At 46.8% G+C, this 57671-nt stretch carries 45 protein-coding genes, 6 tRNA genes and 2 rRNA genes (1 of these 53 running past the window's edge); 39 read left to right on the top strand and 14 right to left on the bottom strand.

Going from position 1 to position 57671, the window contains the following annotated elements; genetic code table 11:
• The 11 genes from AC58QT_RS32410 to AC58QT_RS32460 form a co-directional block, all read left to right on the top strand.
• A 23S ribosomal RNA gene (locus AC58QT_RS32410) occupies positions 1–103 on the top strand; the annotation flags it as partial.
• A gap of 132 nt (positions 104–235) precedes the next feature.
• Positions 236–352, top strand: a 5S ribosomal RNA gene (rrf, locus tag AC58QT_RS32415).
• Between the two features lie 30 nt (positions 353–382).
• Positions 383–459: transfer RNA gene (locus AC58QT_RS32420), tRNA-Met, on the top strand.
• A gap of 7 nt (positions 460–466) precedes the next feature.
• Positions 467–542, top strand: a tRNA-Lys gene (locus AC58QT_RS32425).
• A gap of 19 nt (positions 543–561) precedes the next feature.
• Positions 562–641, top strand: a tRNA-Leu gene (locus AC58QT_RS32430).
• A gap of 43 nt (positions 642–684) precedes the next feature.
• Positions 685–759: transfer RNA gene (locus tag AC58QT_RS32435), tRNA-Gly, on the top strand.
• Positions 760–769: 10 nt separating this feature from the next.
• Positions 770–846 (top strand) — tRNA-Arg (locus tag AC58QT_RS32440).
• Positions 847–865: 19 nt separating this feature from the next.
• Positions 866–939, top strand: a tRNA-Pro gene (locus AC58QT_RS32445).
• Positions 940–1069: 130 nt separating this feature from the next.
• Positions 1070–2269, top strand: a complete 1200-nt coding sequence (locus tag AC58QT_RS32450; protein WP_497412593.1) for an MFS transporter — start codon at positions 1070–1072, stop codon at positions 2267–2269.
• Positions 2270–2335: 66 nt separating this feature from the next.
• The gene (locus AC58QT_RS32455; protein WP_497412594.1) at positions 2336–3217 is read left to right on the top strand and encodes an aldo/keto reductase; all 882 of its coding nucleotides are present in this window, start codon (positions 2336–2338) and stop codon (positions 3215–3217) included.
• A gap of 121 nt (positions 3218–3338) precedes the next feature.
• Complete coding sequence (locus AC58QT_RS32460; RefSeq protein ID WP_497412595.1) at positions 3339–5351, top strand: transglycosylase domain-containing protein; 2013 nt, start codon at positions 3339–3341, stop codon at positions 5349–5351.
• Positions 5352–5406: 55 nt separating this feature from the next.
• Here AC58QT_RS32460 and AC58QT_RS32465 read toward each other — a convergent pair whose 3' ends face one another.
• The 3 genes from AC58QT_RS32465 to AC58QT_RS32475 all read right to left on the bottom strand — a co-directional run bounded on the left by AC58QT_RS32465 (position 5407) and on the right by AC58QT_RS32475 (position 7684).
• Positions 5407–6279, bottom strand: coding sequence for a hypothetical protein (locus tag AC58QT_RS32465; RefSeq protein ID WP_497412596.1), 873 nt, complete (start codon positions 6277–6279; stop codon positions 5407–5409).
• Between the two features lie 85 nt (positions 6280–6364).
• Positions 6365–7279 (bottom strand): HPr(Ser) kinase/phosphatase, encoded by a 915-nt coding sequence (hprK, locus tag AC58QT_RS32470; protein ID WP_310502564.1) that lies wholly within the window; start codon positions 7277–7279, stop codon positions 6365–6367.
• A 234-nt stretch (positions 7280–7513) separates the two neighbouring features.
• Positions 7514–7684, bottom strand: a complete 171-nt coding sequence (locus AC58QT_RS32475; protein ID WP_157264501.1) for a hypothetical protein — start codon at positions 7682–7684, stop codon at positions 7514–7516.
• A gap of 186 nt (positions 7685–7870) precedes the next feature.
• Between AC58QT_RS32475 and AC58QT_RS32480 the strand changes: the two genes are divergently transcribed.
• Positions 7871–8392, top strand: coding sequence for a GNAT family N-acetyltransferase (locus AC58QT_RS32480; protein WP_497412597.1), 522 nt, complete (start codon positions 7871–7873; stop codon positions 8390–8392).
• 115 nt (positions 8393–8507) lie between these two features.
• Here AC58QT_RS32480 and AC58QT_RS32485 read toward each other — a convergent pair whose 3' ends face one another.
• Genes AC58QT_RS32485 through AC58QT_RS32495 form a run of 3 tightly spaced genes read right to left on the bottom strand, consistent with a single transcriptional unit; the run spans position 8508 to position 11963 of the window.
• On the bottom strand, positions 8508–9890 hold the full coding sequence (locus AC58QT_RS32485) for a DUF4129 domain-containing protein (RefSeq protein WP_497412598.1): 1383 nt from the start codon (positions 9888–9890) through the stop codon (positions 8508–8510).
• On the bottom strand, positions 9871–11004 hold the full coding sequence (locus tag AC58QT_RS32490) for a DUF58 domain-containing protein (protein ID WP_497412599.1): 1134 nt from the start codon (positions 11002–11004) through the stop codon (positions 9871–9873). The genes AC58QT_RS32485 and AC58QT_RS32490 overlap by 20 nt, the downstream gene beginning before the upstream one ends.
• Positions 11005–11006: 2 nt before the next feature.
• Positions 11007–11963, bottom strand: a complete 957-nt coding sequence (locus AC58QT_RS32495) for an AAA family ATPase (RefSeq protein WP_497289130.1) — start codon at positions 11961–11963, stop codon at positions 11007–11009.
• Positions 11964–12282: 319 nt separating this feature from the next.
• On the opposite strand from AC58QT_RS32495, the gene AC58QT_RS32500 reads away from it, so the two are divergent.
• The 13 genes from AC58QT_RS32500 (at position 12283) to AC58QT_RS32560 (ending at position 28623) form a co-directional block, all read left to right on the top strand.
• Entirely contained in the window at positions 12283–13941 is a 1659-nt protein-coding gene (locus AC58QT_RS32500; RefSeq protein ID WP_497412600.1) for a response regulator, read from the top strand.
• Between the two features lie 79 nt (positions 13942–14020).
• Complete coding sequence (locus AC58QT_RS32505; RefSeq protein WP_497412640.1) at positions 14021–15763, top strand: sensor histidine kinase family protein; 1743 nt, start codon at positions 14021–14023, stop codon at positions 15761–15763.
• Positions 15764–15765: 2 nt separating this feature from the next.
• Positions 15766–16728: a substrate-binding domain-containing protein gene (locus AC58QT_RS32510; RefSeq protein WP_497412641.1), complete on the top strand. Its 963-nt coding sequence runs from the start codon at positions 15766–15768 to the stop codon at positions 16726–16728.
• A gap of 129 nt (positions 16729–16857) precedes the next feature.
• Complete coding sequence (locus tag AC58QT_RS32515; RefSeq protein ID WP_497412601.1) at positions 16858–17934, top strand: galactose ABC transporter substrate-binding protein; 1077 nt, start codon at positions 16858–16860, stop codon at positions 17932–17934.
• A gap of 151 nt (positions 17935–18085) precedes the next feature.
• A complete protein-coding gene (locus AC58QT_RS32520) occupies positions 18086–19600 on the top strand; it encodes a sugar ABC transporter ATP-binding protein (RefSeq protein WP_497412602.1) in 1515 nt (504 codons plus the stop codon).
• An 18-nt stretch (positions 19601–19618) separates the two neighbouring features.
• Positions 19619–20650, top strand: coding sequence for a galactose/methyl galactoside ABC transporter permease MglC (gene mglC / locus AC58QT_RS32525; RefSeq protein WP_497289135.1), 1032 nt, complete (start codon positions 19619–19621; stop codon positions 20648–20650).
• A gap of 82 nt (positions 20651–20732) precedes the next feature.
• On the top strand, positions 20733–22478 hold the full coding sequence (locus AC58QT_RS32530; protein ID WP_497412603.1) for a methyl-accepting chemotaxis protein: 1746 nt from the start codon (positions 20733–20735) through the stop codon (positions 22476–22478).
• A gap of 254 nt (positions 22479–22732) precedes the next feature.
• Entirely contained in the window at positions 22733–23095 is a 363-nt protein-coding gene (locus AC58QT_RS32535) for a type II toxin-antitoxin system RelE/ParE family toxin (protein ID WP_497412604.1), read from the top strand.
• Positions 23096–23135: 40 nt separating this feature from the next.
• Positions 23136–23435 (top strand): helix-turn-helix domain-containing protein, encoded by a 300-nt coding sequence (locus AC58QT_RS32540; RefSeq protein WP_497412605.1) that lies wholly within the window; start codon positions 23136–23138, stop codon positions 23433–23435.
• A gap of 181 nt (positions 23436–23616) precedes the next feature.
• Positions 23617–24468, top strand: coding sequence for a DUF1444 family protein (locus AC58QT_RS32545; RefSeq protein ID WP_497412606.1), 852 nt, complete (start codon positions 23617–23619; stop codon positions 24466–24468).
• Between the two features lie 533 nt (positions 24469–25001).
• Positions 25002–25748, top strand: coding sequence for a hypothetical protein (locus tag AC58QT_RS32550; protein ID WP_497412607.1), 747 nt, complete (start codon positions 25002–25004; stop codon positions 25746–25748).
• 16 nt (positions 25749–25764) lie between these two features.
• Positions 25765–27450: a vWA domain-containing protein gene (locus tag AC58QT_RS32555; RefSeq protein ID WP_497412608.1), complete on the top strand. Its 1686-nt coding sequence runs from the start codon at positions 25765–25767 to the stop codon at positions 27448–27450.
• Between the two features lie 33 nt (positions 27451–27483).
• Positions 27484–28623 carry a toxic anion resistance protein gene (locus tag AC58QT_RS32560; RefSeq protein WP_497289141.1) on the top strand — a complete coding sequence of 380 codons (1140 nt, stop codon included), beginning with the start codon at positions 27484–27486 and terminating at the stop codon, positions 28621–28623.
• Positions 28624–29197: 574 nt separating this feature from the next.
• Here the strand turns inward: AC58QT_RS32560 and AC58QT_RS32565 are convergent.
• The 4 genes from AC58QT_RS32565 to AC58QT_RS32580 are packed head-to-tail and all read right to left on the bottom strand — an operon-like array spanning position 29198 to position 33106.
• A complete protein-coding gene (locus AC58QT_RS32565; protein ID WP_310502577.1) occupies positions 29198–29662 on the bottom strand; it encodes a RidA family protein in 465 nt (154 codons plus the stop codon).
• Between the two features lie 56 nt (positions 29663–29718).
• On the bottom strand, positions 29719–31323 hold the full coding sequence (locus AC58QT_RS32570; protein ID WP_497412609.1) for an N-acyl-D-amino-acid deacylase family protein: 1605 nt from the start codon (positions 31321–31323) through the stop codon (positions 29719–29721).
• A 20-nt stretch (positions 31324–31343) separates the two neighbouring features.
• The gene (locus tag AC58QT_RS32575; protein WP_497412610.1) at positions 31344–32450 is read right to left on the bottom strand and encodes an alanine racemase; all 1107 of its coding nucleotides are present in this window, start codon (positions 32448–32450) and stop codon (positions 31344–31346) included.
• Positions 32447–33106 (bottom strand): helix-turn-helix transcriptional regulator, encoded by a 660-nt coding sequence (locus AC58QT_RS32580; protein WP_497412611.1) that lies wholly within the window; start codon positions 33104–33106, stop codon positions 32447–32449. The genes AC58QT_RS32575 and AC58QT_RS32580 overlap by 4 nt, the downstream gene beginning before the upstream one ends.
• 204 nt (positions 33107–33310) lie before the next feature.
• On the opposite strand from AC58QT_RS32580, the gene AC58QT_RS32585 reads away from it, so the two are divergent.
• The 5 genes from AC58QT_RS32585 to AC58QT_RS32605 all read left to right on the top strand — a co-directional run bounded on the left by AC58QT_RS32585 (position 33311) and on the right by AC58QT_RS32605 (position 39998).
• On the top strand, positions 33311–35107 hold the full coding sequence (locus tag AC58QT_RS32585; protein ID WP_497412612.1) for a sensor histidine kinase: 1797 nt from the start codon (positions 33311–33313) through the stop codon (positions 35105–35107).
• Entirely contained in the window at positions 35104–36657 is a 1554-nt protein-coding gene (locus AC58QT_RS32590; protein ID WP_497412613.1) for a response regulator, read from the top strand. Before AC58QT_RS32585 ends, AC58QT_RS32590 begins: the two co-directional genes overlap by 4 nt.
• A 132-nt stretch (positions 36658–36789) precedes the next feature.
• Positions 36790–38136: an extracellular solute-binding protein gene (locus tag AC58QT_RS32595; RefSeq protein ID WP_497412614.1), complete on the top strand. Its 1347-nt coding sequence runs from the start codon at positions 36790–36792 to the stop codon at positions 38134–38136.
• A gap of 75 nt (positions 38137–38211) precedes the next feature.
• Complete coding sequence (locus AC58QT_RS32600) at positions 38212–39087, top strand: carbohydrate ABC transporter permease (protein WP_497412615.1); 876 nt, start codon at positions 38212–38214, stop codon at positions 39085–39087.
• Between the two features lie 56 nt (positions 39088–39143).
• On the top strand, positions 39144–39998 hold the full coding sequence (locus AC58QT_RS32605) for a carbohydrate ABC transporter permease (protein ID WP_497289173.1): 855 nt from the start codon (positions 39144–39146) through the stop codon (positions 39996–39998).
• A 136-nt stretch (positions 39999–40134) separates the two neighbouring features.
• Here AC58QT_RS32605 and AC58QT_RS32610 read toward each other — a convergent pair whose 3' ends face one another.
• On the bottom strand, positions 40135–42444 hold the full coding sequence (locus tag AC58QT_RS32610; RefSeq protein WP_497412616.1) for a helix-turn-helix domain-containing protein: 2310 nt from the start codon (positions 42442–42444) through the stop codon (positions 40135–40137).
• A gap of 259 nt (positions 42445–42703) precedes the next feature.
• On the opposite strand from AC58QT_RS32610, the gene AC58QT_RS32615 reads away from it, so the two are divergent.
• The 5 genes from AC58QT_RS32615 (at position 42704) to AC58QT_RS32635 (ending at position 51007) form a co-directional block, all read left to right on the top strand.
• Positions 42704–43663, top strand: coding sequence for an ABC transporter permease (locus tag AC58QT_RS32615; RefSeq protein ID WP_497412617.1), 960 nt, complete (start codon positions 42704–42706; stop codon positions 43661–43663).
• On the top strand, positions 43657–44517 hold the full coding sequence (locus AC58QT_RS32620) for a carbohydrate ABC transporter permease (protein ID WP_497412618.1): 861 nt from the start codon (positions 43657–43659) through the stop codon (positions 44515–44517). The genes AC58QT_RS32615 and AC58QT_RS32620 overlap by 7 nt, the downstream gene beginning before the upstream one ends.
• Before the next feature lie 46 nt (positions 44518–44563).
• A complete protein-coding gene (locus AC58QT_RS32625) occupies positions 44564–46135 on the top strand; it encodes an extracellular solute-binding protein (RefSeq protein WP_497412619.1) in 1572 nt (523 codons plus the stop codon).
• An 86-nt stretch (positions 46136–46221) separates the two neighbouring features.
• The gene (locus tag AC58QT_RS32630; protein WP_497412620.1) at positions 46222–48600 is read left to right on the top strand and encodes a DUF7402 domain-containing protein; all 2379 of its coding nucleotides are present in this window, start codon (positions 46222–46224) and stop codon (positions 48598–48600) included.
• Positions 48601–48649: 49 nt separating this feature from the next.
• A complete protein-coding gene (locus tag AC58QT_RS32635; RefSeq protein WP_497412621.1) occupies positions 48650–51007 on the top strand; it encodes an FAD-dependent oxidoreductase in 2358 nt (785 codons plus the stop codon).
• A gap of 56 nt (positions 51008–51063) precedes the next feature.
• Here AC58QT_RS32635 and AC58QT_RS32640 read toward each other — a convergent pair whose 3' ends face one another.
• Positions 51064–52467: a family 4 glycosyl hydrolase gene (locus tag AC58QT_RS32640; RefSeq protein WP_497412622.1), complete on the bottom strand. Its 1404-nt coding sequence runs from the start codon at positions 52465–52467 to the stop codon at positions 51064–51066.
• Positions 52468–52637: 170 nt separating this feature from the next.
• On the opposite strand from AC58QT_RS32640, the gene AC58QT_RS32645 reads away from it, so the two are divergent.
• Positions 52638–53471, top strand: a complete 834-nt coding sequence (locus tag AC58QT_RS32645) for a helix-turn-helix domain-containing protein (protein ID WP_497412623.1) — start codon at positions 52638–52640, stop codon at positions 53469–53471.
• Positions 53472–53521: 50 nt separating this feature from the next.
• Here AC58QT_RS32645 and AC58QT_RS32650 read toward each other — a convergent pair whose 3' ends face one another.
• Positions 53522–54373 carry an SDR family oxidoreductase gene (locus AC58QT_RS32650; protein ID WP_310502593.1) on the bottom strand — a complete coding sequence of 284 codons (852 nt, stop codon included), beginning with the start codon at positions 54371–54373 and terminating at the stop codon, positions 53522–53524.
• A 242-nt stretch (positions 54374–54615) separates the two neighbouring features.
• Between AC58QT_RS32650 and AC58QT_RS32655 the strand changes: the two genes are divergently transcribed.
• A complete protein-coding gene (locus AC58QT_RS32655; RefSeq protein ID WP_497412624.1) occupies positions 54616–55071 on the top strand; it encodes a GNAT family N-acetyltransferase in 456 nt (151 codons plus the stop codon).
• A gap of 303 nt (positions 55072–55374) precedes the next feature.
• Here AC58QT_RS32655 and AC58QT_RS32660 read toward each other — a convergent pair whose 3' ends face one another.
• Positions 55375–56172, bottom strand: coding sequence for a Cof-type HAD-IIB family hydrolase (locus tag AC58QT_RS32660; RefSeq protein ID WP_497412625.1), 798 nt, complete (start codon positions 56170–56172; stop codon positions 55375–55377).
• 117 nt (positions 56173–56289) lie between these two features.
• Here AC58QT_RS32660 and AC58QT_RS32665 point away from each other — a divergent pair, with 117 nt between their 5' ends.
• A complete protein-coding gene (locus AC58QT_RS32665; protein WP_497412626.1) occupies positions 56290–56979 on the top strand; it encodes a DNA alkylation repair protein in 690 nt (229 codons plus the stop codon).
• A gap of 104 nt (positions 56980–57083) precedes the next feature.
• A protein-coding gene (locus tag AC58QT_RS32670; RefSeq protein WP_497412627.1) for an ABC transporter substrate-binding protein crosses the window boundary here: on the top strand, positions 57084–57671 show its 5' portion. The gene runs 423 nt beyond the window's last position; 588 of the gene's 1011 nt are visible here — the first part of the coding sequence; the start codon lies at positions 57084–57086; its stop codon lies off the right edge, out of view.

Raw genomic sequence — 57671 nt, forward strand, 5'->3', positions numbered from 1 at the left:
CAGTATGTAAGACCCCTTGTAGACGACGAGGTTGATAGGTTCGAGGTGGAAGTGCGGCAACGTATGCAGCTGACGAATACTAATCGGTCGAGGGCTTAACCTAATCCCAACAAAAGTGAAGATAAGCTTTGTAGCGAATTCCGAATACTTGATTGGGGCCCAGAAAATCCTAAGAATATCTAACTTTACGCAAGTTTCGTATCTAGTTTTCAAGGCGCAAAAAACGCTTTGACTGTTTGGTGATGATGGCGGAAGGGATCCACGCGTTCCCATATCGAACACGACCGTTAAGCCTTCCAGCGTCGATGGTACTTGAACCGCAGGGTTCTGGGAGAGTAGAACGTTGCCAAGCAGTTTCCCCTTGTGGGAGCTTTAATGATGACGCGGGGTGGAGCAGCCCGGTAGCTCGTCGGGCTCATAACCCGAAGGCCGCAGGTTCAAATCCTGCCCCCGCAACCAATTATTTGAGTCATTAGCTCAGTTGGTAGAGCACCTGACTTTTAATCAGGGTGTCGTAGGTTCGAATCCTACATGACTCACCATTTGCCTTATTTACAGCATGCGCGTATGGCGGAATTGGCAGACGCACTAGACTTAGGATCTAGCGGGTGACCGTGGGGGTTCAAGTCCCTCTACGCGCATCAAACATCCCCAAGTCGTAGCTTACGGCTTGGGGATCCCTATGCGGAAGTGGCTCAGCGGTAGAGCATCGCCTTGCCAAGGCGAGGGTCGCGGGTTCGATCCCCGTCTTCCGCTCCATTTTTATTAAGCGCCCTTAGCTCAGCTGGATAGAGTATTTGACTACGAATCAAAAGGTCGGGAGTTCGAATCTCTCAGGGCGCGCCATTTTTTATCACTATTGTATCGGGACGTAGCTCAGCTTGGTAGAGCACCTGCTTTGGGAGCAGGGGGTCGCATGTTCAAATCGTGTCGTCCCGATCAAGAAAGAAAGCATAGACTGTCAGCATCATGCTGATGAGGTCTATGCTTTTTTTGTGCATACGCAACTGCTAATAACTGGGATTCGAGGGTAGGTTGGTGTATAGTAGACAAGGAGGAGGGCTACGACATGGAATTACGATGGAGGAAAAATCTATTTATTTTATGGATTGGAGCATTCTTTTGCGCGATGGCGTACACACTCTCGATCCCATTTATACCTATCTTTTTGCAAGAGGACTTGGGTATACATAGCGGGTTGGAGGCATGGTCGGGGATCACGTTCTCTGTGAGCTTTCTGGCGAGTGCGTTAATCGCACCGTATTGGGGCTCTCTAGCAGACAAATACGGCAGGAAACCGATGCTGCTTCGTTCAGGGTTAAGCTTAAGCGCAGTCTACTTTCTTAATTATTTTGTGAATGATCCCTATATGTTTATTGTTGTCCGTGTTCTACAGGGACTTATGGCGGGCTATATTCCCGCATCGATGGCATTAGTTAGCACGAATACCCCAGAGAAGCACGTAGGGTATGCATTAAGTGTCATGTCCACAGCGACAGCAGCGGGGAGTATCCTAGGACCCTTGTTTGGCGGGATGCTCAGCCATTGGGTAGGTACGAGAGAATGCTTCCTAGCGTCCGGCTTCGTCGTCCTGATCTCGGCTGTAATAGCCGTAGTTGGCGTGAAGGAAGTGCATCACAAGAAAGCGGGAGCGCGGCCAAGTGTGCTTCAGGATATTAAGCAAGCGACCGCAAATAAGCGTTTGTTATCTATTTTTGGATTAACGGTACTGGTAGCTACCTCGGTGATGATTTTAGAACCGTTATTAACGATTTATGTGGTTCAAATCGGTGGAAGTGCCAAGGGAGCCTCATTAAGCTCGGGGATTATTTTTTCCGCTGCAGGAGTGGCGACAGTCATCATGGGGTCCAGATGGGGCATTATCGGGCAACGCATTGGCTACGACAAAACGCTGCTCATTGGCTTAATCGGTGGCGGTATCGGGAATCTGTTGCAGTTAACGGTATATAATCTCGTTGCGTTCGGTGTGCTTCGTTTTAGTTATGGATTGTTTTTTGCTGCTGTATATCCGGCACTCAGTGCCCTTATTGTGAAATATTCTGACGCAGACTTCCGAGGTCGAGCCATGAGTTTAAATCAATCTTCAAATCAATTGGGTATGATGATCGGCCCTTTAATTGGCGGATTCCTGGGTGGCTTAGTGGGCATTCATTTTGTATTTTTACTGACGGGGTGCGCGTTGCTAGCAGCAGCTGGCTTACTGCAGGTTAATCTTCGAAAGCAGATGAAAGAGATATCGCCAGACTGAGGTTTCAAAGAGCAGAGATTTGTAAATAAAGAGAATACATACTCGATGATAGAAGGAGCTAATCTAATGATGTTGAAGCGAACATTAGGCCGATTGAATAAAGAAACCTCTGTAGTGATGTTTGGCGCAGCTAGTCTAGGTCAGGTCACTCAGCAAGAGGCTGACGCCTCAATCGCTTACGCACTGGACCATGGTGTCGATCATTTCGATACAGCGGCGAGCTATGGAGACGCAGAAATACGGATGGGCCCGACGATTAGCCGGGTGCGTGATGACATTTTTTTAGCTACCAAAACAGGGCAAAGAACGAAGAAAGAAGCGAAAGAAGAGATATATCGCTCCTTGGAGAGAATGAAGGTGTCATCGGTAGATCTGCTGCAGCTGCATGCCGTGGGATCAATGGAGGAACTGGACAAATGCACAGCCAAGGGCGGCGCGCTGGAAGCAGCTTTGGAGGCGCAAAGCGAAGGCATTGTGAAGGAGATTGGGATTACAGGACATGGACATGAGGCGCCTGCTGTTCATTTGGAAGCGCTAAGGAGGTTCCCTTTTGCCACCATACTGTTCCCACTGAACTACTACATGTATGGCATACCGGAATATCGTGAGGCCGTTGATGCCCTTATGGAGGAAGCGAACAACCAGCAGACGGCGATTCGAGTAATTAAAGCGATTGCGAAGGCGCCTTGGGTTGAAGGAGCGGAGCGTCCTTATGCGACGTGGTACGAGCCATTTGATCAGCAGGAGATTATCGATGCTTGTGTGCATTTCGTGCTGTCGTTCCCAAGCGTATGTGGCTTTGCGAGTGCGGGGGATGTGCATTTATTTCCCAAAATCGTAGATGCGGTGGAGCGCTATGGTACGATGAGCAAAGAGGAAATGGAACGCGTTCTGAGCGGGATTAGCGGGTATGCGAGTGTTTTTGGAGCGCCAACGTCAATCGCTTAATGTGAGAAGTCTTCAGCCCAGGGATTCTGGGTTGAAGGCTTTTTTGTGTCTGCCTACACGCATAGGACACTTATTGGAAGTGTCATACGAATAGCTATGGGGTATGTTAGGAGGCATGACAATGTTTAAATTAAAGGCAGTACCTCGACGCATTTGGCAATGGGGTGTTGGTATAGTCCTACTCGTGAGTGTGGGCATGGTGTTAATGAGCTTTTTATATATAAAAAGACTTGATGTGTCGCTGCTGAATCAGCCGCTTCCCGAGGCTTCCATCGTGCTCGATAAAAATGGTCAAATCGCTTCACAGCTATCCGCGTCAAAGATTGATGCTGTGCCATTTAAAGAGATCCCACAGGTACTTATTGATGCGATTGTCGCGGTGGAGGATCGACGGTTCTATGAGCATAAGGGAGTCGACATGAAGTCGATTGTCCGTGCTGTTGCTCGGGATGTGCTCAAAGGGAGCTATTCGGAGGGGGCCAGTACCATTACGCAGCAGTTGGCACGTAATCTTTTTCTTACTGCGGATAAAACGGTAGGTCGGAAATTGCGGGAAGCGGCTTACGCGATCCAAATCGAGAGTAGCTACAGTAAAGATGACATTCTGGAAATGTATCTGAATAAGATATATTTCGGCGAAGGCAGTTGGGGTGTGCAGGGAGCGGCGAAGACTTATTTTAATAAAAATGTGACTGACCTCACCTTGCCAGAGGCAGCGGTGTTAGCGGCATTGCCTAAGGCACCAAGCCATTACTCCCCTTTTCAGAACGAAGAACAGGCGTTGGAGAGAAGGAATACGGTCCTTAAGCTGATGCAGAAGGAAGGTAAAATCTCTCAAGAGGAATACGAGAAAGCAGCAGCTGCAGCACTGGGTGCCGTGAAGACGGTCAACACGAATGAGGGCAAAGGGCGATATCGGGCTTATGTTGATGCCGTTATCGAGGAGGCTGTGACCCTGTATGGATTTACGGAAGAACAATTGCTAACAGGCGGATTGCGGATTAAGACAGAGTTAGATCCTGCTGTGCAGAAAGCGGTAACCGATGTCGTTAACAACGACAGTCTGTTCCCTGCGAGTAAGCCAGATCAGCTTATTCAGACCGGCGCTGCCATAGTGGATCAGCAAACCGGAGGTGTTAGAGCCTTAGCCGGTGGACGGGGTGAGGGGGTCTTTCGAGGGTTCAGCCGTGCAACCCAATTAAAAAGACAGCCAGGCTCCGCTTTTAAGCCTGTGGCGGTATATGGCCCGGCTTTAGAAAGCGGGTATAAACCTTCGTCCATGTTGTTTGATGGACCCCTGAATATTGAAGGCTATCAGCCGCAAGATTGGGATCACCAATCCAGGGGGCAAGTCTCGATGCAAGAGGCTATCACATCATCCTGGAATATTCCTGCGGTGTGGCTTCTGCATGAGATCGGGATTGATAATGGTTTAAAATTCGCGAAGTCTCTGGGGATAACTTTACCCGCACAAGATCGGCAATTAGGTATTGCGCTTGGCGGCCTATCCGAGGGGGTATCACCGTTACAAATGGCGCAGGCTTTTAGTGCTTTTGCCGCGAAGGGAGTTCTGACTCCTGCCCATCTGATTACCCGTATAGAGACAAGTGATGGACACCTTCTAGTTCAATCGAAAGCAAAAGGAATATCGGTGATGCGCGCTGATACGGCCACGACCATGACGGCGATGCTGCAGACGGCAGTTGCACAAGGGACAGGGAAGAATGCAGCCATGAATCGCCCCGTAGCAGGGAAATCAGGGACAACGCAGCTGCCCGGTACGAAGGAGTTTGAGGGAATCGGCAGCGGAAGTGCCAAAGATGCGTGGTTCGTTGGCTACACGCCGGAGTTGACGGCAGCAGTATGGGTTGGTTATGACCGAACAGATGCGCAGCATTATTTAACAACCTCAGGCGGTGCAGTGCCTGCTGTATTATTTCGTGAGATGCTCAGTCGTGCGCTAGCTCAAACACCAGTTATTCCTTTTGACATTCCGATGAGCGTGACGGAGAAGCCTCAGAAGGAAGGCTCGACTACAGAGCCTCACTCCGCAGAGCCCCCAGGGAAGCCTGATAAGGGGCCGCACAAGCAAGAGGAGCAAGGACATGGACATGGGAAAGAGAAACGGAGATAAATAAGAAAGCCCTCGAAATCCGGTTAAGGAGGACGAGGGCTTTTCTCTGTTCTAGTTAGTCATTTTTATTGTTGTTACCGGGCTTTTTGTCATTGTTTTTGTCTTTTTGAGGTTTCTTATCATCATTCTTATCATCTTTTTTGTCATCTTCTTTGTGATCTTCTTTGTCATCGGCATGTACGTTCAAATGAACATTCAATTTACCGGCTTCTAAATTGTATTGTTTGGCGAGCTGCTGGCTCACTATTTCCCGCGCACCTGGTGCGGATAAGTCCACAGAACCCAGAAGTTTGGAGATCCAAGCTTGAGCTTGCGATCCTGTAAGATGAATTCTGCCGGCATGTGGAGATTGGATGCTTAGATCATATTGAGAACCTTTAGTTTGTTTCAAATGAAAATTGAAATGCTGTCCATCTACACGTATGTCCACATCCTTCAGGTTCGACCGATTGGTTGGTGGCGAAGCTTCTGGCTTATTCCCTACTTTCGTAGGGGAGGAAGTTGGCTCCGCGGATGAGCTAGGAGCTGCCGAAGAACTAGGAACAGCTACAGGTACAGGCGACTCGCTAGGAACGGGCGATGCAGACGCTGTTGCTGCAGAAGAAATTGCAGTCGCTGAGGTTCCTTTCACATAGGCGGCCTGTTTTTTGTTATTGAGAATGACTTCGATTTCATCCCCCGTGTGTAAATCGCGTAACTGTGCTTTCTCGTCATTCAGGTAAACCCAGACGGACGTTGCTAAAGGAACGGTCTGATCGCCAGTATCCGTATGTAAAGTAATCGTATCCTCCGTTAGGGTTGTCAGCTTACCCAAGATGGTTGTTGATGTCGCCGAGCTGGATGACGTTGCAGCGTAAGCGGTCCAACCGCAGATCGTTAATGCAGCTATGATAATAGCTATCATTGTTATTCGCATTTTTGAGAACATAAAAACACCTCCGCTAACAGCTTTCGGGCTGAAGGGAGGTTTTGGGACGGTACATATCTAATTCACAAGCTGAAGGAAGAACCGATTAGTCGGTGTCGGATTGCAATCGCTGCATGAATTCTTCAACTGCACTGTAGCCCTGCTGGCGCAAATACCAACTGTTGGCAGCAGCTTCAATAAGTCCAGCAACATCACGTCCAGGTTGTAACTGGATCTCAATATGCGGAATTTGAATGTCCATATAATCGGTGAACGTGGGTTCTAGCTCAAGATCATTGTTCAGCGCATGTTCCTGCCACTTCGTAAGCTCGATATCGAGTACGATGCGTGTTTCGTCTTGAAAAGCCTTGCGGCCATACAGCCGTGAGACATTGATGAGTCCGACACTGCGCAGCGCGAGGAACTCCTTGGTTTTGCCATTATGCGTACCGAGCAGTGTTTCCGGGCTAATCTTCTTGAGCACCACGATATCATCGGCAACGAGACGATGCCCTCTGCGGATCAGTGTGTGGGCTGTTTCGCTTTTGCCAACACCGGATTTCCCGCGAAGCAGGATGCCGATGCCCGAAACATTGACACAAACCCCGTGGACGGCAATTTCCTGAGCAAGTGATTTGCTCAAAAATAAATCCACCAAGTCTTGAAATTTACTCGTTGGTGAGCTGGTACGCAGAAGAGGGATGCGTTCTTCTTCACAGTATTTGGTTAAGTATTTCAAGCCTTCTTGGTTTCGTGTTACGACAAAACAAGGCGGGTGATATTTGACAATATTACCGATGTGCAAATTGCGTTCATTTTCGCTGAGCTTATGCAGGTAGGTAATTTCTTTGCGACCAAGGAGCTGTACATGTGCTTGTGGAAAATATTCAAAATAGCCAACGAATTCCAGACCGGGACGATGTGCCTTTGTTTTCGTAATAGGACGGTGGAGTTCCGAATGGCCAGCGAGAACTTCGAGCGAAAAACGTTTAACTAAATCATTCACAGTGACGGACTTCAAACGGGAGATCCTCCTTCAAGATGAGCGGTAGTAAGGTAAATCTAACAGGATAGATAAACACTACATGAGATTTGAACTGTCTTTACTACATTCTCTTTAACCTAGTCACAATCCTTTATTGAAAGCGTTTGAAAGCTTTAAAACAAGGGGGAAACAAATAACGCCCTGCACCTTGAAGGTGTAGAGCGTTTAGGAGTCTCTTTATTTAAACCACCTCTCTGTATGTAAAAGCAGCTATCTGTGAAAGCCGCATTTTTTGGCAAGTGTTGGCCATGTCGAGAGAAACATGCTTTCCCACCTGTCTTCAGGTAATACGAGGATCCATCTGGCGATTTGATCCAAGCCCATTTCATTAAGCGTGTGAAGCACTTCTTCTTTTTCAGAACCGGTTTTTAATGCTAACATCTCAAAACCACCTCAATCGAATGTATTCAAACAATTATGTATATGCGAAGTTTTGAAAATATGTGACGGTTATTTTCAAAATGCTCATTTGGAAGAAGGGATAAGCCTGTTTCTTTGTACCATTTTGGAGATAAACGTGTATGATTTAGGGTAGGCTTGTCTAAAGAATGGGAGGCGAATGCGGGTATGGTGCACATTAGAAAGGAGCATAAATCCGATCATGAGCAAGTATTTCAGTTGAACTATGAAGCATTCGGGAATAGAGAAGATGAATCCAAATTGATTGAAAGAATTCGTGCGTCCGAGGGATTTATACCGGATCTGTCGCTTGTTGCAGATGAGCAGGGACTGATTGTTGGTCACGTGCTCTTGAGCAAAGCGAAGGTTGTTGATGGCGACAACAGACAGGAAGTCATTGTGTTAGCGCCTATTGCAGTACGACCAAGTCATCAAAAACAGGGCATCGGAGCTAGCCTTATCCAAGCTGGATTACAGCGTTGTGTAGAGCTGGGGTATGGATATGTTTTCTTAATCGGACATCCTTCGTATTATCCTAAGTTCGGTTTTAAGCCTGCAAGAGCATATGGCTTCGAGCTAACGCAGTTCCAAGTACCGGATGAGGTGTTTATGGTATATCTATTAAAACAAGCGGCTACTGGCCACCCGATCAAGGGGGAGTTGTTGTATCCCGAGTATTTCTTAAGCTAGGTAGTGACATATAAAACACAAAAGGTATCCGCGTGGGAGACACGAAGGATACCTTTTGTCGGTCGGAGTGGTACATGGCATGTAACGTGGTGGTATGCTACTCACATTCACATCATCATTTCAGCTGATTCCGTATGTTCGGATCCAGTGTTTGGAGCACTTGAGCCAGCTCTTCGTCTGAAATCGCTTGTCGTCCGTAACGCACCCGATTATAAACACTGGTGAGTGCCTGGACAGAAGCCTCTGCAAGCGGTGTTTGATGCGTGAGCTCCAAGCCTGTTTCGTTAGGGGTTAACGCGCGTTTGAAGGTATAACCGCTCTTGCTCGCCTGCCCAATCAGCACACGATACAGATAGCGGACACGCTCCTGGTTATTCGGCAGTTGCGACCAAGACGGATCGCGTTGTGAATTTGGCCACAACGAAGAGCTAGCTTTGCGCCACCATAGTTGAGGAAGCTCTTTCCAGTCGAGAAGGGCTTCTTTCTCGTCCGTATATCCATCGGATGTATCTCCTTGTTCACTCCGCAGCGACTGCTTCCAAAAGCGCCTCAGGAAAGAAAGAAGGGCTGGGGCAAGCTTCTTTAGGAGCAGATAGAGGCATAACAACACAAGTGCAATGACGAGTACATAGCCGATCACTTGCGCAATAACCTGCATGAGAATGTCGAACCATCCTGGCTCATCCGGTGTTTCTGGTGGAAACGCCATTGGAGGGGGCGCAGAAGGGCTCGCCACGGGCACATCAGGTGGTGTGTCTGAGGATATAAGCCCTATGAGCCAAGCAACCATACCAAGTAGGAGGTTCGTTAATCCTTGTTTGATTTGCTGAAAATAACCGACGGCGGCGATCACCGCAATAAAGCCGATGAGCCAAATGCGACTCGAGCGTTTCACAGTTTGCGACAGTGACGAGGCGGCATCGCGATCATTGCCTGCTAAGGTGGCAGTAAGGAGCTGCGCGCGATTCGTTATAAAGAAGTAGAGAATCAGCGTGCCGAATCCGAGTCCATTTAAGGCCAACTGATAAGGCTGAATCATTTCCACTCGTGTCATGATGGGAACGCCAATGAAGTACATCACACCTGAGATGACGAAAATGCCAGGTGTATACTGCGAACTCCATCCATCTTTGGTGTACCGTATGCCTCGATAGACGAGAAGGGCTCCTATGGCCGCACCTAGCGCAATATGCACAAGAGATAATTGAAAGATATAGGATAGTCCAAAACCTACAGCTACACAGACGAGGAGTTCGTACCCTTTTCGAGACAGCCATGTTAACTGACCGAAATAGGCGCCGATTACATAGCATAGCAGTACTTGGACACAAGTAATAACAAACGCGCTATCTAAGGCATAAACTTGAGCCAATATAACTAGAGGGGCAAAGATAATAAGCTCGACAAAGCCGAATAGGAGAGCAATGCCGTATGTACATAAGATGGCGTATAGATGATTAGGGCGAGAGTGCGTTTGATCAAGCAAGGGCTTGAGCATCGGATGGAGTCGCCTCCTTCTCGTCGAGTTCAAGTAGGTTGTGATCTAAAGGAACAATGAATACGGAATGTCCTAAGGCTTCCAGTCGCTCGATGCTTCGTGCGATCCCCTCAGACACGTAGGCCGTCACTAGAATGATATCCAAAGCCTCGCCAACAACCTCAATGCCATAATCGAGAAAATCTTCACAAGAGCGGGCACATGAAATAGCCAGCTTGGCCATGGTTTGATAAAGATGCTCCAGCTGCGACCAGCCGCCATCGGGCTCACAATAGACGGGAACACCAGGCTCATTCAGCAGCCAACCGTTGTAACCAAAGCCAACAGGAACCCCTCGGCTGATGGCATGTTCAGCTAATGTTGCTGCATAAGAAAGGCCTTTCTCCACTAGCTCAGGATCGGTAACGGCATCCCACATCGTTGGTGTGACTTGGCTGTTAACAACGATAAGTAATCGGGGATCTGCCGTGAACTCCCGATTGTACACTTGAAGCCGCCCACTTCGAGCGGTGGCTTTCCAGTGGATACTGTTCATCGTATCCCCATAGCGGTATTCCCTTACACCGGACACGAGAAACGGATCCGGCATGATCCAGCGTTGAACCGTCACGTCACCCTGCCACCGACTGGAGAGGAGTGGTATATCATCACGATTAACCAAACGTGGGTATACCAGCAGCTCGACACGCATGGAATGGGTGGTCGAAGCTGCTTGCACACCGACGAAATCACCGATCGTCGCCGCAACGGTTTCCAGCTTGTACCAACCACGTTTTGCTGCGTGTACGCCATGGCGCCGGACGATGCGTGTGTACGGCATAAGGCTGAACAAGCTGCGGTGATTCTGAAAAAGGGAGCCGCTGCTCACTTCCAGATTATTCATCCGGGTGAAATGAAGCCCCGCATGAATGGTGGATTCCAAGCGCAGCCAGGGAATGGGTGCGAGCTTACGATTCACGATGGTCTCGATCATTTGAATTTCATCGCCGACATGGCAATGGGTTTGGTTGAAGGTTCGTTCGATACGAAGTCCGCGAAACCCCCAGCGGGCAAAAAACTGAAACTGGAGGAAGAAGAGAGCGGCAGCGATAATCACAATCCAGCTTATACTCATCGTTACCCCAGCTTCACTTCCGTAGGAACGGGGGTAGCGGCAATAATGCGAGTCAGCAGCGCAAGCACTTGCTGATCCTGCTGGCGCGAGCGCGTGCGCAGCATAATGCGGTGCGCCCAGACGGGCGCGAGCAGCGCCTTGACGTCGTCCGGCAGCACATAATCGCGGCCGCGCAGCGCCGCGTAGACCTGCGCCGCCTTCATCAAGGCGCGCACGCCGCGCGGGCTGACGCCGAGCGCGGCATCGGCATGCGTGCGCGTCGCTTCCGCGAGCTGCACGATGTAGTGCAGCAGCTCGTCGCTGACGCGCACCTGCGTGAACAGGAGCTGCGCTTCGAGCAGCTCCGCGCGGCTCACGACCGGCAGCAGCTGATCTAGCGGATCTTGCTGCTGGTAGCGCTGCAAGATCACGACCTGCTCGGCTGCCGTCGGATAGCCGAGGGACAGCTTCATCAGGAAGCGGTCGAGCTGCGCTTCCGGCAAGGGAAACGTCCCCTGATTCTCGACAGGGTTCTGCGTGGCAATGACGAGGAACGGCGCTTCGAGCTTGCGCGTTTCCCCGTCGATGCTGACCTGGCGCTCCTCCATGCTCTCCAGCAAGCTGGACTGTGTACGCGGCGTCGCGCGGTTAATCTCATCGGCGAGCACGATGTGTGCGAAGAGAGGGCCTGGGCGGAATTCGAATTCGCCAAGCTTCTGGTTGAAGAAATTGATGCCGCTTACATCGGAAGGCAGCAAGTCAGGCGTGAACTGGATACGCTTCATGGAGCCGTCCAGGGAGCGGGCAAGTGCTTTGGCTAGCTGGGTTTTACCAGTGCCGGGGACATCTTCGAGCAGCACATGGCCCGATGCAATCAGCGCGATGACCATGAGCTCGATGGTGTCATCTTTGCCTATAATAACGTGACCAACGTTTTCTTTGATGAGGGAAGCGATGCGTGAGATAGGTGCGATATTCAAATGATTAACCTCCTAAATGATGAATGATACGAATGATTGCTGTGGTTGATAGCTGAAGTGTAAGAATTGACATATACGTGACCTAATTTTACCACTCAACAGGTGATTTTTACCAACTATTCATTTGCGACTGTTAGAAGAGAAAAGAGGCGCGAGGCGTACCCCTTATTTATTCCTTGAAGAAACGGTGGGTTATTTGTATTTCTCACGCACATCTCGATTTCTATTTGTATATTGGGTAGCCAGTGAGTACAATGATGGTGATCATTAGAAACGTGAAAGTGGATACTTCTAATATGGGAAGTCCTAGGAGGTCAGCATGTACAAGCTGCTGTTAGTGGATGACGAAGAGGATGTACGCGAAGGCGTCGTCCGTGAAATAAATTGGGAAGCCATTGGCTTTGAAGTTGTCGACAAGGCGGAGAACGGGAAAGAAGCGCTGGAGATGGTCGAGCGTTTGCAACCTGATGTGGTTGTGACGGACATTCAAATGCCTTTTATGAATGGCTTACAGCTAGCAGAAGCAATTAGAGAGCGCTTTCCGACGATTAAGCTCATCATCCTGACAGGGCATGATGAATTTGAGTACGCGCAGCGGGCGATTAAGCTGCATATTGATGAATATGTCCTGAAACCCTTTTCTGCACAGGAGTTGGTGAATGCTCTTTTGAAGGTAAAAGGACACATCCAGGAAGAGGTTGCGCATCGGAAGGATGTGCAGCTGCTGAAGGAGCATTACCGTAAGAGTATGCCCGTGCTGAAGGAGAATTTCTTAGCGACATTAATGAATCGTAAACTTCCGCGAGACGAAGTGATCGAGAAAGCAGCGAATTACGGGATAGCCCTAAGCGGCAATAGCTATGTGGTGGCTGTGTTGAGCATCGATGGGGTCTTTATTTCTGAAGAGGATTCGGAGAACCGGGAAGAACTGTCGAAGTCGTTGTCGTTGAAATACTCCGAAGATCAGGCACTGAAGTATTTCGCACTCTTAAATATTTCGGAAGAGATTGCGAGCAAGCGCGGGCTTGGCCTCGTTTTCATGCATGATGATCAAGTTGTCTTGTTAGCAGCAAGAGAGAATCACGATCAGGAAGCGGCGCTGCAAGAAACAATGCGAGTGTTGGAAGAAATTCGACAGAGTGTGGAAAAATATTTGAAATTCACCCTGACCGTCGGAGTCGGAAGTGTGATGAAGGATGTAACGAAAATCAGCTATTCGTATGAAGATGCTGTGCTTTCCCTTGACTACAGACTGATTCTGGGCAGTAACCGTATGATTTACATTGATGATGTGGAGAAGCGCAGCGTTGATAAGATTCGATTCGATGATGTGAAGGAACATGCGTTGACCCGTTGCATTAAGGTAGGCACGACGCAAGAGATTCGGGAGACGATTGATGAGCTGTTTCAAGGCATAGAGGCCGGTGTGTCAGTAAAGGATTATCAAATTTATCTGCTTGAAATTCTTACTTGCATTCTCAAAGCAGCCAAAGACTCCAACCTGAATGTGGACGAGGTGTTTGGCGAAAGCTTCATTCCTTTTACGGAGATTAATAAGTTCACTTCTTTGGAAGAAGCGAAGCATTGGTTGACCGAGCTGTGCGCCAGCATGATGACTCATATTGCAACGGATCGTCAGTATACCTATAAAAACTTGGTGGAGATGGCGAAGGATTATACGAAAAGCCATTATCATGAAGGGGATATTACGATTAATAAGGTGTGCGGACATCTGCATATTAGCGCGGGCTATTTCAGTTCGATTTTCAAAAAAGAAACGAAAATGACCTTCGTGAACTACTTGAACCACATACGGATGGAAGCAGCAAAAGAGCTCTTGCGCTCTACGGACATGAAAGCGTTGGAAATCGCTGAGAAGGTGGGCTATGCCGATGCTAATTATTTCAGCTTCTCATTCCGCAAAAATGTTGGCGTTTCCCCGAAGGAGTATCGCAATAACAGCACCAAAGGGCTGTAGAAACTAGAAAGGGGAGAGTTGGTTGAAACGCAGAGTGAGTACGCTGCTGAAAGCTTTATATAACGTTTTGAACGACACGATGCGGGTAAAAAGTATTCAATTTACAATTACAATGTCATTCATCCTTATTACTGTAACGGTTATGCTTGTTGTTTCATTGGTCCTTTATAATAAATTTGCCAAAACGGCCGAAGAAGGAGCCTTTCTGAGTACGGCACAGGTGATTGAGCAAGTGCAATTCAACTTGGAGCAGTACATCAAGGGGATGTCGGATACATTTGAGGTCGTGGATGCCAAAATTGCAAGGAGCCGCGGCATCCCGTCGGACAAGCTGCTCGAACAGCTGGACACTATAGCCAGTACGCGTGAGGATATTGTGTCTATTCATTTATTTACAGCGGATGGCGGATTAGTCACGGGTGTGCCGATGACAGAAATGCGCAAAAATACACGGCTGCTCGAGCAACCGTGGTTTCGGTCTGCCCTCGATAATCCCAACCATCTTACTTTCTCTTTACCGCATATCCAGAACCTATTCAAAGATCCCTACAAGTGGGTGGTTTCCATGAGTAAGGGGGTCACGATTGAACAGAATGGGAAACTGGTGAATGCGGTTATTTTGGTTGATATCAATTTCAAGACACTGGATGATGTGTTCCGTACGGTATCGCTTGGGAAGAAAGGTTACGTCTATATCATTGACGATTCTGCGGGAAGCATCGTGTACCATCCGCAGCAACAGCTTATTTATATTGGTTTAAAGTATGAAAATGTGGAGCAGGCACTCAAATTCTCCTATGGCCAATACATGGACGAACGAGAGGGAGAGTCGCGGCTAAACGTCGTGCGGACGGTCAATAACATCGGATGGAAGATTATTGGGGTATCCTACATGGATGAAATGGTGACAACACGCAAGGAAATCTCAACCTTCATGATCTGGCTGTTAGTGATCGTATTGCTGTTTATTCTACTGATTTCTGCCTTCATGTCGGCAAGGATTTCGCAGCCTATCAAGCGATTGAAGAAGTCGATGGAGATGGTGGAGAAAGGACATTTCGACACCTATATTCATGTGCGCGGAGCCGATGAGGTTGAACAGCTGTCAAGGCGATTTAATCTGATGGTTTCTAGAGTCCGCGAGTTGATGAATCAGAGTATCGAGGAACAGGAAATCAAACGTAAGAACGAGCTGGAGGTACTCCAGTCGCAGATTAATCCCCATTTTTTATACAATACACTCAATTCGGTTGTTCGTATGGTTGGTAATGGGAAGAAGGAAGAGGTTGTGACAACGATTACGTCGCTCTCGAAATTTTTCCGGATATCGCTGAGCAAAGGTAAAAATATTATTACGATTGGGGAAGAAATCGAGCATATTCGCAACTATTTGATCATTCAAAAAATGCGCTATAAAGACAAATTTGAATATGAAATTCGTGTCTCGGAAGAGCTGCTTCCTTACAAAACACTGAAGCTGATTTTGCAGCCTTTTGTGGAAAATGCGCTTTATCACGGGATCGAGTACATGGTGGACGAAGGGTTCATTGAAATTCGTGTGACGATGGAAAAAGGGAAGATTCTTTTCGAGATTCGAGATAACGGGGTTGGTATGTCAGAGGAAACCCTAAAGAGTATTCTGTCTGGGCAAGTAAAAAGCGAGAAGGGTTCCGGCGTCGGATTGCGCAATGTGCATGAACGTATTCAGCTTTATTTTGGCATGGACTATGGCGTCCACGTGAGCAGTGAGCTTGAAGAGGGAACGGTCGTTCTGATTACCATTCCTGCTTTATTAGATGACGAAGGGGGAAGTGAAGGGTGAAAATGAAACCGTTTATGATTGCAGTCCTCATCGCTATGCTCTCGGTGTCCTCCTGCACCGAAAGTGTCGAAACCCTCCCGACGGAGCAAAAGAAACACTTGGAGGTCGTTCTCCGAAGTCAGGAGGGCGACTACTGGAAGACTGTAAAGCTGGGTGCAGAGGTCGCGGCGAAAGAATTTGATGTTGCCTTGGATTTCCGTGCACCTGGTGATGAAGCCGATGTGAAAGGACAAATTGCCCTGATGGAGCAATCCATTTCCAGTGGTCCAGATGCGATTGTGTTGGCGGCGAATGATTATAAAGAGCTGTCTGCTGTTGTTGATGAAGCGAATAAAGCGCATATTCCTGTTATTACGATCGATTCTGAGGTTGAGAGCAAAAATGTACAAAGTTTCATTGGTGCAAATAATTATGAAGCGGGTCAATTAGCGGGGAAACAGCTGATCAAACTGATCGGCAGGAGTGGGCAAATCGCGATCGTCAGCTTTCAGCAAGGGGAACGAAATACCGAGCTGCGAGAGAAAGGCTTATTGGACGAGCTAGCGAAGTACCCGGATGTACAGGTGATCGATAAGGTCTACAGTTTGACTGATCGTGAGCTTGCCGCTCAACTGACCCACACGGTGATTGATAAACATCCGCAGTTAGACGGGATTGTCGCCATGAGTGAAATTTCGTCAGGCGGGGTTGCCAGCGCGGTTCAGAGTAGGAATTTGCAGGAGAAGGTGAAAATCATTACTTTTGATAGCACCTCCGAAGAACTCGAGCTTTTACAGGAGGGCGTTATTCAGGCGACGATTATACAAAATCCGTTTAGCATCGGGTATTTAGGCGTGAAAAGTGCTGTAGAAGCTGTCCGAGGTAAGAGTGTTCCCAAACGCGTAGATACAGGGATTAAGGCGATTGATATAAGCAATATGTTCTGGTCAGACAATCAAAAATTACTATTCCCATTCATTAAGTGATAGAAAAGTGATAGAAAAGTGATGAGAATTTCGATAGAAGACATGAGGATATTGCATTTGTTTATGTTCTTTAAACCATTATATTAAGGAATGTAAACAAACAACATACCTTTGAGGGAGGGTCTTATCTTGAAAAAATTACTTACACTTGCCGTAGCAGGCGCGCTAGTTGCAACCGTAGCAGGTTGTGGAAATAAAACAGAAACTCCAGCAACATCAACAGCTCCAGCAGCTTCCACAGGTGCGGCAGCAACTACAGCTCCAGCGGCTGGTAAAAAACCAACAATCGGTGTTGCCATCTATAAATTTGACGATACATTCATGTCTGGTGTTCGTGCAGCGATCTCTGATGCAGCAAAAGATAAAGCAACTGTTGATATCGTAGACAGCCAAAACTCCCAACCTACACAAAACGATAAAGTTGACCTTTTCATCACGAAAAAAGTAAATGCGCTTGCAATCAACGCAGTTGATCGTACGGCTGCAGGTGTTATCATCGATAAAGCCAAAACAGCGAACATTCCAGTTGTCTTCTTGAACCGTGAACCACTTGATACGGACATGAAGAAATGGGATAAAGTTTACTACGTAGGTGCTAAAGCTGAGCAATCCGGAACGATGGAAGGCCAACTATTGGTTGACTACTTCAAAGCTCACCCAGAAGCTGACAAAAACAAAGACGGAAAAATTCAATACGTGATGCTTAAAGGCGAGCCAGGACACCAAGATGCTGAGCTTCGTACGAAGTTCTCCATCCAAGCGATTACAGATGCTGGTTTGGGTGTAGAAAAAGTAGCAGAAGATACAGCGATGTGGGACCGCGTTAAAGGTCAAGAGAAAATGGCAGCATTCCTAGCTTCCAGCGAAAGCAAAATCGAAGCTGTTCTTGCGAACAACGATGATATGGCTCTAGGCGCTATCGAAGCTTTGAAAGCAAAAGGCTATTTCAAAGACAATAAATTCCTTCCAGTTGTGGGTGTAGATGCAACAGCTCCAGCTCTACAAGCACTTAGCGATGGAACGCTACTAGGAACAGTTCTCAACGATGCGAAAAACCAAGGTGCTGCAACTACAAGCGTAGCAACAGCTCTTGCTAATGGTTTAGTACCAAGCAAAGAAACAACTGGCTATGATATCACGGACGGTAAATACGTTTGGATTTCCTACAAAAAAATCACAAAAGCGAACATGAACGAAGCGAAGTAATTGTGAGAACGGGCAAGAGAGGCGATATGTGATGAACAGTCGCGCTTTTGCCTTCCTTTTTTGGAAACCCGTGCAAAGATATAAAGAGAAATAAGCTTCGAATAAAGGCTTCACTTTGTGGGGATTATCGTGAGCTGTAGGGGGAGTTACCATGACTGTACATGACTATTTATTGGAAATGAATCAAATCTCCAAAGAGTTCCCCGGCGTTAAAGCGCTGGATAATGTCACCCTCAAAGTTCGTCCAGGAAGCGTACATGCGCTGATGGGAGAGAACGGTGCGGGGAAATCGACGCTCATGAAATGCTTGTTCGGCATTTATAAGCCCGATGGCGGAGAAATTAAGCTTCATGGAGAAGTAGCTTCGATCACGAACTCCAACGATGCATTAGCGAATGGCATTTCCATGATTCACCAAGAGCTTCACCCCGTTCCACATCGCAATGTGATGGAGAACATTTGGTTAGGCAGATTTCCGCTAAAAGGTATCGGACCTTTGAAACTAGTGGACCACAAAAAAATGCGTACAGACACAGAGAGTTTGTTCAAACAACTCCAAATGGACATTAAGCCGGATACACTTGTTGGTACCCTATCGGTATCTAAAGTGCAATCCATTGAAATTGCTAAGGCTGTTTCTTTCAATTCGAAAGTCATTGTTATGGATGAGCCGACTTCCTCCCTTACGGGTAACGAAGTTGAGCAGTTGTTTCGTATCATTCGCGATCTGAAAAGCCGCGGTGTTTCGATCATCTATATTTCACATAAAATGGAAGAGATTTTGGAGATTTCCGACGAAGTAACGATTATGCGCGATGGTACCAAAATTGGCACATGGGCATCTTCCGAGCTTACGACAGACATGATCATCTCCAAGATGGTTGGACGTGATTTGAAAGAACGTTTCCCTGAGCGCAATAATGTGCCAGAAGGCGTATTGATGAAGGTTGAGGACTTGACTTCGGTCGTTCCTAAATCATTCAAGAATGTATCTTTTGAGTTAAAAAAGGGTGAGATTCTCGGTGTTGGCGGCCTTGTTGGGGCACAACGGACCGAATTAATAGAATCCCTATTTGGGATGAGAGGTATTGCTTCAGGAAGCATCTCTATTCACGGGAAACCTGTAAAGCTAAAATCGCCGATGGATGCGATTAAGCAGAAGATTGCTTTGCTAACGGAAGAACGCCGTGTAACAGGTATTTTCCCAGTGCTATCGATTCTTGAGAATACCGTTATTGCGAATTTGGATCGGTACATGAAGTTCGGTTTTATCCAAGAAGCAAAGCAAAGAAAAGAAGTAAAAGAAAGTATCGAGAAGCTTCGTGTAAAAACGCCTCACATGTATCAACTGATTAAAAACTTATCTGGTGGTAACCAACAAAAGGTATTGCTAGCCAGATGGCTGCTGACAGATCCTGAGATCCTTTTACTTGATGAACCGACACGGGGAATTGACGTAGGAGCGAAATTTGAGATTTACTCCATCATTGCTGACCTTGCGAAGCAGGGGAAAAGTATTATCATGATCTCTTCTGAAATGCCCGAGCTTCTTGGGATGTCAGACCGAATTATGGTTATGTGTGAGGGACGTCTTACGGGCATTGTAGAAGGAAATAAAGCAACAGAAGAAGAGATTATGCGCCTTGCTGCACAGCATATGGCATAATGGAGGGGGCCTAGAACCATGACTACAAAAACAGAAACATTGAAATCCAGAGACCTTAGCGGGTTCATTACCAAATATGCTATCTACATCGTACTAGTTGTTCTAGTGATTGGGATCGCGATTTATGATCCGAGATTTTTATCCGTAAGTATCTTACGTGATATCTTATTACAATCATCCACACGTGTTATTATCGCGTTGGGGGCTGCGTTCATCCTGATCACGGGCGGAACCGATTTATCAGCAGGTCGGATTGTTGGTTTATCGGCGGTTATCTCCGCATCGATGCTTCAAACAGAAGAGTACGGTAGAAGATTTTTCCCAGACTTACCGCAATTGCCTATGTTTATTCCGATTGTAATTGCAATTGTTGCGGGTTTATTAATTGGGTTAATTAATGGAATTGTCGTTGCTAAGTTCCGAGTCCCGCCATTCATTGCGACACTAGGAACGATGGTAGCCGTGTACGGTGCCAATTCGTTGTACTTCGATATGAAGCCCAATCAATCACAACCCATCGGTGGTCTTCGCCCTGATTTCAGTAGTCTAGGAACGGGAGCTATAGGATCAAGCTCAACTTACTCGATTCCTTATATCGTTATTTTCGCAATTGTTGTCTCGGTTATTGTATGGATCGTATTTAATAAAACAAAGCTTGGTAAATATATGTACGCGATTGGTGGTAACATTCACGCCGCTGTCGTTTCGGGTATTAACGTTAATCGTTACTTGATCTACATTTATGCAATTGCAGGTGCACTTTACGGACTGGCAGGGGTATTGGAAGCAGCCAGAACAGGTGGAGCAACGAATAACTACGGAAACATGTACGAGCTTGATGCGATCGCAGCTTGCGTCGTCGGTGGTGTATCGACTTCAGGTGGTATCGGAACGGTTCCTGGTGTTCTTGCCGGGGTATTGATTTTCAGCGTAATCAACTACGGTTTGACGTTCATCGGGATTAGCCCATACTGGCAGTTGATTATCAAAGGTGTGATCATCGTTGCCGCGGTAGCGTTTGATATGCGGAAATATATGAATTCGAAGTAAGTTAGGCAGGCTGTCGACATGATCGGCGGCCTTTTTTACCGGATCTAATGTAAGCGTTTACCGAGAGGGGCGAAGATTAACTATGAACACCAATCAATTCACATCTGATAACACATCTGACAGGAAAAAACGGGACTCTTTTATGTCTCTGCAAACGAAACTTGTAGGTGCTTTTGTTCTTGTTTCATTACTCGTTGGGATTACGAGCGGACTGTCTTATATGTATATTAATAAAATAGATAATTCGTATACAGAGCTGCTCGACAAGAATGTGAGGCTGCTACAAGATGTTGCAGAAATCAAAGTAAAAACACAGATGCAAACCAGCTTATTGTTTGGTTATGTGCTGGATCCGACGAAAGACAGGCAAAAGCTCTTAACGGACATGAATGGAACGCTTTCCTCAATTATCACGAAAATGAAAGATGCGGAGGGGAATGAGGAGGAGCAATCTGCCATTGGAGCGATGCTGGAGGCGAATCAAACTTTCGCTAGGCTGGTTCAGAAGGTCGTCGCTTACGGAGAAAAAGGTGACACAGCCTTAGCTAAAGCGGAAGCTATGCAGTGGGCGATCCCAACGACGGAAACCTTGACACAAGCAGCAGCTAAAATAGAAGAGCTAGAGGCAGGTATACAGGCAGAAGCTTCTTTGCGAAATCATGAGACCGTCTCGGCGACGATAAAGACGTTGATTTGGGTGAGTGGAGCGGCGTTAGTATTTGCGCTGGTGGTAGGGCTTTGGGTTTCGCGTTCGATTGTGGTGCCCGTACGCGGCATGGTAAGAGCGGCAGAGCGAATCGCAAATTGCGATTTAACGGTCGGTGACATTGTGGTGAAAAGCCGCGACGAGCTGCGGGATTTGGCGACTGCGTTTAATCAAATGAAGGACAATCTGCAGGGCTTGATTCGCCAGGTGGGCAGTAGCAGCGAGCAGGTTGCTGCGGCTTCGGAAGAGCTAAGCGCAAATGCCAATCAGGTTAGTGAGTTATCGGAGCGAATCATAGGAACGATTCAGAGCATCTCGCAAGGAACGAGCGCGCAGGTAGGCAGTGTGCAACAAAGTGTGGCTATCATGGAGGAAATGTCAGCAGCTGTCATGCAGATTGCTAGTGTGACGCAAACCGCGAATAAGCAGTCTTTGTTGGCCCAGCAGGAGGCTGGGGAAGGTACTGCAGCAATTGAAACGGCGATGGTGCAAATGAGAGCTATTTTTGAAAAGATGAGGGAGCTCGCTGTGGCGGTAGAACGTTTGAGCAGCCGATCCGAGAAAATCGTGGGCGCGAACGCGATGATCGCAGGCATTGCGCGCCAGACCAACATGCTGGCGCTCAATGCTTCGATTGAGGCGGCACGCGCAGGAGCCGCTGGCAAAGGGTTTGCCGTGGTTGCGGAAGAAGTCCGCAAGCTGTCTATGCAGACCGGCACAGCGGCGGAAGAAGTGGCTCTGCTCGTGACGAGTATCCAAGAGGAAACGAGAGATGTCATGAGCTCCACCGAAGCGGGAAGCCGCGAAGTGGAGGCGGGGCTTGAGCTCGTCGGCGAAGCGGGAGCGACGTTCCGCCGCATTCGCTCGGCGATGGACGAGGTCGCTCGGCAGATCGAAGAAGTGGCGGGCTGCTCGGAGGCAATCTCCGAGAAGACGCTCGTCGCCGCCAATGTAATTCGCGCCATCGACGAAGTAGCGGGACAGACTGCAGCGGGGACGAAGAACGTCTCCGCCAACATCGAAGGGCAGTATGCAAGCATGGAGGAGATCGTCTCCTCCGCGACGGTGCTAAGCAGCATGGCTGCTGAGTTGCAAGGGTTGATTGGGCGCTTCCGGGTGTGAAATAACTACCCACATATTTACATTTGTAGTATAGTAAAAGTATTAAATCGGTGGTGAAGCACACCCCTGACTGGCAAGCGTAGTTTATACGCCTGCTGGTCAGGGGTTTTTGCATTCCATCGACGAAACAAGGAGGAAGTTTTAATAATTTGCTAGATCATTTCAATTCTATGCCGAATATGATATATTTAATATCATATTCGGCATAATTTATTGCGTATAAGCCAATTGCAATAAAGGAGCCAAACTAACAAATGTACGAAGTAGAAATTTATGAAGATGAAAATGGAGATTCAGAGTTGAAAGATTGGCTCCGTGAACTCAAACGTCGGAAAGATCACGGAATAAAGGAAGCTAGAATCGTACTTAATCAGATACACTATTGCATTGAACGGATAAAATGGGAGGGAACATATGTCCCAGGACAAATTGTTAAGCACATTGTTAATGACATTTGGGAACTGCGTCCAGATACATATAGGGTCATGTTTTTCCATGCAAGGGAGGGGAGGTTTATTTTGTTAAATCATTTCCGCAAAGAAACTCAGAAAACCCCGCCAAAACAAATAAGAAAAGCTATACAGTTAAGGGATGACTGGAATAGGCGTAATCATTGAATTATTCAAAAAACATGATGGTATAGTTGGAGGAATTTTGGTGAAATTCGAAGATTTTATGGATGAGATTGGTGAAAATACAATTGAAACGGAAACTACACGACAAATCGCAAGGATGGTTTCTGACATTGTAAAGCGCCGGAAAATACTTGGGTTAACTCAAACCGAAGTTGCCAAAATGGCTGGTCTTTCTCAAGCGCAGATTGCACGATTAGAAAACAGTTCGCAAATTCCGAGAGTTGACACTTTGATTAAAGTGGCCATAGCCCTAGGCATGAACATGCAATTGAATGAGACCGATGAGCATGCAGTTTCTGGAAATCAGTGGGCACATGCTTAGCTGCAGGTGTTGATTAGATAGTTTTGGGCTCGATAAAATACTATCCATATTTTTACATTCATAGTATTATTGTAATAATAAATCGGTGGTGAAGCACACCCCTGACTGGCAAGCGTAGTGTATACGCCTGCTGGTCAGGGGTTTTTGCATTCCATCGACCAAACAAGGAGGAAGTAGAAAGATGAGACAAGCATTGTTGTATAAAACACCTGAAGAGTTCGCATGCATGATAATGAGGCATTTAGAAGAGAGTTTAGGCATGCTAATCCAGCGAAAGGAACCAGAAAATGATCCTCTTTTGTTAAGTATAATGAAGGAAGAAAAGGAGGAGTTGGTAGTCAGTCTTCATCGTGTATTCCAAACTTATCACAATTCAGGAGACATCAATGCAGCAATTACTTATTTGAATGGCATTCTAAGTGCTGTGGAGTATTGCCAAAATCAAGATGAAGTCCTGAAGCTGGATGCTTCGTATATTTATCCTGTACTTCGTGGTGCTCAATTTGTAGAAGAAGCGGGGAAAGGATTACATATGGTCGTGGACGAGATTATACCAGGCATGTGTGTTCTTTTCCTTGAGATTAAGACAGAGCATAACAAAATTGTGACTAGGAGTATGTTAGAGGCAAATCCAATGTTAACAGAAGAGAAGGTCAAGCGAATCGGATACCGCAATTTAAGAGCTGAGGGTTGGACAAAGCCGAGGTTAGAGCTGTTAAGCCCAGCTAGGAAAACCTGTACAGTTGATGTGTTTGTAGATAATCTCTTTCCCTTCGAGTGTCAATTTCTAAATTCAGGTTGGATAAAGGAACACATGCCGGAGAGTTTTCTCATCGCCTTTACGAACCGTAAGCAGACACTTGTCATGCGTTCAACAGAGGCAATCGATTCCGAGGCTGTTGCCATTAGGCTGGCAAAGAAAGCAAAGTTTACGGATGTTGTTCGCAGAAGCTATTTGGTAGCGCCACATCCAGTATCCGACAATATCTATTGGGTACAGAAGGGGACATTTCATTTACTAAACATAGCGTAGCTGGTGGCCACACTTAACTTGGATTGTTGTTCCTGTTGTTTATTGTGAAGAGGTTGTGGTTATTGACAAGTTCGATGACTCAATGGCAGCAATGCGTCGATATAGTGAATTGCACAAGCAAGATCCACAACGTGAGTACTGCTTTTTTCATACTTCTCGGTCGACTCTAGTAGCCCGTGAAAGATACGTTGGGATACGAGGGCCTAGATGAAGTATCATGTAGAGTTTGGGATACGAACACAATGCAAGTTTTCGCTTTTAATCATATAAAAGATTAAGATTAATTACATAAACCTATGGGGCTGTCCTCAAGTAGTCATATCTACTTCGAGGGACAGCCCCTTTGTCATTCCTAACGAGAATAAGCTGGCCAAGAGACATCTTTCCTTACACTTTGAATAACAGAAAGCAGATATGTCCTATAAGTCCTGCATATAATCCAATATCAGCAGTCTTTGTACGATAGCAAACGAACAGACGCTTTCTTGTGAATTCGGGGAGTCGAGATCGCACAGAGAGGAGTTATTCCCTTGATGGAAGCTGCAAGTAAAATAATGAAATTAATTATGATTACGGTTGGGGTCGTTGTGTTCGATATTTTCTTGCTTTCACCAGGATTCATTGGCCTACAGCTGCTAGGTGGTGATCCCCTCCAGACGGCATCAGCTGCAGCTATTCTGCTAGCTAGCACGCTCGGGTTGCTCTTTAGCACCTATCGTATATTAATGAAGCCAACGGTAGTGAAGCGGCCTCCTTTAGAACAGATGAAGGGGCCAGTAGATCTTGAACGCGCTTTGCAGGGTTACAAGGGCATGAAATCACTTGAGCAGGAAATTGCACTCGCTTTACATCAAATAGAGCGTATGCGTAAGAAGCAAGAGACTTTACTAATGGTATTGAACCAGCGATTTGAGCCTGCGGGACTAAGCTTTCAAAAATTTGCATCGGCGATACACGAGGTGGAGAAGTTATTTTTTCTCAATATCCGGAGTATGATAAACCGTCTTCATGTGTTCGATGAGAACGAGTTCCAGAGTGTCATGAACAAGTCTACGAGTCAATTATCTTCCAAACTTCTGCAGGAGAAACGAAGCTTTTATCAGACATACTTATCGTTTGTGCAAGGTGCCTTACATATGAATGAAGAAATTTTGCTCAAATTAGATAAGCTACTCTTAGAAATCTCTCGGTTGGATAGCTTGGAGATCCGTGATATTGAGAAGATGTCCGGCATGCAAGAAATCGATGCTTTAATTAAACAAACGCATTACTACAAGTAGATGAGGTGAACTAGCTATGAAAAAGAGTAAGTTCTTCCTGCTATCTGTCTTTTTAATCATAATTGTATTTATTGCCGTCTATGCCGGCGTTAGCTACACGACCCATCTAGGCAAAACAGATCTGCAAATTACGGCAGAAGATGCTGCGAAACAATTGAGCAAAGCCTATTCGAAAATTTCTGTGACGAACGGAACGCCAGTCAAGGGTCAGATTGATATTAATCCCGCGGATGTGGCCTCATCCTTACCGGATATTTCGAAATTCCCGATAACCGTGAACAATACGACAGACAACTTTGTGGAAATATTCTCCTCGACTGAGAAATCCGGCAGTGGCGTTGACGGCTGGTTAACGGATGTTGCGAATGCTTTTAATAAAGCCCAAATTCAAGTGAATGGAAGGCCTGCGTCAGTTAAAATCCGTAATATCGCTTCCGGGACAGCGGCGGACTATATCAAATCAGGTGCATACCTGCCGGATGCCTATACACCTTCGAATGAGCTTTGGGGCGAGATGGTTAAGGCGGCTGGCGTAAAAACACAGCTTGTTGCCAAACGACTTGTTGGGAATGTGCCCGGCATTGTGATTTCAAAGAAAAAGTACGATACGTTAGTCGAAAAATACGGTCCGATCAATGTTCAAACGATGACCGAGGCGATTGCCAAAAATGACTTTGCCATGGGCTACACGGACCCTTTTGCGAGCTCAACAGGTCTTAACTTTCTGGTAACGGCTTTACGTACCTTTGATAGCGCTAATCCAATTAGTGAGAAGGCTATACAAGGCTTCGAGAAGTTTCAAACGAACGTCCCTTTCATCGCGTCTACCACGCTTCAAATGCGGGATGCCGCTAAGTCTGGGATGCTGGATGGCTTCGTGCTAGAATACCAAACCTTTCAGAATGCACCGGAGCTTACGAGTGACTATATGTTTACACCTTTTGGCTATCGTCATGACAGTCCTCTCTACGCGATTGGGGATCTGCCAGCATCGAAACTTAATGTGATTAACCAATTTGCCGAATTTATTGCACAAGCCAAATATCAACAAGCTGCTAAAGAAAAAGGGTTTAATGGACTCGAAAATTATAAAAATGATCTCCCAATCATGGATGGCAATATACTTACTTCCGCGCAAAAAGTCTGGAAAGAAAAGAAAAATGGCAGCAAGCCGCTTGCAGCAGTGTTTGTGACGGATGTATCGGGCAGTATGGACGGTAAACCAATCAGTCGATTGAAAGAATCCCTGCTCAAGGGGCAGAAATACCTGGGCAAAGAAAATAGAATCGGTCTCGTCTCCTACTCGAACGGGGTGACCATTAATCTTCCAATCGCAAAGTATGATACCAATCAACAATCGCTGTTTGTAGGTACTGTGAATAGTCTGCAAGCAGGCGGGGGGACCGCAACCTTCGATGCCATCGTCGTAGCGATGAAAATGTTACAGGATTACATGGCCGCAGATCCTAATGTGAAACCGCTGATTTTCGTATTAAGTGATGGAGAAACCAATGCAGGTCATTCGTTAAAAGATATTCAAGGTATGATTGAAAGCTATCATATCCCCATCTACACGATTGGTTACAATGCAGATATTCAGGCGCTTCAGAATATTTCAAGCATCAACGAAGCAGCGAGCATTAATGCAGACACAGATGATGTTGTTTATAAAATAAGCAATCTGCTCAACGTCCAAATGTAAGGTAACTAATACCGTTCAGAGGGGGAGTTCGATTTGTCATTTTCGATGGAAATAGCAGGGGATGAAGAACTGAAAGCCGTTGTTGAGGAGCAGGTGAGGCCGGTTCCGGAGGAAGTCGTTAAGCTAAAAGCACAAGCCGAAAAAAATGTTCTAACCATTATGGAGCTGGACCTTGATTCTTTGGAGAAACGCAAACAAATTCTCGCAACAGTCGAAAACTTCGGCTTGGAGACTATGCGAGCCTCCTCGGAGAAAAATGCTTTGCTTCATGTAACCGTAGGTAAGCTTTCCAAAGCGGGGGATGAGGGGGGCGTCGTGGCGCAAGGGCTTGGCGAGCTTCAGATGCAAATGAAGGACCTCGATCCCAGCGGTATCGACTTCGCGAAACGTGGGTTTCTAGGAAAATTGTTCAACCCGATGAGAGCTTATTTTCATCAGTTTGATAAAGCCGATGTTGTTATTGCCAACATTATCGAGATGCTTAATAAGGGTAAAATGGGACTGAAGGATGACAATACGACACTTCTCATTGAACAACACGCACTTCGTGAGCTGACCAAGAGGCTTCGTAAAGAGATCCAATTAGTTGCCTATATGGATGAATCGATTGAATCCCAAATCGCTCTGGCCAAAGCAAGAAACGACGACCCAGAGAAGATTAAATTCATTACAGAAGAGATTCTCTTCCCACTTCGTCAGAGAACGCTAGATATGCAAGCCATGATGGCCGTCAATCAACAAGGTTTCATTACCTTTGAGGTAGTTATTCGTAATAATAAAGAGCTTATCCGTGGCGTTGATCGAGCGAGTACAGTCACAGTTGCAGCATTACGGGTCGCTGTAACAGCTGCGAGTGCCTTAGCGAATCAAAAAGTGGTGCTGAAACAGCTTAATGCCTTATATACAACAACGAATACATTCATTGAACATACGGGTCAGATGCTGAAGCAACAAGGTGTCGACATTCATAAAGGTGCCATTGCAGCCAGTATTTCGGCGGACTCCCTGAAGAAAGCCTTCGTTGACAGCTTTGAAGCGCTGCATGCAATCAGCACCTACAAGCAAGAAGCGCTTCCGAAGATGCGCGAAACGATTGCGCAGTTCCGCGAATTGGCGGAAACGGGCGAGAAACAAATTCTGCGGCTGGAGAAGGGTGCAGCAGTGGGACTATAAAAGAAGCAACCTCCGACTTCAGTTGAAGTAGGAGGTTGTTTTTTGTTTACCCATTTATCATAGTTCAAGATTAGCTGTCAGTACTATCCCTTAGGCTCAGGTGACCTCTGTTTTAGTTGGTGTTCTGAGTGAAGGAGATAGTGGCTGAAGAAGAACCTATCATCACTATCCCTTAGGCTCAGGTGACCTCTATTCAGTGGAGGTTCTGAGTGAAGGGTATAGTGGCTGAAGAAGAACCTATCATCACTATCCCCTAGGCTCAGAGTCCCTCTATTCAGTGGAGGTTCTGAGTGAAAGGGATAGTGGCCGAAGAAGAACCTATCATCACTATCCCTTAAGCTCAGGTGACCACTACCAGTGGACGTTCTGAGTGAAGGAGATAGTGGCTGAAGAAGAACCTATCATCACTATCCCTTAGGCTCAGTGTCCCTCTATTCAGTGGACGTTCTGAGCGAAGGGTATAGTGGCTGAAGAAGAACCTGTCATCACTATCCCCTAGGCTCAGGCCACCACTACCAGTGGAGGTTCTGAGTGAAGGGGATAGTGCCAATAGAATAATGTGTCATTTATATAGTTAGTCGCGGATTTCAACGATGAGCTCAATTTCCACTGGCGTGTGGAAAGGAAGATCACTAGTGCCGATTGCGGAGCGGGCATGCTTGCCATTTTCGCCAAAAATATCAACGAGAAGGTTGGAAGCGCCATTGATGACATAAGGCTGGTCACCAAAACCGGAGGCGCTGTTGACGAAGCCGAGCATTTTTACGATTTTGACTACACGATCCAAGTCGCCCAAATAGCCTTTCATGACGGCTAAGCAGTTGATGATGGTCTGACGAGCTGCCTCCTGACCTTGCTCAATGGTAACTTCACGGCCGAGTTTACCTTCGTACATGAGCTCACCGTTGATGCGGCAATCTTGTCCTGATAAGTAAATTAAGTTACCGGTTTGCGTACATGGGAGATAGGTGAAACGCGCTTCTGGGGATGGGGGAAGTGTGATACCAAGCTCTTGCAAACGGTTTTCGATAACGGACATAGGGATGACCTCCAAGTCAAAGTTAGGTGTTTGTTATAAGATTTTGCTCAAAAAGATTAATGACGACAGCAATGCTGTGCGCGAATGAAGCTGCCTTCCCGCGCTTGCGTGTGTTGACCACCGGTCAATGATAGTGCGCCATTCACAACAACATGCGAGATGCCATCTGGATACTGCCTTGGATTCTCGAATGTCGCATGATCCTGAATGGTATCGGGATTGAACACCGCCACATCCGCGATGTAGCCAGGAACAATCAATCCTCGCTTACCAAGCTTGAAACGCTGAACAGGGAAGGATGTCACTTTGCGTACCGCCTGCTCCAAGGTCAGAATGCGATGCTCGCGAACGTACTTCGCGAATACACGAGGGAACGTCCCATATAAGCGGGGATGCGGCTTCCCAGTGTCACAAGTGAGACTATCTGAAGCGATGAGCGATTTATCGTAAGCAACAACTTGCTGTACATCTTCGTCAGACATGTGGAAGTAGACGATGGAGATGCGGCCTTCTTCTTCCAAAAGGAGATCCATCATACAATCGGCTGGCTCCTGCCCGCGAATCTCGCTAATCTCGGCAAGGTGTTTGCCTTCGAGATGGCGATTGCGTTCCGTGTGCATGGCGGAAAGGAACACGCTTTGCCAACCTGTGGAACAGACTAGGTTATCCCAGGTCGTCTGTTCGTGGCTTAATTCTTCACGAACACGGGCACGAAGCGAGGGATCTCGCAGCACCTCAAGCGCACTTTCTATGCCGCCTTCGAGCACCCATGGAGGGAGAATTGTCGTTAAACTGGTGGATCCAGCATTGTACGGATACACATCGCATGTAACATCCATGCCGCGTGAGCGCGCATCTTCAATGAGCTCTAGCGCATCGGTAATTTGCCCCCAATTGCGCTTGCCAGCTGCCTTGAGGTGAGAGATGTGGAGGGAAACGCCGGCTTTTTCGGCAATCCAAATGACTTCTTTCACAGAAGGCAAAAGATTGTTGCCCTCACCGCGAATATGTGTAGAGAAGAGTCCGTTATATTTCGGTAAGACAGAACAGAGCTCAGCAATTTCCTCTTTGCTCGTGTAGCTGCCCGGCGCGTAGAGCAGCCCGATGGAGAAGCCAATCGCGCCAGCTCGCAGACCTTCTTCGAGCATTGCTTTCATCTGTGCGATTTCGGGCCCAGTTGCTGGACGATTGGCAAAGCCCATCACCGCAATACGCAGTGCCCCATGCGCAACGTAAGTTGCCATATGTTCAGATGGACGCGAATTAGCAACGGCTTCCATATATTCAGCAACGGATTCCCATGGCCATTGCCATTTGGTCTGACCGAGCACAGGCTGCACATAGCTTTGAAGCAGCTCAGCTTGAGAGGGGACAAAGGGAGCGGGAGCGAGTCCGCAGTTGCCGACGACTTCGGCGGTAACGCCTTGTCGCATTTTGATTTCACTGTGCGGATAATCGAAAATCATAAGATCGGAATGGCAATGCCCATCAATAAAGCCAGGTGAGATCACTTGTTTGTTCACGTCGATGACCTTCAAAGCTTCCTCATGAAGCTGACCAACAGCGACGATCTGGTTCCCTTGGATACCGACATCACCGGCAAACCAAGGATTTCCTGTGCCATCGACGATGCGGCCGTTTTTCAAAATAAGATCCAACATCAAGTCTTCACCTCCGGAATTTATTCCAACATGCCCCGTGCAAGCACTGGCAATCGTTCGAATGTGTCTCCACGCTGCATGACAACATGATTGTGCAGGTTAATGGTACTGCAAATATGATTCGGAATAATGCGCAGCTGGTCGCCGACTTTCAGGTCAGCGGCTTGCGCCAATGGGCCAAGCTCGATCATGCCATGCTCTTCGGTCATGCGCACGAGCAGGGCATCTTCCAGGCCATGAATATGGCCGAACCCGCGCAGCTGCAAGGGATGCGTGCCTGGCTGCACATCGGTGGCGAAGGTTTTGCTGCCGCCGTCGATGATCGCCAGATCCGCCGAAGGACGGCTCACGACCGTGACGAGCACGCTGCCGGCGCTGTCCCCAAGCCCGCAGACGCCAAGCTGCGCCTGCATCCGGTCTTGATAGACGTAGGTGCCGGGACGAACTTCCGTCACCCCTTGGACTGCCGCCGCATACAGTGCCGTCGGCGTCGATCCCACGCTGACATCCGCGATGGCGATGCCAGCGGCTCTAAGGCGTTCGGCCAGCTGGACCATGAGCTGGCCTTCTTCCAAACCGGCTGCTGCCACGTCGAGCGTGGGCTTGCCGGCAAGCAGGGCACCGCGGAACGTGTAGATGCCGGTTAGCCGCAGGTGCGGCATGCCCGCAATCTCCATGGCAAGCGCTTCCGCCGCTTCATACGGCACACCGGTTCTGCGCAGACCGGTGTCAATCTCTAACCGAACCTGCAGCGTATGACCATGCTTGGCCGCGATCTGTTCCATCAGCTTGGCGCCGGCCAAGCTGTCTACGCCCACGAGCAGCTCGATCTCCTCGCTAAGACGAATGGCTCGTTCAATCTTACTCGCAGTCACCAATGGATAAGCGATAAAGATATTCATAATCCCATGCGCAGCCATGACTTCGGCTTCGGAAACTTTCGCCACGGTTATGCCGACGGCACCTGCATCGATTTGTTGATGGGCGACAACGGGAAGCTTATGTGTTTTGGCATGCGGACGCAGTTGAACACCATGCTGCTGAACACGCTCTGCCATGGTTGCTATATTCCGTGCCATGATTTCTGTATCAATAAGGACACAAGGCGTTTCTAGGGAGATGGTCATAGGGATTCACTCTCTTTCGCGTTGCTTTTACCTTCTTCCAGATGGCTGTACAAGGTGTATTTGGAGATGTTGAGATACGTGCAAATTTTCTCGCCGCCTTTTTTTATCAGAAAAGCACCCTTGGCATCGAGCAGCTGAATCATACGCATCTTATCTTCTTTGGTCATGACGGCAACGGGTTTGCCGATGACTTCTTGTGCTTCTTGAATTAGGGCATCCAGCAGGTCGCTAACACTCGTAACGAAGGATTCTTTGATCTCCGTTTGCTCACCTGGGTTGATAAGGTTTTTTAATGTTTTCTCGGCGACCATAAGGTCCGTGATATCCATGTTGATACAAAGTGAACCGATAATTTTGCCTGCTTTATTCTTCATATACATCGAGCTGGAGCGCAGAATGCGGCCTTCCTTCGTTTGGGTCAAATAGTTAAATTTGTTGCCGTTTACATGATTGCCTCGCAGCAGTTCAAGACCAAGATTTGTGCCAGGATCTCCGACTTTGCGTCCCGTGATGTGACCGTTGGCAATGGCGACGATGGTGCTCTCATAGGAACCCGTCAAATCGTGCAGTACGACTTCGCAGTTCTCGCCAAATTGAGCGGCAAGACCAGTCACCAAATCAGCCAAAAATACGAATTCATCCTGAATGGATTCCATACCGGTTATCCTCCTCACAGCTTGTAGGTTATTCTGAGCAAAATGGTAACACAAACTTTTCGAATGTCAAACAAAAAGTTTGTTAGGCTAAAAAAAAGTATGATTTTCCAGTGTTGCTCATGATACTATGGTAAAAAGATCATGGTAAGAGGAATGCTATGTGTTACCAGAAGATGGATGTGCTAGATGAATGGAGGATCTCCCATGAAGCGGTGGTTTGCCAAATCACTCAATCGCAAGCTCTCATTGCTAATTTTATTCGCAGTTGTCTTACCTTTACTTACGATGGGAACGGTCTCTTATCGGATTGCAACCTCGGTCACGGAAGATAAAGCGAAGCAAGCAGGGATGAATACCCTGAAGCAGATGACGGATAAGCTCGATTTTGTTATTCAGGACGTCGAGAACATGTCGATCTTTCTGATCGGTCAACGAGATGTTCAGTCTTACTTAGGCAAGGAAGAAAGCGATATCAATCTATATTCGCAGCTTATCGCGACCTTATGGAACTTATCCTATTCCAAAAAGTATATTGCAAACATTACGATTACGCCGAAAAATAGCAATCCTGCGTTATTTACTACGACGATCATGAATTCAGGATTAGCGCCACTTTTGCAGCAGTACGAGATGGTGCATAAATCTGCGCCTAAGTGGTGGTCACCGCTCTATGACATTCAAACCTCCGACGGTTTGCGAAAGGTGATTTCACTGGTCAGACCCATTCGGGATTTCAGCCTATTTAAAACGTTAGGCATCTTATCTTTTTCCCTGGATCAATCAGAGATTGAGCATTATTTGACGGATGCGGGCTGGGAAACGAGCGGATTTGTCGTCTTGGTCGACGCGAATAATCGGATTATTGCTGGCGGTGATTCGAAGTGGCTAATGAAGGATATGTCCGAGGTATTCCCAAATCTGCAAGGCATTACAGAAACAAGCGGTGTTTCGAATGTGCTGCGAGGCATGCATCCCTATACGGTTCTCTACAACGGAATTCCTCGTGTGGGCTGGAAGTTAGTCGGATTCATTCCGACCGAAATTTATCAAAAGCAAAATGGTTTCGTGCTGACGGTAACGGCTATCACGATCCTCATCGCGCTCTTGCTGGCGATGGTGCTGGTTATTTATTTCTTGCGATGGGTGACGAATCCGTTGATGAAGTTGACCAAATACTTAAAGGATCTGAATCCAGATGAGACGATTCCTACGTTTGAAGTGAAAAGCGTAGATGAAGTGGGCCTGCTCGTTCACAGCTACAATAAGCTCAGCGACCGGATCAGCCGTCTGAAGGATCAAGTTCAGCTGAACGAAGCGATGAAGAAGGAGGCGGATATTATGGCGCTGCAAGCACAGATTAATCCGCACTTTTTATATAACACCTTGTCATCTATTCACTGGATTGCCTTGATGAATAAGGATCGACAAATTGCCGAGATGGTTGGCGCGCTCAGTGATTTTTTACGTTTTAGCTTAAATAAGGGGGAGGAGTTCTGTGTTGTCCAGCAAGAGGTGTCCCATGCACAGAACTATGCTTACATTCAGGCGATTCGTTTCCCAGAGCAGTTCGAGATTGAGTTCTTTATCGACCCGGGGATGACACAAAGTGTGATGCTCAAGCTGCTGCTTCAACCCTTGATTGAAAATAGTCTGATACACGGCATTCAGAAGAAAAAAACCAAAGGACATATCTATGTGCACGGCGAGCTGCGTGAGCATGATATGAAATTTGTGGTGGAGGATACGGGAATCGGGATGGATGAAACGAAGCTAAGAGATATTCATGGACAATTGGCTTCGGCTAATCAGAAGCTCGGCATTCGAAGTGAGGCGGATGAAGAGAGGAAGAAAGTTGTGACTAGCTATGGACTCATTAATGTTCATCGCAGGTTACTGCTGCATTATGGAGCGGGGGCAGGATTAGTTCTGGAGAGTGCGCTGGGAACAGGTACACGAATTACATTCCTAATTCCGCGTGAGAGAGGAGAGTCGTCGGTATGAGAATTCTAATCGTGGATGACGAGGTTATTATTCGAACCGGTCTATGTACCGTGATTGATTGGAAAGAGCTTGGATTGGAGCTGCTGCCAGCAGCTTCATCAGCGGAGGAGGCTTTGGAACGCATTCCGCAGGAGAAGCCCCACATTGTTTTGACCGACATTCGGATGTCAGGGATGGATGGGATTGAACTTGCTCGGGAAATTAAGCTCATTCTACCGGATACGGAGATTGTTATACTCACGGGATATGATGATTTTAACTATGCGCAGCAGGCTCTGCGCGGCGGTGTAACGGATTATTTGCTGAAAACCAGCCGTCCGGAAGAGATTATTAAAGCGGCGTTGAAAGCGAAGCAGAACATTATGGATAAATGGGAGTCGTTGAAGCAGGATAATCGCAGACAGGCCGCGCTGCGCACACAATTGCTAGAAAGGGCTCTGAATCGTGGCCTGCACGATGATGATGAGGCGCGCGCTCAACTGCATCAGTGGTTTTTCAAAAATGGGGTCGACATCTCGGTGGATGATAGCGAGCGGATAGCAAGGCAAGTGCTTCTTGTCTCCTGTACGGGTTGGGTCACGTTCGCTAATCTGCTGCAAGGAGCCGCAGAGAATATGTTGTACGAACTTCTCCCTTGTGTAACGCTAATGCAAAAGGATCATTTCATCATGATCGTTCGATATGAAGCTGGGGTTACCGATGCCGCGGGGTTGCAGAAAACGCTCCAACGTGTCACTGAAACACTCAAATGCGCTGTTTTCGCTGCGCTTGGGCCCGTTGCGCATGATGATGAGGGACTACGTGAGTCCTATCGTGCTGCCAAGGAAGTTTTCGCCTATCAAGGGCTGCTGGGCTCAACGGGACTTTACACGCCCCAAGATATTCGTGACCGAAGCGGGAGCCGCACGGTGTGTACGGAGAAAGAGGAGTCTGAGCTTGCCGCGATACTCATGAATGACAATGCGACGGACCTCAGACACTGGGTCAATCAGAAGGTTCGCACACAGCTGGAGGATCATGCGGCTACACCGCTTTCCGTCCAAGGATACATACAATCTCTGGTGGTAGCTGGACATCGTTGGTTAGAGAGAGCCAGTACGACAGAGCTGGATCTATCGGCATTAAGCGCACTCTCGAAGCTAGAGGGGGAAGGACGTCCTGAAGAGGAAGTGTTCAAGGTGCTGTCAGCGATCATGAACATCTTCCATCAGGGACTTGATCAGAATAAGTATGCCTACATCCATAAGGCGATTGCCTACATTCGGGATAACTTGCATCAGCCCATATCGCTCCAGCAAGTTGCAGGTTTCGTCCATATCAATCCCAATCATTTCAGTGAGGTATTTAAGCGGGAGACCGGCTGCACCTATATTGAGTTTGTTACTCGGGAACGTATGAAGCTAGCTACGGATATTGTGCAGAGCACGCAAATGAAAGTGAGCGATATTGCCAGACGCGTGGGTTATGAGGATATCAAATACTTTACGCAGCAGTTCAAAAAGCACACGGGAAGAACACCATCCGAGTTTCGACAAGGTGGCAAAGGCTGAAATATGTCCCCCTTCGTACCGAAGTCTCTCCCGTACCTTGGCAGACGAATGTCGCCTATACTAAAGGAGTAACGAAGAGCGCTCGCAAGTAAAGGAGCTAGTTGCTACGAAACTTTTAGGAGGTCCGAACGAATGAAAAAGTCATTTATCGTTACACTGGCGGCTGCGATGTCACTTTCGTTGATAGCAGGTTGTGGGTCGAACGGAACGACAGATGGAGCACAAGGCAGCACGGCACCAGCTAAAACAGAGACAGCGAAGCCTGGTGAGAAAGTAAAGCTTTCCATTTGGCATAACTATACAGGCGAAGATTTACGTGCCAAAACGATGCGCGAATATATGGAGAAGTTCAAGAAGGATCATCCGAACGTGGAGTTGGATATTCAAGGGATTCCACCCGATGGGTACCGCCCGCGTCTGAAAACCGTAGCAGCAGCTAATGAAATGCCGGATCTGTTCGTTATGTGGCCAGGCGTAATGACGAAGGAGTTCGTCGGTGGTGACTTGATCCAACCGATCAATGAACTTCTGGACAGTAAAGCAGAGTGGAAGGGCAACTTTATGCCAGGTTCCTTCGACGATTTCACCATTTCTGGCAAAACGTATGCGGCTCCAATGGCCTTATCGCCTACATCTATCCTTTATTACAACAAAGAGATCTTCAATAAATATAATGTACAACCGCCAAAAACATGGGATGACATGATGAAGCTGGTGGATACGTTCAAAAAGAACAACGTCACGCCAATTGCGCTTGGAAATAAAGCAGCATGGGTAGCACAATCCAGTATCTTAAGCTCATTGGCTGACCGTGTGACAGGAACGGAGTGGTTCTTGAAAGCTGTTGATCAAAATGGCGCGAAGTTCACGGATCCAGAATTCGTTCAATCCCTGACGTATTTACAACAGCTTGGTAAAGCCGGTGCTTTCCAAGAAGGTTTCAACAGCATTGATAATACGCAGATGGAACAAATGTTCGCTCAAGGTAAAGCGGCAATGATGATTGATGGTGGTTGGGCTCTTCCTAACCTGGCAGCGAACGCTTCGAAAGAAGCTTTAGCGAATATGGCTGTTACCGTATTGCCTTCTGTACCGAATGGTAAGGGTGATCCGAATACGTTATCGGGTGTTGTTGGAACAGGTCTAGGTATGAGCAAAAAAGTAACTGGCGCACAAAAAGCGGCTGCATATGAATTGATTTATGCTTTGTCCGGTCCTGAAGCGCAGAAAGCGATTTTGGAAAGCAATCAGCTCGTGAGCTATAAAGTTGCTTTGGATACGACAAAAGTATCTTCCTTATTCGCCGAAGTTTACAAAATGATGGGCACTGTAAAAATGACGCCTGTCTACGACGGCAGACTAAGCTCCTCAAGCGCAGATGTCGTGAACAATGGACTTCAAGAGCTTCTGATGGGCGGTAAGCCAGAGGATGTTGCTAAGAAAGTGCAAGATGCGCAAGCGAAAGCACTTGGCAAATAAGGTTATGCACAAAGGACTCCAGCCTCAGCTCGGCTGGAGCCTTTTTTCCAAAAAAAGCTTACAAGGAGGGGCATCATGAACGTGTCCGCAAGAATGAGAGGATTCATCACCATAGGGCTCCTTCCAGCCTTAATCATCTATTTGTTTTTTGTTGTCGTACCACTGTTCTGGTCGGCGTACTATGGCTTTTTTGACTGGAAAGGCATTGGCGCAGCGAAGTTTATTGGGATGGATAACTATATCGAAGTTTTTACAGATCCGATCTTTTGGAAAGCTTTTAAAAATAACATGCTTATCGTTGCCGCCTCTGTTTTTGGGCAAGTGCCGATCGCGATGATCCTAGCGCTTCTCTTGATGCGTAGTACACCTTTTCAACGAATCATTCGTGCTTCCGTCTTTATGCCCATGGTATTGTCCTCTGTCGTTGTCGGGATTATCTGGGGATACATCTACCACCCGCAAATCGGTATTCTGAACTTCTTGCTGGATGGCATTGGCCTTGATAGCTGGAAGAAAGCTTGGCTCTCCGATCCGAAAGTATCGATGTTCGCACTGATGGTGCCGATCATCTGGAATTATATTGGTCCTTACATGATTATGTTCATTGCTGCCTTACAAAATATTTCTCCTGAAATCGAAGATGCTGCTCAATTGGATGGCGTCGGACCGGTTCGCAAGCTATTTGCTGTCACACTGCCCATGATTTGGGATACGGTGAAGGTAGCGATCGTGCTTTGTATTTCAGGCTCTTTGAAAGCGTTCGATCTGATCTACGTCATGACAGGCGGCGGCCCTGCGCATTCCACGGAATTGCTGGCTTCCTATATGTATAACAGTACCTTCAATGTATATCGTTTCGGATTCGGCAGCGCGTTATCCACAGCGATTATTATTCTAAGTTTGCTTCTGATCGTGGGCAGTCAATATTTAATGAAGCGAGACTATCGTTAGGCAGATCAAATCATTCATCTCTTGTAGGAGGGAAAGCTATGAAGCAGGTAGTAGCGATGCAGACGGGTTTTCCCGCTGGAGCTAAACAACGCAAAGTGTGGACGCGCGGTGCGATCAATGCCGTTCTTTCCTTATATGCACTGGTCACGTTGTATCCATTAATATGGTTATTTATTAGCGCCGTTAAATCAAATGAAGAGTTTTATTCCCGGCCTTTTCTGCTGCCAACCGTGTGGAAGTGGGATAACCTCGTCCGCGCTTGGAAAGTTTCCGGAATGGGACTTTCTTTATGGAACTCCACGGTTGTAACGGTAGCTTCCTTAGTGTTAACGCTAATTCTAGGCGCTTTGGCAGCCTTTGTGATCGCACGGTTTGAGTTCAAATTGAAGGCATTCTTTACAGGGCTGTTCCTGTTAGGTATGCTCATTCCAATTCACAGTACATTAGTACCTTTATTTATCATCATGAAAAAAATAGGGCTGTTGAACACGTACGGCGCACTAGTGCTGCCCTATGTTGCATTCGAATTACCTTTAGCGATTTTCATTGTAGCTGCGTACTTAGTCAGTATTCCAAAAGAAATCGAAGAGGCCGCGCTGATTGATGGTACGGGCTACTGGGGTATTTTCTTCCGCATGATGCTTCCGCTAAGCGTACCAGCGCTTTCTACCGTTGCCATTCTGGGCTTTCTACGATTCTGGAATGACTTCGCTTTCGCTCTTGTTTTTATTAGTAAGCCTGCGCTTAAAACGGTACCGCTTAGCTTGTCCGCCTTCGCAACGGGGTACATGACGGATTACGAATTGACCATGGCTGCGCTGGCCATTGCCGTGCTTCCAACGATTGTTGTGTTCTTGCTGTTCCAAGAGCAGATCATGAAGGGCATGACGGCGGGGGCTGTGAAGGGGTAGGTTTAGCAGCGTTAGATAGGTAAACACGCTTATAGATGCAGGGCTCTGCGTCTAGAAGCGTGTTTTTGTTATCCGCGCCCACATCGTCAACTGCTAAGATGTCCCCTTGCGAGACGGGACATCTCAGGATTCGCGGCTAGCTTTGGCCTCGCTTTTCACGATACTGAGTGGGTGTCATTCCAGTTGCTTTCTTAAAAGCGGTAAAAAAGTGGCTTTTGGATTGAAAGCCGGACTGGGCAGCGATCTCAACGATAGACCAATTGGTTTCCAAGAGCAGTTCCTTCACCTTTTCAATTCTGCTCTCTAGAATGTAGTCTGAAACAGAAAATTGATAGTGTTCTTTAAAAATTAACCGTACATAGTTCACAGATAAAGAGACATGATGGGCAATATCGTCGATCGTCAGCATGGGATCATGCAGATGATTGGCAATATAGGTGAGGATATCGGTGAACACCTCTTCCTTTTGTGCATGACGATTCGACATGTCTTCCATGAGGTTAAGCAGCAATTGTTCAAGCCAGACCTGAATTTCGCGGAGATTCGTGAATTCATTTAATTTTTGCTCGATATCCTCCATGGCAAGGAGACCTTGAATTTGTTTGAAAGATTTCTGCAAAGTGAACAGGAGCTGAGTAAGCTGCAGTTTAGATTCATTGGCAGGCAAGACTTTTAATTCTTCAAACAACGTATGCAGCTGTTTAAGAACAGCGTCTTTGTCACGCACACGTATAGACTGAATGAATGTAATGAGCTGGTCAATATCCAGCCCGCTGACTTGCCCTTCTTTGACGACAGTACGGAGGTCACTTTGCCTGAAAATAAGGTTATCGCCAGTAATAAAACTGAGCTTAGATAATTCGTAGGCGGATTGATATACCTTGTAAATATCTACGGCAGGGGAAGTAGTGGATTCACTGAGTCCAACCACTGCGGGAATATCAATCCAGCGATTTAATTGAAGCTTGGCTTCTTCCAAAATTTTAACGATGGTTGTCTCCGATTGTTGTTCGCACTCCTGTGAAGAAAAGAGCATCACGATATGGTCAGAGCCTAAGTCCGCGGACTCCGAGGTTAAACCGTAGTTCATCACAACCTCGCTGATAATATTCTGCATAGCAAATTTCATCAGTTTACGTGATTGGAAACTGTAGTTGGCGTTAAATTTACTGTAATTTTCAATACGAAAAACAGCAAACCGAATCGGCTCATCGAGATTAATTTGGATCATCTGACCCAGCTCTTCCTTCAATGAGGAGGTGATCTTGTTACTTAAAATCCACTGACGAAGCAGTTCCTCTTTGACAATATGACCGCTGCTTTTAATTGAACGGTCTTGCTCCTCGACACGATCCACAAGCGTATCAAACCCCGAATGGATTAGCTTGTAGCCTTTACTTAGTGAATACCACGACATATCGTCTTCCATTGATTTATTTCCGCCATAATAGCTGCGAATTTTTTGGAGCACCTCAACAAAGGGTTTAAATGTCTGCTTGGACAGAAAATACAGTAACACCAATAAGAAAGCAATCATGATAAAAAATGAACCTAGAATCTTCAAATTCAAGTTAAATAGCTTGTCTTTCCATATGCCTAAAGGGGATACCAGATACAACTTCCAGTGATCTCCTGCTAAGGAGATCGATTGAACGCCCCACTCTTGCCCGTCATATTTCCAATCAAAGCCTTCAACGACAGCATTATCTTCCTGTAGATGATGGCTGCCTTTGTTAGTACCGCTTAAAAAGCGATGAAACGCTGACTCAAAGGTATGGTTGATGTCGCCCATTAACAGGGAGTTATCTGAATCAAGGACCAACAGCTTGCTTTGGAACTCATTGTTATCTAGCAAAAGTTCTTCAGTAAGGAGCTTCTGATCTAATACAACGGCTAATCGTCCTTGTTGGGTGACATTGATGTCTTCACTTGGGAAAAAGAGCATAATCTCAGGATGGCCATTTAACACTTGCTTCGAGAACTGAAGAGGTCCTTCTGGCTTTTGGATAATTTTTTGGATGAAATTTTGATCGCTAAATCCATTAAAAGGACTAGAGCCGCCATTTGCGGCCAGAATCTCCCGTGTAGCGGGATTGAAGAGATATACCTCTTTTACAAGTCGCTCGGAGGCTTTGAAGTCGATAAGTGATAAATCCACTAAGTGATCCAGGTAGGTATCTCTCTCTTGGGCTGCTAGCCAATAACCCACATTACGGTTTTGATACAAGTTCGTGCTATTAATTTTTAACCGTTGAAGAATTAATTCCATACTATTTTTCACATGCGTAATCTTAATAGAAGCAACGTCATTAACTTCATTAATGGCATATTTTGAAATTTGACTCGTTAAGTAATAAGAATATAGACTGGCCATCGTCAAAAACAAACAAGCCACTAATAAAAAAATTCGCACATATAAACCTTGCATGCGATTCAGCTTTAGCATCTGACGCTCCCCCAAGATGTGAGTTTAGGTTCGTATAGTTTCTACCTATTTGTATTGTGGATGCGCCATGCCTAAATTGCAAGACGGTAAACGCGAATTGTGAGTATTCAAACTGGGTATGAGAAGCAGAACCTAGGAATCGTTCATTTCAGAACCACCTGTAGATTCAGAACTATGCAACCCTGCAAGGCATCCATTATGATCAGGGCAATCCATCGATTCCAAGCATGCATGCAAGATCGAGAAGAAAGGTGACTTTATGGAAAAGATCGTTGTACATCGTGAAAGGGTGCGTGAGCGTGAGAATGCGTTAATCCGATTACTAAAGTTGATGCACCTTCATAGGGTTCACTACTTTATGTTACTGCCAGGAATTATTTATTTTATCATTTACAAATATTTACCTATGTACGGGGCAGTTATTGCGTTTAAAGATTTTAACATTACGGAGGGGATCGTAAACAGTCCGTGGGCGAATCCCTGGTATAAGCATTTTAAATACTTTTATGATTCTCCTTACTTTGGGCAAATCATGACCAATACGTTGTTAGTCAGTGTGTATAAGCTCGTATGGCTTATGCCTCCGGCTATTCTGCTCGCTATTTTATTATCTGAAATTCGTGGGAAGTACGTTCGCAATGTGGTTCAATCCATTTTGTATATGCCGCATTTTATTTCTTGGGTCATTATTTATGGGATTTGTCTTTCTCTATTCTCGGAGGCAGATGGTCTAATCAATATGATGCTCAAAGATGTCGGCCTGAAAGCAGTGCCTTTCCTGACATCCAACGAATATATACGTTCTTTAATTGTAGGAACAGACCTCTGGCAAAACTTAGGCTGGGGCGCAATTGTGTATTTGGCTGCCATAGCGGGTATCGATCCAACGTTATATGAGGCGGCGAGAGTAGACGGTGCAGGAAGAATTCGGATGATCTGGCACATTACGTTGCCGGGAATCCGAAATGTGATCATCCTGATGTTTATTTTACGCTTAGGGACGATATTAGACGCTGGTTTTGAACAGATCTATGTGATGTACAACATCCAAGTGTATGAAAAAATCGATATTATCGATACGTGGGTGTTTCGAACAGGCCTTGAACAGTTCAACTTCAGTCTTGGCGCAGCTGTAGGCCTCTTTAAATCGCTGATTGCTTTAATCTTAGTCGTCGGGGCAAATAGCTTAGCGAAGCGATCGGGGGGGAGTATATGGTAATGAATTGGAAGGAGCGGCTGTTTAGCAGTGTGATCTATGCGATTCTGCTGCTATTATCCGTGTGCGTGTTATTCCCGTTGCTATACGTGCTAGCGGTATCCCTGACTCCCTTCAGCGAAGTATTGAAGAACGGCGGATTTGCGATCATACCGAAAAAAGTGACATTCGAGGCCTATGCATTATTTTTGAAAACATCAACCATCCCAAGGGCTTACGGCATATCGTTCTTTGTTACGGTAATTGGAACACTCATCAATGTTGCGCTGACCGTATTAATGGCTTATCCACTTAGCAAGAAGACGCTGCCAGGACGCTCACTGCTTTTATTTCTCATCATGTTTACGATGATGTTTAGTGGGGGAATTATCCCTACCTATTTAATCGTGAAGGCAACAGGGCTGTTGAATTCGATTTGGGCCATGGTTATCCCAACAGCCGTAGGTACATTTTCCTTATTGATTACGAAGACATTTTTTGAAAATATTCCAGAATCCTTAATTGAAGCTGCTCGCATAGACGGTGCTTCAGAGAGTAGAGTTCTGCTCAGCGTAATTTTACCGATGTCGCTTCCTGTTATTGCAACGATCAGCACCTTCTATGGTGTGATGCATTGGAACGAATTTTTCAATGCGATTATGTATATAACGGATTCTTCCTTATATCCACTGCAAGTGGTGTTACGCAATATATTAAATGCTTCGCTGTCATCCGAAATTAATCTGGAACAGACCGTTCCAGGGGCGACACTTCAAATGGCAGGTGTCATCTTGACCGCACTTCCAATTGTGACTGTGTACCCTTTCATCCAAAAGTATTTCACTAAAGGAATGCTAGTTGGCGCAGTGAAGGGTTAGCAGTTAACATATAGCTACACGAATAAAAATATAAGGGGATGTTCGTATGAAGAAAACGTTGAAATTAGGTGCTGCGGCATGTCTATCTCTAAGCCTGGTGCTGAGCGGATGCGCTTCCAAAAGTGAAGGTACGAAAACAGAAGGCGCTCCGAGCAGTCCTATCACGTCAAGTGCACCTGAGAAAGCGCCAGAGAAATCAACTACGCCTGTTAAACTGAGCGTACTCGTATCGGGACCTGGATTAAGCGAGGATGACAAGGCGCTTCAAGGGGAAATCGGCAAAAAGTTGAACATTAACTTTGACTATAATGCCATTGCCCCAGGCAGCAATAACGAATATGTTAATCAGATCAACGTAAGAGTTGCATCGAATAATGCACCGGATGTTTTCACCGTCTCTAATGATCAAATGCTGCAGTTTACGAAGCAAGGCGCTATTCTAGACCTGACGAAATATGTAGATAAAATGCCAAATGTCAAAAAGGCCTACACGGAAATTGATTTAGCCAAAGGGAAAGTCGATGGCAAGCAGATGACACTTCCCAAACGTGCCACGGTTCCTTATCGGGCTCTCATGATTCGCCAAGATTGGCTGGATAAATTAAAGATGCCTGTACCGAAAACGATTGAGGAGCTAGCAGCGACGATTAATGCCTTCCATGACAAAGATCCAGACGGAAATGGGAAGCAGGATACCTATGGTCTAACAGGATATGGGTTAGATGCGTTCGCGCCAATCTTTGGTGCATTTGGAACTAGCTATGGCTATTTCAATGCATCGTTATCGATTGGAAATCTAATCGTGAAAGATAACAAGGCGATGTACTCCACCACACAACCAGAAATGAAGCAAGCCCTGACGTACATCTCAGATTTATTTGCAAAAGGTGCCATTGATCCAGATTTGCTAACGAATAAAGGAACTGCCGCACCAACGAAAGCACAAAAGGGCCAAGTGGGTATGATCTATGCGAACTGGTCTGATATGTTCAAGGATGAGCACATCAAATTGATTACAGAAACGAATCCCAATGCAAAATTCATCGCCATTGAACCTCCTGTAGGCCCTGGCGGCAAGTTTATGGGCGCGTTTGACGACAGTGCTGCCGATTGGCGTGTCGCTTTGCCAAAATCGTTAGAAAAAACGCCAGAGAAATTGGATCGTGCCTTAGCTTATTTGGATTATATAACTGGCGCTGGTGAGGGACAAAACTTAGTGATGTTTGGTAACGAAGGCGTTCATTATACCAAATCAGGTACGACCATTACGCCGCTTCCTGAGATGTCAAAGCTGGGTACGACGTACCAATTGCAACTAACAGGCAGAGACGAACTTCCGTATCTGTACACCAAGTTTCCTAAGCAAAAAGAGTATATCGACCAGGCTGTGAAACAACCTTATATCAAAGTGTTCAATAACTTCTCGGCCATCCCTGAAGGGGTGAATAAGTCCGATAAGGATCGCTATGAGAATGAGGAAATGATTAAATTCATGTTTGGCAAACGTCCTTTAGCTGAATTTGATTCGTTCCTTAAAACACTAAACACAACGTACCAATTGCAAAAATATGTGGATGAAGCAAGTAAAGCATTTAAAAGTCAGGGATTGATCAAATAAGGCAGACACATGTACAAGGAGATAAGGCACGCTTTGTCTCCTTGTTTTTATCCCATTCATAATGTAGAAAGTGAGGTTATGCCATCATGCAAATGTGGAAATCGCTGGGTCAAAGAATGGTTGCCTTATTCGTTGTATTCGCATTGATCGCTGCTGTTAACCCAATGTCTCTGCTCCCAGAATCTACAGCCCATGCAGCCGTCAATGGTTTTGTAAAAAGAAACATCGATAAACTGTATGAGGATTCGAATGGCAATAACGTTCAGGACGCAGCTGAACCCGATTTCCGCTATATCTCAGTGAATATTCCAGATGCGCTATTAATTAACATTTATTCGCCAATGGGAAATGATTCAGAACGTTTTCGAATCCCATCGGATGATGAGCTATTGGATGCAGTGAGAACGGTAAAGGCAATGGGCGGCAGAGTATTTCGCGTTTTTGCGATGAGTTCTAGTCCGACATACAATGCAGTTCGCATGATTACTACGAATAGTGCGAGTCCTAGCTCACCTGTCGCTTTAAATGAAGATGCGATGAAGGCGTTTGATCGATTACTTCAATATTGCAATCAAGAGGGAGTGCGTGTGTCGATCGGATTTACGGATAACTGGACCTATGTTGGGGGGTATAGTGATTATGGATCGAACTTCTTTACACCAGGAAATACCACAAATGTAAAGTTTAAAAATATGATTTCGCAAATCCTGAATAGAACAAACAGCTACACAGGAGAGCAATATAAAAATGACAAAGCGATCTTTGCGTGGGAGTCCGGTAATGAATTGAGTGCCAGCAATGATGGCGTATTAGATACATGGGTGTCTGATCTAGCCAATTATGTGAAGGGCATCGATGCGAACCATCTATTCATTGACGGTAGAAATTCGCCTGCTACGTTTTATAATCGGTATACCGTTATGAATAATGCAAATATTGATGTGCTATCCTATCACACTTATAGCAGTTTATCAGGTATGAATGCGGTACAATCATTAACAGCTATGCGGAACTATACAAAAGATCAAAAGGTGCTGAATGTGGGAGAAATTGCGATGACCATGCCTACGAGCACGCTGTTAAGCTTCTTAGATGAAATGATCAGCGGGGGGACTAGCAGTGCAAGTTGGTGGGCTCTGCGGTTTCATGCGCGGGAAGGCGGATTCTATCATCACGCGTCCTATGAAGATCTTCACTGTCCAGGATTTACCAATGCAAGTGGAATTTCAGAAATCGCAACAGAGAAGGATCTGGTTACGGCTCTGGCGGATCATGCCTATGAAATTCAAGGATTAACACGACCAGCCATTGCCGTTCCGTTAGCGCCTGTACTTCTACCTATCCCTGATACAGGTCACATTTCATGGAGAGGATCGACGAATGCGAGTGCCTACGATGTGGAAAGGGCTACTAGTAGCAGTGGACCTTGGACAGTCATTGCTGCGGATTTCATGGATAATGTGATCGTGAATCGGTCACTGCTCTCTGATACGACGACTTCCCCGGGAGAATCCTATTACTACAGAGTCAAGGCAAAGAATGCCTCCGGCACTTCGGGCTATTCCAATGTTGTTGGGCCAGTCGTGGCAAGTTCGAGATGGCTGGTAGATAACTTATTTGATACATCAAAAATGAGTGCGCTTACTTCCAACATGGTTATTGGCAAAAGCTACTCCAACAAAGAAGTCGGAAATGATTTAGCTGTCCTCTATCGAAATGATGCCAATCCTGGAGAGATCGTATACACGACACAGGAGGCAATAAGCTCTTTCCGAATTGAGACGTATTCGTATAACACGGCTGATTTAAGTGTGCTGACTTCGCCAGATGGGGCAACCTACACGAGCTTTACGCCAGTCATCACCTCTTATTCAGGCAGCTATAACAAACCTAAGGTCGTATACACCTCATCCGCTCTGCCTACAGGCACGAAATATTTGAAAATAGCGGAGCAAGGTACCAGTCAACCTTATAAGAAAATAAGCCGAATTGAGATCGAGTCGGGGCTCACAACAGTTCTACCTCCGACATCTACCAATATAGCTCCGACTGCAACGTTAACCGTAGATTCGTCCAATGTCAGCTATGCCAAAACGAAAGCGGTAGACGGTATCAAAAACGATAACACTAGTCGCTGGATTTCAGCGAATACGGCTGGAACCCACGCCTTCCAGATGGATTGGCCGACTGCCAAAACCATTAATAATGTGAAGCTTTGGAGTGGTTCCGTAACGGTCGGGGGTACGCAAATTCGCGACTTCACCATTCAATACTGGAATGGCAGTGCCTGGCAGGTACTTGCTACCGTCGTTGATAATGCGATAGATGTCTACAACGGTCAATATAATGACTTTAGCTTTGCGCCAATAACGACGACAAAACTTAAAGTGGACATCACCGACGGTTGTGATTATTTAACGTATGAGGACGCTAGAATCAATGAAATTGAAGTTTACGGGTATTAGTTTTGACAAACGGTAACGAATGAAATATGTAGGTGGAGGCAGGGAGAACATGGATGAACGAATTAAAAGAGGAATGTTAGAGCATCACGAATACGACTTCATCGTTGCGGGTGGCGGTTTGGCAGGGGTGTGCTGTGCGATCTCCGCAGCAAGAGGAGGACTTCGTACAGCCATCATACAGAATCGACCTGCTTTCGGAGGCAATTCCTCTAGTGAAATTCGAATCGTTCCTGTTGGGAGTGTCGATTTCAATTCATGGACGATGGAGAGCGGGATTATAGGTGAGATTCTGCTTGAGGATCGGGCAACCAATCATGAAAAATTCGGAGATGGCGCGATTAACACGCTGTATGACTTGAATTTGTACCAAGCCATCTTAAAGGAACCGAATTTGACGGCTTATTTGGATACACAAGTAAACGGCGTAGAAGTAGATCCAGAAGCGGAAGGCGTTAGTTCCGAGCTGAAAGCGATTTACGCGACACAGCTTGGAAGCGGGAAAGCTTTTAAATTTACAGCTCGTCAGTTCGCCGATTGCACGGGGGATGCTGAGATTGGCTTTTTGGCGGGAGCTCCTTATCGTTACGGGAGAGAGGCAAGAAGTGAATTTGGAGAGCTGCTTGCGCCGGTGGAAGCAGACAATCACACCATGGGAAGCAGTATCACCTTCTATGCTCGCAATGCCGGCAGGGATGTACCGTTTACCGCACCTGATTGGGCACACCGGTATGAGTCCGCTGAAGATGTAGGCATATATCGAGATATTAATCACATTAAACATGATCGCTTAGCCGGTTTTTGGTGGATGGAACTTGCCAATCCATTTCATCAGGTCGATGATTTTGGTGCAATGAAGCACGAATTGCTGCGATATGTGCTCGGATACTGGGATTTCCTTAAGAACCGAAGCAAGTATCAGGAAACCCTGTCCACCTATTCGATTGATTGGATTGGTATGTATCCTGGGAAAAGAGAGAGCAGACGTCTGGAAGGCGATGTGATCGTATCCGAGCGTCATATTTACGAGGATCCATGTTGGCCAGATCGTGTAAGCACATCTGGTATGTTTGTGGATATTCATATTAATGGAGGTCTCCTAAATCGAGCGGAACCGCCAGAGCTTTCCAATGCGGATGCGAACTACAAGGATTATACGTTGGTTGCGCCTTATTCCATTCCGCTGCGCTCGTTATACAGCCGTTCCATCGCCAATCTATGGATGGCAGGACGCAACATCAGTGTGAGCCGAGTAGCGCTAGGTTCTGTTCGCAATCAAGTGATTTTGGCGAATATCGGTCAGGCAGTGGGCACAGCAGCAGGATACGCAATTCGCCATCAAATCTCACCAAGAGAAGCTGCCCACCCCGAGCATGGACATATTCAAGCGATTCAACAACAACTACTGCGTGATGATGTGCCAATTATTGGCCTGAAGAACGAGGACAAATACGATTTGGCTAGAGAGGCGACAGCGTCAGCTTCGAGCGAGCAGGCCATGTATCTGAACGAGCCTGATGAGAATGCGCTGGTTCCGCTTGACTCAACGTGGGCTCAGGTTCTTCCGATCACCTCTGACCGTATCGACACTGTCGAATTTTATTTGAGTAATCAATCAGAAGATGCAGTTTCGTTGAAGGTGTCTGTTTACCAATTGGAGCGCATATGGGATAAAGGGGAGGGGGTTCCTGTTGGAACTGGGGAACTCTTCATTCCTCCGCTGCATAAAGGGTGGATCTGTACGGAATTAAATCTTCCAGTAGCAGCGGGCAAACCGCACCGCATTGCTCTAGAGAGCCATGAGCATATCGCATGGGCCAAGTCGGCTGAGCAAGCAACCGGGACATTAGCTCAGTACTATGTTAAATGTGAGGGCGGACCGCAACCTGAGAATAAGCACTATCCGTCGTTTCAAGAGAGTGAGCTGATCATCCCACCTTATGAGCGTTGGAATGAGATCAAACGAAAACGTTTTTCGTTTGCTGTGAACGTACACCCTTGTCCTGCTCCGTATGGGGGCGATCAAGTAGTGAGCGGAATGGCTAGACCAATTGCGATGCCGGGACTATGGATATCGGATCGAGCGAGCGAGCTTCCGCAACATGTGGCGTTGAAGTGGGAGCAAGAGCAGACATTCAACCAGGTCATTGTTACTTTTGATACCAGTTTAAATCAGAGCTACGCGTATATGCCTGCTTTCTGGAAAGCGCCTGAGTGCGTGAAGGATTGGCGAGTATGGGTGCTTGTCCATGGCGAGTGGAAGTGCGTGTATGAAGAGAAGGAGAACTACCATCGCAAAAGGACGGCTAATTTCGATACGGTTACGGCATCGGCAGTGAAGCTTGAGGTGCTCGCCACGAATGGCGATGTCAGCGCTAGAGTTTATGAGATGCGCGTCTACTGCAAATAACGAAAGAGAGTGCTCACTCACGGAATACCGTGGGGCACTCTCTTTTTTAATGATGGCTAGTGGGAACTAACCGGTGCATACCAATTTGTTGGAATGACATCTCGCTCCAGCTCTAACAGCTCTTCAATAATGAGATCGGCGTCCGCGATGGAATTCACCAACGGATCAGTTAGCATAGCCCGTCTCAGCAATTCTCGACTGCTTTCAACAACGGCTTGCGCTGTCAGTTCATGCGTATCCAAGACGAGCTCTTGCATACCGCGAAGCCCGCGAGGCATATCCCCGACAGGGAATGGCTTGACACCGTCCATAGAGACCTCACACAAGAGCTCTAAGAAAGCGTCATCATTCATATTAGGAACGGCCCCTTGATTGTAGGTGTTGATATAGAAAGGCTTGCCTAACCCGCCAACCATATTCTCAATAATGTCCGTAGCATGGTCAGGGCCGAAAGTGTCCATATACGATGTAATAGGCAGTCTGCCTTCGATGAAATCGTCAACTTGCTCCCACATGGCCTCATGACGAATATAACGCGCTTCGGTTTCCCAAATGGAAAGGGGAGAGATGGCATCCGGCGTACGGCCGAGTCCCTGATAGAAGCGCAGGTATTCCTTCGTGTGCGGGGTACATGTCGGCACATAGCCGTAAATATCATACAATTGATAGCTGATGGCATCATTGTCTTTCGCTTTGGCGCCGGTATCCCCGCCGGCCGTCTCTGTTTCCGCCGCTTTTTTCAGGGAGGCCGCAATGCGAGGCATCACATCAACACCGTCATAAGTAGCCTGAAGCATCCAGGTAAAATGGTTGACGCCCGCGATCCGCAGATCGAATCGGCTGTCGATGTCTGCCGTGTACTCACTTGGATCCGCGATAATTCCCGCCCGCCAAGCATAATTAATCTTTTTCCCCGGCATATGATGGCCATCGCACAACGCAAAGCTCTTCAGTTTGGGCGCATAGCGGCTCAAAGCCATGCCGTGAACGGTCGAAGGGTTAATGTAGTTAATAACCCAAGCGTCAGGGCATAAACGCTCGATGTCGCGAGCGCAGTCCATAATGACCGGCAGTTCACGCATCGCGCGGAAAATGCCGCCCGGACCGATCGTATCGCCAGAACACATGCGGATGCCGTATTTTTCCGATACCGCACAATCGATCCCGCGATACTTGACGGTATCATCTGCGAAGCTAAGCACGACGAAGTCTGCACCCGGCAGCACGTCTTTGCGGTCGGTAGAGCCTTCAATCGTCAGTTCCACGTTGTTCTCGGCAGCGACCATTTTAGCGAGCGTCACCATTTTGTTCAGTCGTTTCTCATCCGTATCCACCAAAGCCAACGTTCCTTTGTTCAAGTACTCGGAATGCACCATTTGCCAAATGGACTGGCGTCCAAAAAACAAGCTTCCTGCTCCAATGACGACAACTTTAGGTTTCTGAATCTGCGAATTAGGCATGATATTCTCCTCCATGTCAGGGTATGCCTTAATTATAAGGGAATGAGCCTGAGAGGAAATGCAGGATAGTTCCTTATTGATGTCAAATAGTAAGATATTAAAGTCATTAAATATTGAGGAAATTAATAGCTATAGATACGCCTCGTCAAAAAGTAAGGAGGAGATCGCGGATGAACAGCACCGATCTGTTCAATGATTTGTCCGAGCACGTCTCGCTTCGCATTACTTCTTATAATACAGTTCTCCATGCCCCAGGCTTAGTCGAGAGCAAGTCCCATCATAATTATGATCTTTGGCTGATCCAAGAAGGACAGGTTGAGATTCAAGTTGGGGCAACCCTGCATAAGGCGACTGCCGGTGATTTGGTGTTATTTTATCCAGGAATTGCGTATACAGCGACGAACGGCAGTCATTCATGCCGCTTTATTTATCTTCATTTCGATTTCGGTTTGGGGGAGCAGCAGTGGATTCTGGCGTCGTTTCCATTGTGCGGGATAGTGCCCGGCAGACTTGTTGAAATGGAAGCGGATGGATTGCGGAAAATCTTCGAAGAGAACCAGCAAGCGGTCGGTATGTCAGGCATGCGATTAAAGGGCTGTTTAATGATTCTGATCGCCAGAATCTTGGAATGCTACGGGGCCGAGCTCTACACAGGAGCCTTCGGCTCCGATTCCACTAGGCAATCTTCTGCCGGCAATCTGTTTGAATTACAATCAACCATTCGTTATATTCAAGAGAATCTTCATCATCCTATTCGTATTCCGGAGCTGGCTGAGGTAGCAGGCATGTCGGAGAAGTATTTTATCCGTTATTTTAAGCAAGCCTTAGGTGTGACGCCGGGTCAATATATGTTCCAATTAAGAATGAATCGGGCTAGAGATTTGGTGTATAGTCAGCGTTATTCCATGCAGCAAATTGCCTCCCTGCTGGGGTACCCTGACCCCTACACGTTCTCGAAGGCATTCAAGAAGCATTATCAAGTTGCTCCCAGTAAATTCGTGTAAGTTTAAAATAGATCTGCCCAGTTGAAGCAACTGGGCAGGTCTATTTAGCGCTACGATTTCCCCTTGCGGGACATCTCCGCAATCGAAACCCACTGCTCATCGGTCACCTCGAGCAGGTCGTTGAACTGCCCGGCGCCTTGCAGCCACTCGCCGCCGTCAATCGTAATCACTTCGCCGTTAATATACCCGGCGAAGTCCGAAATCAGATAAGCGGCGAGGTTCGCCAGCTCATCTTTTTCCCCGACCCGTCCCAGCGGGACACGGTTCAGGAGCTTCTGCGACAGCTCGGGCGTGGGAGCCAATCGGCTCCACGCGCCGTCGGTCGGGAACAGACCCGGCGCGATCGCGACTTGCCGGATCCCATACCGCGCCCACTCGACGGCGAGTGAGCGGGTGAGGGCAAGCACGCCGGCCTTCGCTGCGGCTGACGGCACAACAAAGGCGGATCCCGTGGAGGCGTAGGAGGTGACGATGTTCAGCATCGTACCTCCTACGCCTTGCTCGATCCACCGCTTACCCAGCTCCAACGTGGTGTAGAACGTCCCGTGGAGCACAATGTTCAGCACCGCATCGACCGCTCGCGGTGATAAGTGCTCGGTCGGGCTGGCAAAGTTGCCCGCCGCATTGTTCACCAGCACATCGATGTGACCGAAGTGCTGCTCCACAGCCGTGATCATCGCATCGACCTGCTGCGGATCACGCACATCGCAGGGATGGTAGAAGACATCCCCGCCATGCACTCGCAGTTCAGCCGCTGTCTGGGCTAACACGTCTTCCCGTCGACTCGTAATAGCCAGCTTCGCACCGAGCGATAAAAACTTTTCGCCCATCGCACGGCCGAGCCCCGTGCCGCCGCCTGTAATGAGAACCACTTTATCTTGGAGTAAGGCTCCGTCGAACATAGGATTCACGCTCCTTTTTGAAATATAGAATGTAGTTGGTTCGAATGAATAGATAGCGCTTACAAAAATGCTTTTAACTCATGTTCTCACACCAGCAACCATACTGTCCAGTACCCTTAGATGCATTGTCATTGTGCACGAAACTTACGCTCCACGTTGTGAGGTACGCCAATAAAGGTTGAATTGACCGTTGTCATGTTGTATTCTAGCTAATAAAAATTAGTGATAGAGGAGTGGCGAAAGTGGAGATAAAAGTAGATGATTTATCTGGTCCTGAAGTAAGAGCGCTCATTATGGAGCATCTTCTACATATGCAATCCTTATCCCCACCTGAGAGTACACACGCGCTGAATGTGGATGGATTAAGAAAACCAGATGTGACATTTTGGAGTGGATGGGAGCAAGGGGAATTAGTTGGATGCGGAGCGCTTAAAGAGCTAGATCATCAGCATGGTGAGTTAAAATCAATGCGAACTTCATCCGCACATCACAGAAAAGGAGTCGCTAAGCAAATTCTGGCCCACATTATTAATGAAGCAAAGCGTCGCGGCTATACGCGAATTAGCTTGGAAACAGGCTCAATGGAAGCATTCGAACCTGCAAGAAAGTTATATGAAAATTTTGGATTCACCTATTGCGGGCCGTTCGCGAATTACACGAATGATCCGCTAAGTTCATTTATGACGATGGAATTATAGATGGTGAAAGGGACCTCCAGGATATTGCTGGAGGTCTTTTTAATTCGAATTTACCGAACTATTTTCAGTCTCTACTCTGATAAATCTCAAATAGTCGGAACTAGCCTAACTAAATCACCTAAACTAGGCAGCACGCAACGAAAACAGACAAATAGTTCGGCAGAATCGGACTATCGGCTGGCTATCGAGGGAAAACCTAAATTTAGTTCGGCAAAATCGAATTTATCGGTCAGTTCCAGCGAAGCAAACAACAAAGGAGCTACGCGCACAAACGCGTAGCTCCTCTTTAGCACGTTCCATCACTTACTCCGCCAGAACAAACTTCTCCAGCACATGCCTTACGCCATCCTCATTATTGCTCTTCGTCACGAAGTTCGCCAACGCTTTAAGCTCAGGCAGGGCATTCTCCATCGCAACGCCAAGGCCCGCGACTTCAAGCATTTCCCGATCGTTCCAGGCATCGCCGAGGGCAATGACTTCATCTAAAGAACAACCGATGTGCTCAGCAAGGAACGTGATCGCATGCCCTTTGGTACCTTCCTTATGCATGAACTCCAGATAGTGAGGCTTGGACTTCGTAATATGCAATTGATCACCGAGCAGAGGGAGAAGCTCTTCACGAATTTGATCGCAAACTTCAGGTTTATCCACAATCAGCATTTTAGGCTGCGGAATATCAATCCACTGGCGCAAATCCCCAATGATATAAGGCGTTTTGGACAAGCTTACATAGTTTTTAATCTTATCGTTATCTTCCGCTGCATAAAGCTCGTCCCCATGGTAAAGCTGAAGATGGTAGTTGTTTTTCTCGCAATAATCGAGCAGGAAGCGGGCGCTCTCTACAGGAACTGTGCGCTCATAGAGCACTTTTTCGTCTAATAAATTTTTGATCAAAGCCCCTTGATACGTAATAATGGGTACATTGAGTCCAATACGATTGGCAATTTTGGCAGCGGAAGGGAAGCTTCTTCCCGTGGCGATGGTGACCAAGACCCCTTTGGCAACAGCTTGATGCATAGTCTCAACCGTCTCTTGGGAAATCGTCAAATCATCACGCAGCAGCGTATCATCTAAGTCAGCAGCAACTAATTTATACGTCATGTTTCTCACCGATCCTATTCGTCTTCTCTATTAAAATTCTGCTAATAGCATACCCGAATTGCTAGCGAATTGCTACAATAAGCGCATAGGAATTAGCTAAAAGGAGGTTCTTTTACGATGACATCAACATATATGAATGAACTTGAAAAACGGCTAAGAACCCATGCGAACGCGGAAAATGCCCCGAGCATGGAAGCTTATATGAAGAATCACTTTCCTTTTCTAGGCATTCGTAATCCGGAACGTGTTGCGTTGACTAAGCAATTCACCAAGGAACATGGTTTTCCGAAAGGGGAGGAGGCTGTTCGCGTCGCACAGGAACTGTGGCGATTGCCCGAGCGCGAGTTTCACTACACGGCTTTGTTAATGCTTATCCAAGTGAGAAAAACCGTCCCTGCCGAGCATATTCAAGTGCTGGAACAATTTGTCGTGACGAATTCCTGGTGGGATTCCGTTGACACGATTGCTGATCACTTGATCGGTTATCATCTGCAGCGATTCCCAGACTTAATTCCAAGTTATGTAGAGAGATGGTTAGCTTCCAATAACATGTGGCTGCAGCGAACGGCTATTCTTTTTCAGTTGAAGTATAAAAAGAAGACGGATGTCCCGTTGCTATTTCATTGCATCAGGGTAATGGCGGACTCGAAGGAGTTCTTCATCCGCAAAGCGATAGGCTGGGCGCTGCGCGAGTATTCCAAAACCGATGCCGTAGCCGTAGAATCTTTCGTTGCAAGCACGGAGTTATCACCGCTAAGCGTCAGAGAGGCATTAAAGGTCATACATAAGAAATTAGCAGAAAATTAGAACATATCTACAGGAGCCTCTGATATATTGACATTGAGAATCATTTTCATTATTATGAGGTGAGAATCAATATCATAGTTAAGAGATAATCAGGAGGGTTTCCCGTGCTTCGTTTTAACCAAACCAAAACAACTAAAGTTTCATTCACTGTGCTTTCCGTGTGTATGGCAGCACTACTTGTAACGGCTTGTGGAAGTAATAAAGATGCAGCAAGCACAACAACACCAGCAACTTCAACTGCTCCAGCAGCTACGGCAGCGGCGACAGCAACACCGGCTCCAGCTGTTGATAAAGTTATTAAAGATGGCATGGGTCACGATGTTAAGGTTCCAGCCAACCCGAAAGCAGTTATCGCATCCTACTTAGAGGATCCGCTTCTAGCACTTGGTGTTAAACCGATTGTTCAATGGTCTGTTAAAGAAACAACCGTACAAGATTATTTGCAAACACAGCTAGCTGGTGTTCCTACGATTCCTTCCAATCTTCCTGTGGAATCCATCTTGAAAGTTACCCCAGATTTCATGATCGTGGGCAGTGAGTCAGCGGTTGAAAAAGGTCTATATGAACAATACTCCAAAGTTGTACCGACATTCGTTCTTGGCAGCGAAGTAACGGCGGACTTCCGTAAGACGCTTTTGAAAATGGGCGAAATTCTAAATAAAACAGATGCGGCGAACGCTGCTCTAAAAAAA

The organism is Paenibacillus sp. J31R109 (genome assembly GCF_059692055.1).

What these genes read in the sequence shown, in the direction of transcription:
- AC58QT_RS32450 (WP_497412593.1), top strand. Translation starts at nt 1,070, where the DNA reads ATGGAATTACGATGGAGGAAAAATCTATTTATTTTATGGATTGGAGCA.
- AC58QT_RS32455 (WP_497412594.1), top strand. Translation starts at nt 2,336, where the DNA reads ATGATGTTGAAGCGAACATTAGGCCGATTGAATAAAGAAACCTCTGTA.
- AC58QT_RS32460 (WP_497412595.1), top strand. Translation starts at nt 3,339, where the DNA reads ATGTTTAAATTAAAGGCAGTACCTCGACGCATTTGGCAATGGGGTGTT.
- AC58QT_RS32465 (WP_497412596.1), bottom strand. Translation starts at nt 6,279, where the DNA reads ATGTTCTCAAAAATGCGAATAACAATGATAGCTATTATCATAGCTGCA.
- AC58QT_RS32475 (WP_157264501.1), bottom strand. Translation starts at nt 7,684, where the DNA reads ATGTTAGCATTAAAAACCGGTTCTGAAAAAGAAGAAGTGCTTCACACG.
- AC58QT_RS32480 (WP_497412597.1), top strand. Translation starts at nt 7,871, where the DNA reads ATGGTGCACATTAGAAAGGAGCATAAATCCGATCATGAGCAAGTATTT.
- AC58QT_RS32485 (WP_497412598.1), bottom strand. Translation starts at nt 9,890, where the DNA reads ATGCTCAAGCCCTTGCTTGATCAAACGCACTCTCGCCCTAATCATCTA.
- AC58QT_RS32490 (WP_497412599.1), bottom strand. Translation starts at nt 11,004, where the DNA reads ATGAGTATAAGCTGGATTGTGATTATCGCTGCCGCTCTCTTCTTCCTC.
- AC58QT_RS32500 (WP_497412600.1), top strand. Translation starts at nt 12,283, where the DNA reads ATGTACAAGCTGCTGTTAGTGGATGACGAAGAGGATGTACGCGAAGGC.
- AC58QT_RS32505 (WP_497412640.1), top strand. Translation starts at nt 14,021, where the DNA reads ATGCGGGTAAAAAGTATTCAATTTACAATTACAATGTCATTCATCCTT.
- AC58QT_RS32510 (WP_497412641.1), top strand. Translation starts at nt 15,766, where the DNA reads ATGAAACCGTTTATGATTGCAGTCCTCATCGCTATGCTCTCGGTGTCC.
- AC58QT_RS32520 (WP_497412602.1), top strand. Translation starts at nt 18,086, where the DNA reads ATGACTGTACATGACTATTTATTGGAAATGAATCAAATCTCCAAAGAG.
- mglC (WP_497289135.1), top strand. Translation starts at nt 19,619, where the DNA reads ATGACTACAAAAACAGAAACATTGAAATCCAGAGACCTTAGCGGGTTC.
- AC58QT_RS32530 (WP_497412603.1), top strand. Translation starts at nt 20,733, where the DNA reads ATGAACACCAATCAATTCACATCTGATAACACATCTGACAGGAAAAAA.
- AC58QT_RS32535 (WP_497412604.1), top strand. Translation starts at nt 22,733, where the DNA reads ATGTACGAAGTAGAAATTTATGAAGATGAAAATGGAGATTCAGAGTTG.
- AC58QT_RS32545 (WP_497412606.1), top strand. Translation starts at nt 23,617, where the DNA reads ATGAGACAAGCATTGTTGTATAAAACACCTGAAGAGTTCGCATGCATG.
- AC58QT_RS32550 (WP_497412607.1), top strand. Translation starts at nt 25,002, where the DNA reads ATGGAAGCTGCAAGTAAAATAATGAAATTAATTATGATTACGGTTGGG.
- AC58QT_RS32555 (WP_497412608.1), top strand. Translation starts at nt 25,765, where the DNA reads ATGAAAAAGAGTAAGTTCTTCCTGCTATCTGTCTTTTTAATCATAATT.
- AC58QT_RS32565 (WP_310502577.1), bottom strand. Translation starts at nt 29,662, where the DNA reads ATGTCCGTTATCGAAAACCGTTTGCAAGAGCTTGGTATCACACTTCCC.
- AC58QT_RS32570 (WP_497412609.1), bottom strand. Translation starts at nt 31,323, where the DNA reads ATGTTGGATCTTATTTTGAAAAACGGCCGCATCGTCGATGGCACAGGA.
- AC58QT_RS32575 (WP_497412610.1), bottom strand. Translation starts at nt 32,450, where the DNA reads ATGACCATCTCCCTAGAAACGCCTTGTGTCCTTATTGATACAGAAATC.
- AC58QT_RS32580 (WP_497412611.1), bottom strand. Translation starts at nt 33,106, where the DNA reads ATGGAATCCATTCAGGATGAATTCGTATTTTTGGCTGATTTGGTGACT.
- AC58QT_RS32585 (WP_497412612.1), top strand. Translation starts at nt 33,311, where the DNA reads ATGAAGCGGTGGTTTGCCAAATCACTCAATCGCAAGCTCTCATTGCTA.
- AC58QT_RS32590 (WP_497412613.1), top strand. Translation starts at nt 35,104, where the DNA reads ATGAGAATTCTAATCGTGGATGACGAGGTTATTATTCGAACCGGTCTA.
- AC58QT_RS32595 (WP_497412614.1), top strand. Translation starts at nt 36,790, where the DNA reads ATGAAAAAGTCATTTATCGTTACACTGGCGGCTGCGATGTCACTTTCG.
- AC58QT_RS32600 (WP_497412615.1), top strand. Translation starts at nt 38,212, where the DNA reads ATGAACGTGTCCGCAAGAATGAGAGGATTCATCACCATAGGGCTCCTT.
- AC58QT_RS32605 (WP_497289173.1), top strand. Translation starts at nt 39,144, where the DNA reads ATGCAGACGGGTTTTCCCGCTGGAGCTAAACAACGCAAAGTGTGGACG.
- AC58QT_RS32610 (WP_497412616.1), bottom strand. Translation starts at nt 42,444, where the DNA reads ATGCTAAAGCTGAATCGCATGCAAGGTTTATATGTGCGAATTTTTTTA.
- AC58QT_RS32615 (WP_497412617.1), top strand. Translation starts at nt 42,704, where the DNA reads ATGGAAAAGATCGTTGTACATCGTGAAAGGGTGCGTGAGCGTGAGAAT.
- AC58QT_RS32620 (WP_497412618.1), top strand. Translation starts at nt 43,657, where the DNA reads ATGGTAATGAATTGGAAGGAGCGGCTGTTTAGCAGTGTGATCTATGCG.
- AC58QT_RS32625 (WP_497412619.1), top strand. Translation starts at nt 44,564, where the DNA reads ATGAAGAAAACGTTGAAATTAGGTGCTGCGGCATGTCTATCTCTAAGC.
- AC58QT_RS32630 (WP_497412620.1), top strand. Translation starts at nt 46,222, where the DNA reads ATGCAAATGTGGAAATCGCTGGGTCAAAGAATGGTTGCCTTATTCGTT.
- AC58QT_RS32635 (WP_497412621.1), top strand. Translation starts at nt 48,650, where the DNA reads ATGGATGAACGAATTAAAAGAGGAATGTTAGAGCATCACGAATACGAC.
- AC58QT_RS32640 (WP_497412622.1), bottom strand. Translation starts at nt 52,467, where the DNA reads ATGCCTAATTCGCAGATTCAGAAACCTAAAGTTGTCGTCATTGGAGCA.
- AC58QT_RS32645 (WP_497412623.1), top strand. Translation starts at nt 52,638, where the DNA reads ATGAACAGCACCGATCTGTTCAATGATTTGTCCGAGCACGTCTCGCTT.
- AC58QT_RS32650 (WP_310502593.1), bottom strand. Translation starts at nt 54,373, where the DNA reads ATGTTCGACGGAGCCTTACTCCAAGATAAAGTGGTTCTCATTACAGGC.
- AC58QT_RS32660 (WP_497412625.1), bottom strand. Translation starts at nt 56,172, where the DNA reads ATGACGTATAAATTAGTTGCTGCTGACTTAGATGATACGCTGCTGCGT.
- AC58QT_RS32665 (WP_497412626.1), top strand. Translation starts at nt 56,290, where the DNA reads ATGACATCAACATATATGAATGAACTTGAAAAACGGCTAAGAACCCAT.